Origin of the sequence: Pseudomonas sp. IT-P100, assembly GCF_949767185.1 — a bacterium.
Classification (GTDB): domain Bacteria; phylum Pseudomonadota; class Gammaproteobacteria; order Pseudomonadales; family Pseudomonadaceae; genus Aquipseudomonas; species Aquipseudomonas fluorescens_B.
On the sequence record NZ_CATKQK010000006.1, the window covers coordinates 115344 to 172080 of the forward strand.

51 protein-coding genes and 1 pseudogene (2 of these 52 only partly in view) are annotated in these 56737 nt (G+C 61.0%); 24 read left to right on the top strand and 28 right to left on the bottom strand.

What is annotated here, in order from left to right; all coding sequences use genetic code 11:
- Positions 1-520, top strand: partial view of a precorrin-3B C(17)-methyltransferase gene (gene cobJ / locus ACM6IQ_RS05330; protein ID WP_414878206.1) — the 3' portion only. It extends 1184 nt beyond the left edge of the window; 520 of the gene's 1704 nt are visible here — the last part of the coding sequence; its start codon lies beyond the left edge, outside the window; it ends in the stop codon at positions 518-520.
- A 163-nt stretch (positions 521-683) separates the two neighbouring features.
- On the opposite strand, the gene ACM6IQ_RS05335 is transcribed toward cobJ, so the two are convergent.
- The 14 genes from ACM6IQ_RS05335 to gcbA all read right to left on the bottom strand — a co-directional run bounded on the left by ACM6IQ_RS05335 (position 684) and on the right by gcbA (position 19388).
- Complete coding sequence (locus ACM6IQ_RS05335) at positions 684-1280, bottom strand: MarC family protein (RefSeq protein ID WP_017336334.1); 597 nt, start codon at positions 1278-1280, stop codon at positions 684-686.
- Positions 1281-1344: 64 nt separating this feature from the next.
- Positions 1345-4122 (bottom strand): hybrid sensor histidine kinase/response regulator, encoded by a 2778-nt coding sequence (locus ACM6IQ_RS05340; protein ID WP_017336335.1) that lies wholly within the window; start codon positions 4120-4122, stop codon positions 1345-1347.
- A gap of 99 nt (positions 4123-4221) precedes the next feature.
- Entirely contained in the window at positions 4222-5517 is a 1296-nt protein-coding gene (gene purD, locus ACM6IQ_RS05345; RefSeq protein ID WP_414878207.1) for a phosphoribosylamine--glycine ligase, read from the bottom strand.
- A 154-nt stretch (positions 5518-5671) separates the two neighbouring features.
- Positions 5672-7279: a bifunctional phosphoribosylaminoimidazolecarboxamide formyltransferase/IMP cyclohydrolase gene (gene purH, locus ACM6IQ_RS05350; protein WP_414878208.1), complete on the bottom strand. Its 1608-nt coding sequence runs from the start codon at positions 7277-7279 to the stop codon at positions 5672-5674.
- Between the two features lie 81 nt (positions 7280-7360).
- Positions 7361-7681, bottom strand: a complete 321-nt coding sequence (gene fis, locus ACM6IQ_RS05355; protein WP_007907419.1) for a DNA-binding transcriptional regulator Fis — start codon at positions 7679-7681, stop codon at positions 7361-7363.
- A complete protein-coding gene (gene dusB / locus ACM6IQ_RS05360) occupies positions 7678-8688 on the bottom strand; it encodes a tRNA dihydrouridine synthase DusB (RefSeq protein ID WP_017336338.1) in 1011 nt (336 codons plus the stop codon). The genes fis and dusB overlap by 4 nt, the downstream gene beginning before the upstream one ends.
- Positions 8689-8873: 185 nt before the next feature.
- Entirely contained in the window at positions 8874-10106 is a 1233-nt protein-coding gene (locus ACM6IQ_RS05365; protein WP_414878209.1) for a DUF3426 domain-containing protein, read from the bottom strand.
- Between the two features lie 30 nt (positions 10107-10136).
- Entirely contained in the window at positions 10137-11015 is an 879-nt protein-coding gene (gene prmA / locus ACM6IQ_RS05370) for a 50S ribosomal protein L11 methyltransferase (RefSeq protein WP_017336340.1), read from the bottom strand.
- Between the two features lie 327 nt (positions 11016-11342).
- Positions 11343-12701: an acetyl-CoA carboxylase biotin carboxylase subunit gene (accC, locus tag ACM6IQ_RS05375; RefSeq protein WP_017336341.1), complete on the bottom strand. Its 1359-nt coding sequence runs from the start codon at positions 12699-12701 to the stop codon at positions 11343-11345.
- A gap of 17 nt (positions 12702-12718) precedes the next feature.
- Positions 12719-13180: an acetyl-CoA carboxylase biotin carboxyl carrier protein gene (gene accB / locus ACM6IQ_RS05380; RefSeq protein ID WP_017336342.1), complete on the bottom strand. Its 462-nt coding sequence runs from the start codon at positions 13178-13180 to the stop codon at positions 12719-12721.
- Positions 13181-13228: 48 nt separating this feature from the next.
- Positions 13229-13681 (bottom strand): type II 3-dehydroquinate dehydratase, encoded by a 453-nt coding sequence (gene aroQ / locus ACM6IQ_RS05385; RefSeq protein ID WP_414878210.1) that lies wholly within the window; start codon positions 13679-13681, stop codon positions 13229-13231.
- 132 nt (positions 13682-13813) lie between these two features.
- Positions 13814-15553: a protein-disulfide reductase DsbD gene (locus ACM6IQ_RS05390; protein ID WP_414878211.1), complete on the bottom strand. Its 1740-nt coding sequence runs from the start codon at positions 15551-15553 to the stop codon at positions 13814-13816.
- 165 nt (positions 15554-15718) lie between these two features.
- Positions 15719-17665: a methyl-accepting chemotaxis protein gene (locus tag ACM6IQ_RS05395; protein ID WP_017336345.1), complete on the bottom strand. Its 1947-nt coding sequence runs from the start codon at positions 17663-17665 to the stop codon at positions 15719-15721.
- 52 nt (positions 17666-17717) lie between these two features.
- Entirely contained in the window at positions 17718-19388 is a 1671-nt protein-coding gene (gene gcbA / locus ACM6IQ_RS05400; RefSeq protein ID WP_017336346.1) for a diguanylate cyclase GcbA, read from the bottom strand.
- Positions 19389-19714: 326 nt separating this feature from the next.
- Between gcbA and ACM6IQ_RS05405 the strand changes: the two genes are divergently transcribed.
- From ACM6IQ_RS05405 to ACM6IQ_RS05450, 10 genes are all read left to right on the top strand, one after another.
- A complete protein-coding gene (locus ACM6IQ_RS05405; protein WP_414878212.1) occupies positions 19715-20866 on the top strand; it encodes a DUF2515 family protein in 1152 nt (383 codons plus the stop codon).
- Entirely contained in the window at positions 20863-21546 is a 684-nt protein-coding gene (locus ACM6IQ_RS05410; RefSeq protein WP_414878213.1) for a hypothetical protein, read from the top strand. Before ACM6IQ_RS05405 ends, ACM6IQ_RS05410 begins: the two co-directional genes overlap by 4 nt.
- Before the next feature lie 57 nt (positions 21547-21603).
- Positions 21604-21939: a hypothetical protein gene (locus ACM6IQ_RS05415; RefSeq protein ID WP_017336349.1), complete on the top strand. Its 336-nt coding sequence runs from the start codon at positions 21604-21606 to the stop codon at positions 21937-21939.
- A gap of 153 nt (positions 21940-22092) precedes the next feature.
- Positions 22093-23160, top strand: a complete 1068-nt coding sequence (locus ACM6IQ_RS05420; protein ID WP_017336350.1) for a DUF2333 family protein — start codon at positions 22093-22095, stop codon at positions 23158-23160.
- Positions 23161-23163: 3 nt separating this feature from the next.
- Positions 23164-23712: an NUDIX hydrolase gene (locus ACM6IQ_RS05425; RefSeq protein ID WP_414878214.1), complete on the top strand. Its 549-nt coding sequence runs from the start codon at positions 23164-23166 to the stop codon at positions 23710-23712.
- Positions 23713-24003: 291 nt separating this feature from the next.
- Positions 24004-24375, top strand: coding sequence for a translation initiation factor Sui1 (locus ACM6IQ_RS05430; RefSeq protein WP_007947660.1), 372 nt, complete (start codon positions 24004-24006; stop codon positions 24373-24375).
- A 218-nt stretch (positions 24376-24593) separates the two neighbouring features.
- A complete protein-coding gene (speA, locus tag ACM6IQ_RS05435; protein WP_017336352.1) occupies positions 24594-26507 on the top strand; it encodes an arginine decarboxylase in 1914 nt (637 codons plus the stop codon).
- Positions 26508-26740: 233 nt separating this feature from the next.
- Positions 26741-28057, top strand: a complete 1317-nt coding sequence (locus ACM6IQ_RS05440; protein ID WP_414878215.1) for a type VI secretion system Vgr family protein — start codon at positions 26741-26743, stop codon at positions 28055-28057.
- Complete coding sequence (locus tag ACM6IQ_RS05445) at positions 28054-28836, top strand: DUF4123 domain-containing protein (RefSeq protein WP_414878216.1); 783 nt, start codon at positions 28054-28056, stop codon at positions 28834-28836. The genes ACM6IQ_RS05440 and ACM6IQ_RS05445 overlap by 4 nt, the downstream gene beginning before the upstream one ends.
- 18 nt (positions 28837-28854) lie before the next feature.
- Positions 28855-29730 (top strand): alpha/beta hydrolase, encoded by an 876-nt coding sequence (locus ACM6IQ_RS05450; protein WP_414878217.1) that lies wholly within the window; start codon positions 28855-28857, stop codon positions 29728-29730.
- Here ACM6IQ_RS05450 and ACM6IQ_RS05455 read toward each other — a convergent pair.
- Entirely contained in the window at positions 29724-31073 is a 1350-nt protein-coding gene (locus ACM6IQ_RS05455) for an MATE family efflux transporter (RefSeq protein ID WP_414878218.1), read from the bottom strand. The two genes, ACM6IQ_RS05450 and ACM6IQ_RS05455, sit on opposite strands and share 7 nt — an antisense overlap.
- Before the next feature lie 203 nt (positions 31074-31276).
- Positions 31277-31570: a hypothetical protein gene (locus ACM6IQ_RS05460; RefSeq protein ID WP_017336357.1), complete on the bottom strand. Its 294-nt coding sequence runs from the start codon at positions 31568-31570 to the stop codon at positions 31277-31279.
- 179 nt (positions 31571-31749) lie between these two features.
- Here ACM6IQ_RS05460 and ACM6IQ_RS05465 point away from each other — a divergent pair, with 179 nt between their 5' ends.
- The 4 genes from ACM6IQ_RS05465 to ACM6IQ_RS05480 are packed head-to-tail and all read left to right on the top strand — an operon-like array spanning position 31750 to position 34037.
- Positions 31750-32052, top strand: coding sequence for a MazG-like family protein (locus tag ACM6IQ_RS05465; RefSeq protein WP_017336358.1), 303 nt, complete (start codon positions 31750-31752; stop codon positions 32050-32052).
- Positions 32052-32801, top strand: coding sequence for a methyltransferase domain-containing protein (locus ACM6IQ_RS05470; RefSeq protein WP_017336359.1), 750 nt, complete (start codon positions 32052-32054; stop codon positions 32799-32801). Before ACM6IQ_RS05465 ends, ACM6IQ_RS05470 begins: the two co-directional genes overlap by 1 nt.
- 12 nt (positions 32802-32813) lie before the next feature.
- A complete protein-coding gene (locus ACM6IQ_RS05475; protein WP_414878219.1) occupies positions 32814-33425 on the top strand; it encodes a DUF4136 domain-containing protein in 612 nt (203 codons plus the stop codon).
- 54 nt (positions 33426-33479) lie between these two features.
- Positions 33480-34037 carry a DUF4136 domain-containing protein gene (locus ACM6IQ_RS05480; protein ID WP_017336361.1) on the top strand — a complete coding sequence of 186 codons (558 nt, stop codon included), beginning with the start codon at positions 33480-33482 and terminating at the stop codon, positions 34035-34037.
- A 182-nt stretch (positions 34038-34219) separates the two neighbouring features.
- On the opposite strand, the gene ACM6IQ_RS05485 is transcribed toward ACM6IQ_RS05480, so the two are convergent.
- The 3 genes from ACM6IQ_RS05485 to ACM6IQ_RS05495 all read right to left on the bottom strand — a co-directional run bounded on the left by ACM6IQ_RS05485 (position 34220) and on the right by ACM6IQ_RS05495 (position 38664).
- Positions 34220-36208, bottom strand: coding sequence for a sensor histidine kinase (locus ACM6IQ_RS05485; protein WP_414878220.1), 1989 nt, complete (start codon positions 36206-36208; stop codon positions 34220-34222).
- 246 nt (positions 36209-36454) lie between these two features.
- On the bottom strand, positions 36455-37309 hold the full coding sequence (locus ACM6IQ_RS05490) for a MaoC family dehydratase (protein WP_414878221.1): 855 nt from the start codon (positions 37307-37309) through the stop codon (positions 36455-36457).
- Between the two features lie 2 nt (positions 37310-37311).
- Positions 37312-38664: a 3-oxoacyl-ACP reductase gene (locus ACM6IQ_RS05495; RefSeq protein ID WP_414878222.1), complete on the bottom strand. Its 1353-nt coding sequence runs from the start codon at positions 38662-38664 to the stop codon at positions 37312-37314.
- A 164-nt stretch (positions 38665-38828) separates the two neighbouring features.
- On the opposite strand from ACM6IQ_RS05495, the gene ACM6IQ_RS05500 reads away from it, so the two are divergent.
- Both ACM6IQ_RS05500 and ACM6IQ_RS05505 read left to right on the top strand, forming a co-directional pair.
- Entirely contained in the window at positions 38829-40106 is a 1278-nt protein-coding gene (locus ACM6IQ_RS05500; protein ID WP_017336381.1) for an acetyl-CoA C-acetyltransferase, read from the top strand.
- 115 nt (positions 40107-40221) lie between these two features.
- Positions 40222-41013 carry an AraC family transcriptional regulator gene (locus ACM6IQ_RS05505; protein WP_017336382.1) on the top strand — a complete coding sequence of 264 codons (792 nt, stop codon included), beginning with the start codon at positions 40222-40224 and terminating at the stop codon, positions 41011-41013.
- Positions 41014-41165: 152 nt separating this feature from the next.
- Here the strand turns inward: ACM6IQ_RS05505 and ACM6IQ_RS05510 are convergent, their stop codons facing one another.
- Together ACM6IQ_RS05510 and ACM6IQ_RS05515 are read right to left on the bottom strand one after the other, a co-directional pair.
- Positions 41166-41933: a methyl-accepting chemotaxis protein gene (locus ACM6IQ_RS05510; protein ID WP_390959830.1), complete on the bottom strand. Its 768-nt coding sequence runs from the start codon at positions 41931-41933 to the stop codon at positions 41166-41168.
- Between the two features lie 90 nt (positions 41934-42023).
- A pseudogene (locus ACM6IQ_RS05515) lies at positions 42024-43112 on the bottom strand (cache domain-containing protein); the annotation flags it as partial.
- A gap of 446 nt (positions 43113-43558) precedes the next feature.
- Here ACM6IQ_RS05515 and ACM6IQ_RS05520 point away from each other — a divergent pair.
- Together ACM6IQ_RS05520 and ACM6IQ_RS05525 are read left to right on the top strand one after the other, a co-directional pair.
- The gene (locus ACM6IQ_RS05520; RefSeq protein ID WP_017336384.1) at positions 43559-44452 is read left to right on the top strand and encodes a PA4780 family RIO1-like protein kinase; all 894 of its coding nucleotides are present in this window, start codon (positions 43559-43561) and stop codon (positions 44450-44452) included.
- 68 nt (positions 44453-44520) lie between these two features.
- Positions 44521-45738 (top strand): MFS transporter, encoded by a 1218-nt coding sequence (locus ACM6IQ_RS05525; RefSeq protein WP_414878223.1) that lies wholly within the window; start codon positions 44521-44523, stop codon positions 45736-45738.
- Here the strand turns inward: ACM6IQ_RS05525 and cueR are convergent.
- The 3 genes from cueR to ACM6IQ_RS05540 form a co-directional block, all read right to left on the bottom strand.
- Positions 45692-46105, bottom strand: a complete 414-nt coding sequence (cueR, locus tag ACM6IQ_RS05530; RefSeq protein WP_414878224.1) for a Cu(I)-responsive transcriptional regulator — start codon at positions 46103-46105, stop codon at positions 45692-45694. The two genes, ACM6IQ_RS05525 and cueR, sit on opposite strands and share 47 nt — an antisense overlap.
- Entirely contained in the window at positions 46102-48495 is a 2394-nt protein-coding gene (locus ACM6IQ_RS05535; protein ID WP_414878225.1) for a heavy metal translocating P-type ATPase, read from the bottom strand. Before ACM6IQ_RS05535 ends, cueR begins: the two co-directional genes overlap by 4 nt.
- A 96-nt stretch (positions 48496-48591) precedes the next feature.
- Entirely contained in the window at positions 48592-48975 is a 384-nt protein-coding gene (locus tag ACM6IQ_RS05540) for a hypothetical protein (RefSeq protein WP_017336388.1), read from the bottom strand.
- Positions 48976-49122: 147 nt separating this feature from the next.
- Between ACM6IQ_RS05540 and ACM6IQ_RS05545 the strand changes: the two genes are divergently transcribed.
- Together ACM6IQ_RS05545 and ACM6IQ_RS05550 are read left to right on the top strand one after the other, a co-directional pair.
- A complete protein-coding gene (locus ACM6IQ_RS05545) occupies positions 49123-49320 on the top strand; it encodes a heavy-metal-associated domain-containing protein (protein WP_017336389.1) in 198 nt (65 codons plus the stop codon).
- A 133-nt stretch (positions 49321-49453) separates the two neighbouring features.
- On the top strand, positions 49454-50650 hold the full coding sequence (locus ACM6IQ_RS05550; RefSeq protein ID WP_017336390.1) for a multidrug effflux MFS transporter: 1197 nt from the start codon (positions 49454-49456) through the stop codon (positions 50648-50650).
- Between the two features lie 8 nt (positions 50651-50658).
- On the opposite strand, the gene ACM6IQ_RS05555 is transcribed toward ACM6IQ_RS05550, so the two are convergent.
- The 3 genes from ACM6IQ_RS05555 to ACM6IQ_RS05565 all read right to left on the bottom strand — a co-directional run bounded on the left by ACM6IQ_RS05555 (position 50659) and on the right by ACM6IQ_RS05565 (position 52304).
- Positions 50659-50829 (bottom strand): hypothetical protein, encoded by a 171-nt coding sequence (locus ACM6IQ_RS05555; RefSeq protein ID WP_017336391.1) that lies wholly within the window; start codon positions 50827-50829, stop codon positions 50659-50661.
- A 134-nt stretch (positions 50830-50963) separates the two neighbouring features.
- A complete protein-coding gene (locus ACM6IQ_RS05560; protein ID WP_414878226.1) occupies positions 50964-51977 on the bottom strand; it encodes a zinc-binding alcohol dehydrogenase family protein in 1014 nt (337 codons plus the stop codon).
- Between the two features lie 33 nt (positions 51978-52010).
- A complete protein-coding gene (locus ACM6IQ_RS05565) occupies positions 52011-52304 on the bottom strand; it encodes a putative quinol monooxygenase (protein WP_017336393.1) in 294 nt (97 codons plus the stop codon).
- A gap of 118 nt (positions 52305-52422) precedes the next feature.
- Here ACM6IQ_RS05565 and ACM6IQ_RS05570 point away from each other — a divergent pair, with 118 nt between their 5' ends.
- From ACM6IQ_RS05570 to ACM6IQ_RS05580, 3 genes are all read left to right on the top strand, one after another.
- Entirely contained in the window at positions 52423-53352 is a 930-nt protein-coding gene (locus ACM6IQ_RS05570; protein WP_017336394.1) for a LysR family transcriptional regulator, read from the top strand.
- Positions 53353-53668: 316 nt separating this feature from the next.
- Positions 53669-54403 (top strand): ArsR/SmtB family transcription factor, encoded by a 735-nt coding sequence (locus tag ACM6IQ_RS05575; protein ID WP_017336395.1) that lies wholly within the window; start codon positions 53669-53671, stop codon positions 54401-54403.
- Positions 54404-54528: 125 nt separating this feature from the next.
- Positions 54529-55911: an MFS transporter gene (locus ACM6IQ_RS05580; protein ID WP_017336396.1), complete on the top strand. Its 1383-nt coding sequence runs from the start codon at positions 54529-54531 to the stop codon at positions 55909-55911.
- Between the two features lie 114 nt (positions 55912-56025).
- On the opposite strand, the gene ACM6IQ_RS05585 is transcribed toward ACM6IQ_RS05580, so the two are convergent.
- Positions 56026-56737, bottom strand: the 3' portion of a protein-coding gene (locus ACM6IQ_RS05585) for an adenosine deaminase (RefSeq protein ID WP_017336397.1). Its footprint extends 242 nt past the window's final position; the window shows 712 of its 954 coding nt (coding positions 243-954); its start codon lies off the right edge, out of view — the gene reads right to left on this strand; the stop codon is at positions 56026-56028.

Genomic DNA, 56737 nt, shown 5'->3' on the forward strand with positions numbered 1-56737 from the left:
TGTGTTCGCCATGGCGGCGGCGGTGCTCGAAGCCCTGCACGAATCCAGTGATGCGAACTGGCACAACGTCGATCTGGAAATCCTTCCCGGTGTTTCCGCATCACTGGCCACCGCTGCTCAGGCGGGTGCGCCGTTGGGGCATGACTTCTGTGTGTTGTCGCTGTCGGATAACCTCAAGCCTTGGGACATTATCGAGAAACGTCTCGATCTGGCGTCGCAGGCTGATCTGGCGCTGGCGTTCTACAACCCGATCTCACGCTCCCGTCCCTGGCAGCTTGGCCGGGCGCTGGAAATCGTCGCTCGACACCGTACGCCTCAGACGCCAGTCGTTTTGGGGCGCGACATCGGCCGCCCGGGTCAGACGTTGCGAGTAACAACCCTTGGCCAGTTGACCCCGGACCAGGTGGATATGCGCACCATGGTGCTGGTGGGATCGTCCACGACCTGCGTATTTTCGCGGGCAGGTGGCGGTGATTGGGTATACACCCCTCGCTGGTATGGAGAAAAACCCTCTTCCTGAAGATGTGCTCTTCAATGAAAAGCCATGGCAGCCGAGTGTCCTCTCGCGTTGCCATGGCTTTTTTTTTTGGTTCTTCACGGAATCCCGGGAAACACAGAAACAAGAACGGCGGTTTGAATCATTGCGCTTGCCAGAGGCTTCACGCCTCTGGTCATCGCTGCCGTCAGGGCACCAGGTAACCCTTCACCCCTGTGAAAATGATCTGTGCAGCCAGTGCGCACACAAACAACCCCATCAACCGACTGACAATCTGCAAACCCTGGTCACCCAGTATTCGCTCGATGCGGTTCGACAGATAAAGCACCACACCTACCGTGAAACTGGCCAGGGCGATGCTGAGGATGGCGGTGAGTTTGTCGTCCCAGTGCGGCTGGCTCACCCCCATCACCAGCAACGCACCGATGGTGCCGGGGCCGACGGTCAGGGGGATGGTCAGCGGCACGATGGTGACGTCCTGCTGCACATTGTCGGTCTGGACCGCGGACTTGCCTTGGGCCATGCCCAACGCGGAGATAAACAGCACGCTGCCGGCGCCGATGCGGAACGCGTCCACGGTGATGCCAAACACATTGAAAATGACCCGCCCGAACAGGTACAGCAAGACGCTGGACACCAGCGTGGCCGTTGCCACTTTCCACGCCAGCCGACGTTGCTCCTTGCGTGAATAACCGCGGGTCAGGCTGATGAAGCAGGACAACACGAAGAACGGGCTATAGAGCACCAGCATCTTCAGGTAAACGCTGAACAACACATGGAGCATGGGACAAGCTCACTGGCGAGGGAAGTCGTGGGGGAGTCTATCAGGCGTGATCGGGTCTGTCGGCTCAGGACGTTTGAGCCGTTGCCCGGTTCTGCTGATCGCGCTGGGCTACCCAATGCTCGATCAGTTCGCGCAACTGCGACAGCTCGACCGGCTTGGCCATGTGCCCGTCCATGCCGGCCTGACGCGCACGCTCTTTGTGTTCGGCGAGGATATGCGCGGTCAACGCCACGACAGGGGTGCGAACCCGCTGGTTGCCGACTTCCCAGGCGCGCAATTGCTGGGTGGCGGAGAAACCATCGAGGATCGGCATTTCGCAATCCATCAGTACCAGGTCGTAACGCTGGGCCTTCATGGCCTGCAAGGCTTCTTCGCCATTGCTGGCGGTGTCCGGTTGCAGGTTGAGTTTGCCCAGCATGCCGCGAATGACCTTGGTCGAAATGCTGTTGTCTTCGGCAACCAGAATGCGGAAGTCGCTGGGCACCTTGACCGGCAGGGTCGGGCCCGTGGGCAGGTGCGGCGAAACGGCGAGGCCCTTGTTGCGCTGGTTCAGTTCATCCGCCAGGGTGGTCTTGAGGGTGTAGCCGGCCACCGGTTTGGCGAGGATGCGCTTGATCCCGGAGTTGCGCGCGATGATCTTGCTCGGCGCATTGCTGATGCCGGTGAGCATGATCAGCAGGATGTCGTGGTTGAGGCTCGGGTCTTCCTTGATCTTGGCCGCCAGTTGCATGCCGGTCATGCCGGGCATGTTCTGGTCGAGCAGGACCACGTCGAAGTAATCGCGCAGGTGCGCCTTGGTCCGCAGCAGCGCCAGCGCCTCCTTGCCGGACGGGACAGCGCTGACATTCAAACCCCAGGCGCTGCACTGTTGCACCAATACTTTGCGGCAGGTGTCGTTGTCGTCCACCACCAGCACCCGAGCACCCTGCAGCGGGCCATCGAGGTCGGAGGTCGGGTGTTCGAGGCGGTCAGGGTCCAGGGGCAAGGTCAGCCACAAGGTGCTGCCCTGGTTGGCGCCGCTCTTGATGCCGAATTCGCCTTGCATCAAACGGATCAGCTGGCGGGCAATCACCAGCCCGAGGTTGCCGCCCAGTCGGGTGGCGGAGAGGAAGTTCTTGCTGTGCAGTTCGGCGTGCATCAGCGCGTCGCGTTCTTCGGCGTCCATCGGCTCGCCGCTGTCCTGCACGGCAATGCGCAGGCGCGGCCTGGCGCTGCGCTCGTCGAGGGCGACGACGATCAGGATCTCGCCTTCGTCGGTTTTTTTCAGGGCGTTTTCCAGCAGGCTCAGCAAGGTCTGGCGCAGGCGCGTCGGGTCACCGCTGATGACCCGCGGCACTTGCGGCTGGATAAAGCTGATCAGTTCGACGTTCTGCTGTTCGGCCTTGGCGCGGAAGATGCTCAGGCAATCTTCGATCAGCGCATTGAGATCGAACTGCACATCGTCCAGCTCGATCTGTCCGGATTCGAGTTTGGAGATGTCGAGAATCTCGTTGATCAGGGTCAGCAGTTCGTTGCCGGCGCTGTGGATGGTTTGCACGTAGTCGCGCTGCTTGACCGACAGCGGAGTGCCCAGCAACAGTTCGGTCATGCCCAGCACGCCATTCATCGGGGTGCGGATTTCGTGGCTGATCTTCGCCAGGAATTCGGCCTTGGCATTGATTTCGGCGTTGCTGGCGGCGAGGTCGCGGCTGATGCTGAAACGGTCCTCGGTGATGCTGCGCTGGCGTTCACTCAGGGCAATACTCATCAACAGACCGCTGATGCAGATGAATACCAGGAGGGCGATGATCAGGCCCTGCGGTTCAATCAGCGTCAACCCCAGCAGGGCCGGCAGGATGATCAGCGTGCCCGCGTTGAACACCACCATGGCCGCCACGAACAGCCGCGCCGGGCGATAGCCTTTTTGCCAGTGCCAGGCGCTGACGAACAACATCGTCAGGCCCGCCAGAGCGACCAGCGTATAGGTGATGATGTTCAGCGGCAGCGTATTGACGAACAGCAACAGCAGGCCGCAGACGGTGATGAGCAGGATTTCGCCGAGCAGCAGTTTGTTCAGCGGATGCGGGCCGAGCGGAGCAAAGAAGCGGTAGGCAAGCATCAGCCCGCACGGTGCGGTGAGCAGCAAGGCGAGGTAGGCACCCGGTGTCTGCACCGCGTGCCAGTCCGGTAACCACGGTCCCGCGAGGTTCAGCAGCAGCCCGAGGCTGAGCATCAACAATGCTTCACAACCTGCCAGCCACAGGCTACTGCGCGATCGGGTGTAGGCATACCGAATCAGGTTGTGCAGGACCAGCATGCCGATGCAGCCGAACAGCAGGCCGTAGATCAACGTCTGACTCTGATTGGCCGCGGTCATGATGGCTGATTGCAGGGTGATGTAGGGCCGCATCTGGTGTTCGGAAACCAGGCGCAGGTAAACATCGAGGGGTTTGTCGCTTTGCGGCAACGGCAACATGAAGTCGCTGTTGGGTAATGGCCGTTCAACCTGGGGCTGTTCGGTGCCGGTGTTGAGCTGATCAATCAGCTTGTCGCCGTCCAGCACATACAGATTGAGGTGCGACAGGTCGGGCGCAAACACCCGCAGTAATTGCTCGTGCTTGCCCGGTGAGAGCCTGAAACGCAGCCAGAGCGCACCGCCGGGCTCCGCCGCGGTGAGGCGTTCGAGTTCGGTGGGGCTGAATTGGTTGGTGTAGCGAGCGGAACGGATGTCGCTCAGCTGCAGGTCGCCCTGTTCGTCTAGCAATACCGCCCAACCACTGCCTTGCGCGGCCTGGGCCGGGAGCATGCAGAGCAAAGTCAGCACGGTGACAGTGAAACCTATGGCAATCCTGAGCCAGCGCACGGCGAAATCCCTTCGTAGGTTGATGCCAGAATATAACTATGCGCGGCGCCGGAATAGTCCGGCAAGGGGTTGAAACCCTTGCCCGACCGAATGGATCGATTATTCCTGATTTTCGCCACGCTCGCGGGCAATGGCGCGGTAGCCAATGTCCTTGCGATAGAAACAGCCTTCCCAGTCAATCTTCGCCGCCAGCCTGTAAGCCTGCTGCTGAGCAGCATCAACGCTGGCGCCCATGGCGGTAGCGCAAAGCACACGACCACCGGCCGTCACCACTTTACCGTCTTTCAGTGCCGTACCGGCGTGGAAGACTTTGCCTTCCAGCGCGGCGGCTGCATCCAGACCGTTGATGGCCACGCCTTTAGCGTAGTCGCCAGGATAGCCGCCTGCCGCCAGCACGATGCCGACGCTCGGACGTGGATCCCACTGGGCTTCCACCTTGTCCAGAGCTTGTGCCAGGGCGGCCTCGACCAGCAACACCAGGCTCGACTGCAAACGCAGCATAACCGGTTGGGTCTCAGGGTCGCCGAAGCGGCAGTTGAATTCGATGACTTTTGGGTTACCAGCCTTGTCGATCATCAAGCCAGCATAGAGGAAACCGGTGTAAACGTTGCCTTCTTCGGCCATGCCGCGCACGGTTGGCCAGATCACCAGGTCCATGACGCGCTTGTGCACTTCGCTGGTCACAACCGGTGCCGGGGAGTAAGCGCCCATGCCGCCGGTGTTCGGACCGGTATCGCCGTCGCCAACACGTTTGTGGTCCTGGCTGGTGGCCATCGGCAATACGTTCTTGCCGTCGACCATGACGATGAAACTGGCTTCTTCGCCGTCCAGGAACTCTTCGATGACCACGCGCGAGCCGGCGTCGCCGAACGCGTTGCCGGCGAGCATGTCGCGCACGGCGTCTTCGGCTTCGGCCAGCGTCATGGCAACGATCACGCCTTTACCGGCGGCCAGGCCGTCGGCCTTGATCACGATCGGTGCGCCTTTTTCACGCAGATAGGCCAGGGCTGGCTCGATCTCGGTGAAATTCTGGTAGTCGGCGGTCGGGATCTTGTGACGCGCGAGGAAATCCTTGGTGAACGCTTTCGAGCCTTCCAGCTGGGCAGCGCCCGCCGTCGGACCGAAGCAGTCCAGACCGCGGGAGCGGAACAGATCAACGACGCCAGCCACCAGTGGCACTTCCGGACCGACGATGGTCAGGGAAACGTTCTTCTCGGCGAAGTCGGCCAACTGTTCGAGGGCCAGCACGTCGATAGCGACGTTTTCGCACTTGGCTTCAATGGCGGTGCCAGCATTGCCGGGCGCTACGAAAACCTTCTGCACGCGCGGATCCTGAGCCACTTTCCAGGCCAGGGCGTGTTCACGGCCACCGCTGCCAATGATCAAAACATTCATTTCAAAAAACCTCGGATGACGCTAATTCTGTTGAGCGCCGCAGGGGCGCTTTTCTGTGGGAGCCGGCCTGCCGGCGATGCAGGCAACTCGGTTTATCGGCTAAACCGAGGGGATGCTATCGCTGGCAGGCCAGCTCCCACAGTGGATCGTGTACTTAGTGACGGAAGTGGCGCATGCCGGTGAATACCATGGCGATGCCAGCTTCATCAGCCGCTGCAATCACTTCTGCATCACGCATCGAGCCGCCCGGCTGGATTACTGCGGTAACGCCGGCCTTCGCCGCATTGTCCAGACCGTCGCGGAACGGGAAGAATGCATCGGAAGCCATGACCGAGCCGGCGACCTGCAAACCGGCATGTTCAGCCTTGATCGCAGCGATACGCGCAGAGTTGACGCGGCTCATCTGGCCAGCGCCGACACCGATGGTCTGACGATTCTTGGCGTAGACGATGGCGTTGGACTTGACGTACTTGGCGACTTTCCAGGCGAAGATCAGGTCGTGGATTTCCTGTTCGGTCGGTGCGCGCTTGGTCACGACTTTCAGTTCATCGGCGCCGATCATGCCGATGTCGCGGCTCTGCACCAGCAGGCCACCGTTGACGCGTTTGTAGTCCCACGCAGCGGCACGGTCAGCCGACCACTCGCCGCAGGCCAGCAGGCGCACGTTGGCTTTTGCCGCGACGATGGCGCGGGCTTCTTCGCTGACGCTTGGGGCAATGATCACTTCGACGAACTGACGCTCGACGATGGCCTTGGCGGTCTCGGCATCCAGTTCACGGTTGAAGGCAATGATGCCGCCGAAGGCGGATTCGGTGTCGGTGGCGTAGGCCAGTTCGTAAGCCTGGCGAATGCCGCCCTCGGCGTCGGGGCTCACGGCAACGCCGCACGGGTTGGCGTGCTTGACGATCACGCAGGCCGGCTTGACGAAGCTCTTCACGCATTCCAGCGCGGCGTCGGTGTCGGCCACGTTGTTGTACGACAGCTCCTTGCCTTGCAGTTGGGTCGCGGTGGCGATGCCGACTTCGGCAGGCTTGGCTTCCACATAGAACGCCGCGCTCTGGTGCGGGTTCTCGCCGTAGCGCATTTCCTGAGCCTTGATGAACTGGCTGTTGAAGGTGCGCGGGAACTCGCTGCGACCGGAGGTCGAGAGGGTTTCAGCGGCCTGGTTCACGGTGCCCATGTAGTTGGCGATCATGCCGTCATAGGCGGCGGTGTGTTCGAAGGCCTTGAGCATCAGGTCGAAACGCTGAGCGTAGGTCAGGCCGCCGGCCTTGAGGCCTTCGAGGACGCTGGCGTAGTCGCTGGCATTCACCACGATGGCCACGTCCTTATGGTTTTTCGCAGCGGAGCGGACCATGGTCGGGCCGCCGATGTCGATGTTTTCGATGGCGGTCGGCAGGTCGCAGCCTGGCTTGTTGATGGTGGCTTCGAACGGGTACAGGTTGACTGCAACCAGATCGATCGGCTTGATGCCGTGCTCGTTCATGATCGCGTCGTCGATACCGCGACGACCGAGGATCCCGCCGTGGATTTTCGGGTGCAGGGTTTTCACCCGACCGTCCATCATTTCTGCGAAACCGGTGTAGTCCGCGACTTCCACTGCGGCAACACCGTTGTCGCGCAGCAGCTTGAACGTTCCACCGGTGGAAAGGATCTCGACGCCCAGGGCTTCAAGCTCTTTGGCGAATTCGAGGATCCCGGTCTTGTCGGAAACGCTGATCAAGGCGCGGCGGATCGGCAGGCGGGTAGTCTGGTCGGTCATTTCAATTTCCATCAAAAGCAAAGGAGTCAGCAAAAAAGGCGACCGTTTTTACGCGGGCGCCTTTCTGGTTTGATTGAATGCTTACAGCAAATCGTACTGCTTGAGTTTCTTGCGCAGGGTGCCTCGGTTCAGTCCGAGCAGCTCGCTGGCCTTGGTCTGGTTGCCCTTGACGTAGTTCATCACGCACTCGAGCAGGGGCGCCTCGACTTCGGAGAGCACCAGGTTGTACACATCCGTGACGGCAGCGCCCTCAAGGTGGGCGAAATAATTGTGCAGCGCCTTCTCGACACTCCCGCGAAGGGTCTGACCTTCTTCGCTCGGCGTGTTGAGGTGCTGTTTCAAATTCACGTTGTCGCTCACGGGTGTTGTTCCACTCACTAAAGTCTCGGTCATCATCGTCATGCGGCCACCTCTTCTCCGTCCCCTGTCAGGCTCTTGTAACGTTCGGCGAAGAAGCCCTGAACGTTGGCGCATTGTGCTTCCGTATCTTCCAAACGATTGAAGTGGGCGCGGAACTCCCTGGCGCCCGGCAGGGTTGCGAGATACCAGCCCACATGCTTTCGAGCAATGCGTACGCCCATGACATCTCCATAGAAGACGTGCAGCGCAGCCAGATGCTCTAGCAGAATGCGTTCCACCTCGATCAGTTCCAGCGCCGGGAGTTTCTCGCCGGTACGCAGGAAATGGTCGATCTCGCGAAAAATCCATGGCCGCCCCTGGGCAGCCCGTCCAACCAGCAATCCATCGGCACCGGTCGCGTCGAGCACGTATCGGGCCTTCTCCGGCGAATCGATGTCGCCGTTGGCGAAGACCGGAATCGACACCGCCTGCTTGATCGCGGCAATGGTGTCGTACTCGGCTTCTCCGGTGTACAGATCGGCACGGGTGCGGCCATGAACCGCCAGCGCCGTGATGCCTGCCTGCTCGGCGATCTTCGCCACCGTCAGACCGTTCTTGTTGTCCCGGTCCCAGCCGGTGCGGATCTTCAGGGTAACCGGCACATCAACTGCAGCCACCACGGCCTGCAGGATCTCGGTTACCAGTGCCTCATCCTTCAACAGCGCAGAACCGGCGGCCTTGTTGCAGACCTTCTTCGCCGGACACCCCATGTTGATATCAATAATCTGTGCACCCAGTTCGACATTGGCCCGGGCCGCATCCGCCAGCATCTGCGCATCGCCACCGGCGATCTGTACCGAGCGTGGCTCGGGATCGCCTTCGTGGATCATGCGCATGCGCGATTTGCGGGTGTTCCACAAACTCATGTCGCTGGTGACCATTTCCGAGACTACAAGTCCTGCGCCCAGTCGCTTGCACAGCTGACGAAAGGGTTGGTCGGTGACACCCGCCATGGGGGCGAGAATCAAGCCGTTGTGCAATGTGTATGGACCGATGCGTACCGCCGACATAGGACTTTCCAGTTGTGGGGCCGGATCATGAGAGTTCGAAAAAGGGTTGGCATGATACCCGCTCTCGATGACTGGATAAAGGCTGAATTGAACAAAATCTGAACAGTTATTCTGTTATCGCCAGCAGTTTGGTTTGAGCGGTCGCTGTCAGAAATGTGCCGTCAAACCCGTAGCACTGAACCGTTTCACTCGGGCGAGTGGAAGCTCAGGCTGTAGTTCACGGCTTTGGCGCCTGGGTCGAGGATATCCAGGGCAATGTGGATCGGCGTTTGCGGCGGCATTTCCGCCATGCCTTCGAGATCGCCGTTGAGGTACTCGCCGGGCTTGAAGCGACGGCTGGCGATCAGATGGCCGTTGAGGTCGGCAAAACGCAATTCCAGCAGCGGGAACGGCTGGGAGAATGGCGCGCGGTTGTAGATGATCGCGTCGACCACCAGTGCGCCATTGAATTCCGGATGGCTGCGCACCACCAGGTTGCTGCTCTTGATTTTCGCGATGTCGACTTTCGACGGCACGGTGCAGCCGATTTGCGGGCACAACTGCTGGAACCACGGACGGTACTGATCCTGGCGCGCCAGTTCATCGAAGTGGTAGGCGATGTACTGGCCGACGAGCGCGCCGGCACCGAGCAGAATCAGCAGCAACCAGAGAAGCCGTCGACCCCAGGGGGATCGGCGTTTCTGCCAATCGAGTTGCAGCGGGTCGTCGGTCAGGTCTTGCAGAACCTCGGCACGCATCGCCGGCTCGCTGCGTTCGCGACGCTTGCGCAAGGGTTCGATCGAGGGCAGGTCGTCGTCGAACTCGTCAGTGGTGTCGGCCGCTGACAGGCGTTCGTGATGAAGCGGGGCGTCGAGCGGATCGTTCAGGCGTAGTTGCGGCGGCAGAGGCTCGTCGTCCAGTTCCACCGGCTCCAGAGACAGCGAGGGCTCGGTGCGCGAGGGTGTGCTCGGCTCGACGGTCGGTTCTGGCGTGATCGTGGCTTCGGCCGCTTCGGCGCGATCGGCAGCCGATTCGCTGAACAGGCTGTCGGACCAAGGCTCTTCGTCGGGCTCAGTGGTATCCCGACGGGCACTCAGACTGTCTTCGCGGTGGCGTCCGAACTCGGTAGTCGGCTGGATTTCCCGCTGTTCGAGCCGGGCGAGTTCTTCGTCCAGGTCCAGGCTGTCCAGGTCGAGTTCAGCGGCAGTCCACTGCTTCTGGCTGATGGCCCGTGGTTCTGGCTCGGCGGTCTCGACGATGGCCGGAGCAACCGGGGGGATCACGTCCTTGCCTGCCTGCTCAAGCAACTGCTTGGCGGCATTGAACACCTGCAGGCAGGAGCCGCAACGAACCACCCCACGGGCCACGCTCAATTGAGCATGGCTGACGCGGAAGCTGGTTTGGCAATGCGGGCACTGGGTGACGAAGCTGTCGGTCATGCGGCGATCCGGATTATGCAGGCGCTCATTCTAGCGCCGACGGCCAGTGATGCGCACCCAGCCATCGCGATTGGCGATCGGGTCCAGATCGAAATCACGGGCGTAGGCGTTGGCAACCTCTTCGCCTTGTTCGGCAAGAATGCCGGACAGTGCCAGGCGGCCACCCGGCTTGACCAGGCTGGACAGTTGCGGCGCCAGGGACACCAGCGGGCCGGCGAGAATGTTGGCCACCAGTACGTCGGCCTGAACCTGCGGCAGGTCCTCAGGCAGATACAGCGGGAACAGCGCTTCGGCGATGTTGTTGCGCCCGGCGTTGTCGCGCGAAGCTTCCAGCGCCTGCACGTCGATGTCGGTGCCGACGGCTTGTTTGGCACCCAGCAGCAGGGCGGCAATCGCCAGGATCCCCGAGCCGCAACCGAAGTCCAGCACGTTGCAGTCTTTCAGGTCCTGACCGTCGAGCCATTCCAGGCACAGCGCGGTGGTCGGGTGCGTGCCGGTGCCGAATGCGAGGCCCGGGTCCAGCAGAATGTTCACGGCGTCGGGTTCAGGGGCGGCGTGCCAGCTTGGAACGATCCACAGGCGCTGGCCGAAGCGCATTGGCTGGAAATCGTCCATCCAGGTGCGTTCCCAGTCCTGGTCTTCGATGACTTCGCTGTGATGCTCGGGCAGCGGGCTGCCCGTCAACAGCTCCAGATGCGCCAGTACGCTGGCCGCTTCGGTGCCACCTTCGAACAGGGCCAGCAGGTGGGTGTGCGACCACAGCGGGGTGGTATTGAGTTCCGGTTCGAAGATCGGCTGATCTTCGGCGTCCATGAAGGTCACCGACACGGCGCCCACTTCAAGGAAAGCGTCTTCGTAGGTTTCGGCTTGTTCTGGGCTGATGGCGAGACGGACTTGCAGCCAAGGCATGGCGGGCACCTTTGAAAAATATTGATTGCAGCCTAGCGGGCTGCGAGAAGCGCACAAGTTTACGCGAGCGCGACGCAGAAGACGACCGGGTTGCCAGGGTTCAGCGGTTAACAAATCACTTGTGGCGAGGGAGCTTGCTCCCGCTGGGGCGCGAAGCGGTCCCAAAATGGCCCAACCGGATCTGTCTGGCACCGTCCTGTTGAATGGTCCTTGCGGTCGCTGCGCAACCGAGCGGGAGCAAGCTCCCTCGCCACAATGGTTTTGCGTGGAGCATTCTGCAGAAACAACAAAGCCGCCCGAAGGCGGCTTTGTTGATCGGGCTAAAGCTTAGTGCTTGTCGCCAGCCAGCTTGTGTTCCAGGTAGTGGATGTTGATCCCACCTTTGCAGAAGCCTTCATCGCGGACCAGATCGCGGTGCAGCGGGATGTTGGTCTTGATCCCGTCGACAACGATTTCGTCCAGCGCATTGCGCATGCGCGCCAGCGCTTCGTCACGGGTTGCGCCGTAGGTGATCAGCTTGCCGATCAACGAATCGTAGTTCGGCGGAACGGCATAACCGCTGTACAGGTGCGAATCGACGCGAACGCCGTTGCCGCCTGGGGCGTGGAAATGCTTGACCGTGCCTGGGCTTGGCATGAAGGTTTTCGGGTCTTCGGCGTTGATCCGGCATTCAAGTGCGTGACCGCGGATGACGACGTCTTCCTGGGTGTACGACAGCTTGTTGCCAGCGGCGATGCTGAGCATCTCCTTGACGATGTCGATGCCGGTGACCATTTCCGAAACCGGGTGCTCAACCTGAACGCGGGTGTTCATTTCGATGAAATAGAACGCGCCGTTCTCGTACAGGAACTCGAAGGTGCCCGCGCCACGGTAGTTGATGTCGATGCAGGCTTTGACGCAGCGTGCGAGGACTTCAGCCCGTGCTTTCTCGTCGATGCCCGGTGCCGGCGCCTCTTCGAGAACCTTCTGGTGACGACGTTGCAGCGAGCAATCGCGGTCGCCCAGATGGATCGCATGGCCCTGGCCGTCGGAAAGTACCTGGACTTCCACGTGACGTGGGTTGGTCAGGAATTTTTCCAGGTAGACCATCGGGTTGCCGAACGCCGCGCCAGCTTCGGAGCGGGTCAGTTTCGCCGAGGAAATCAGGTCTTCTTCTTTATGCACGACGCGCATGCCGCGACCACCACCGCCGCCAGCGGCTTTGATGATCACCGGATAACCGACTTCGCGACCGATGCGCAGAGCGGTTTCTTCGTCTTCCGGCAGCGGGCCGTCAGAGCCCGGAACGGTTGGAACGCCAGCAGCGATCATCGCGTGCTTGGCCGACACCTTGTCACCCATCAGGCGAATGGTGTCGGCTTTCGGGCCAATGAAGGCGAAGCCGGAGTTCTCGACCTGTTCAGCGAAATCAGCGTTTTCCGCAAGGAAACCGTAGCCTGGGTGAATGGCGGTAGCGCCAGTCACTTCAGCCGCGGCGATGATAGCCGGGATGTGCAGGTAAGAGTGGGCGGCCGAGGCCGGACCGATGCAGACGGATTCGTCTGCCAGGCCCAGGTGCATCAGCTCTTTGTCAGCCTTGGAGTAAACGGCGACGGTCTTGATGCCCATCTCTTTGCAGGCACGCAGAATCCGCAGTGCGATCTCACCGCGGTTGGCGATCAGAACTTTTTCCAACTTCGCAGTCATCAAAGTTTCTCCGCGGTTCAAACGATGGTGAACAGCGGTTGGTCGTACTCAACCGGCTGGCCGTCTTCGACGAGGATGGATTCGATCACACCGCTGGTTTCAGCTTCGATGTGGTTCATCATCTTCATGGCTTCGACGATGCACAGGGTGTCGCCTTTCTTCACGGTCTGGCCGACTTCAACGAAGGACGGCGAGCTTGGCGAAGACTTGCGATAGAAGGTGCCGACCATCGGCGAACGGGCAACGCTGCCGTTCAGGACAGGGGCGGCCGGGGCGGCAGGCGCGGCAGCGGCGGCAACCGGAGCAGCAGCAGGTGCTGGAGCCGGAGCGTGCATTGGAGCCGGTGCGTAGTACTGCTGAGCCGGGGTCTTGCTATGGCGGCTGATGCGTACGGACTCTTCGCCTTCCTTGATCTCGAGCTCGTCGATGCCGGACTCTTCCAGCAATTCGATCAGTTTCTTAACTTTACGGATATCCATGAATCATCAACTCCCAAGGGTCGGTCAGGGGCGTTTAACGCTTGTTGTTCAAGCCGTTGCCTGTCTTTCAAGCTGCTCTAGTGCGGCCTCCAGGGCCAGTCGATAACCGCTGGCGCCAAGGCCGCAGATCACTCCCACCGCTACGTCGGAGAAGTAAGAGTGATGGCGGAAAGGTTCGCGTTTGTGCACGTTAGACAAATGCACTTCGATGAATGGGATGCTCACCGCCAGCAGCGCGTCACGTAATGCGACACTTGTGTGCGTAAAAGCTGCTGGGTTGATCAGAATGAAGTCCACACCTTCACTGCGGGCAGCGTGGATGCGGTCGATCAATTCGTACTCGGCGTTGCTTTGCAGGTGCAGCAAATGATGGCCGGCTTCACGAGCACGGTGTTCCAGGTCCTGGTTGATCTGCGCCAGTGTCGTAGCGCCATAGGTGCCCGGTTCACGGGTGCCGAGCATGTTCAGGTTGGGGCCGTGCAGAACCAATAGGGTCGCCATCTGCTGTTCCTTGTTATCCGCTGTGCATTTGTCAGAACCCGGCGACTATGCCGCAAAGCCTTTGTGACTGTCCAGTTCTATGCAATAGCCAGCACGATGGCCGATGTTTGCGCGAAATATGTGACCGGGTGATTAAATCCGGTCATTTGCTTTAGCGACACGTTCGGCGAAGTCCGTGGCGGTGATTTCGCCGACCACTCGCACCTCGGTGCGTTCGACACCGTCCTTGCCGAAAAACATCAGCGCCGGTGGGCCGAACAATTTGTAGCGGTCGAGCAGCGCACGTTGCTCGGCGTTGCTCGCAGTGATGTCGAAGCGGATCAGCCGATAGCCCTTGAGGCGTTCGACGACCTTCGCGTCGTTGAGCACTTCGTGTTCGATGACTTTGCAGCTGATGCACCAGTCGGCGTACCAGTCGAGCAGCAGTGGGGTGCCGGACGATCTGGCGTCCGCGAGGGCGCGATCCAGTTCAGCCGGGGTGGTGATGGTTTGCCAGTTGCCGGTGTGTTGCGGCTGCCCGTTGCCATTGACGATACGCGGCTGGCCGATGGGATTGAGCGGATCAGTCTGGCCGCTGAAGGCGCCATACCAACACGCCAGCGCATAAAACAGCAGGAACATGCCGAGCAATTGACCGACACGTTTTCGCGGCGGTTTGTAGACGAACTCCAGCGCACCCATGAACAGGCCGACGCCACCGGCCAGCAAGCCGATCAGCAGCAAGGTGATCTGCCCCGGCAACACCCGACTGAGCAGACCGATCGCCAGCCCCAGCAACAAAACGCCAATCGCGTTTTTCACGTAGACCAGCCACGGCCCGCTTTTCGGCAGCCAGGCTGCACCGCCGGTGGCCACCAACAATAGCGGGGCGCCCATGCCGAGGCCGAGCATGAACAGCTTCAGCCCGCCGCCCAGCGCATCGCCGCTGGCGCTGATGTACAGCAACGCGCCGGCCAGCGGTGCCGAGACGCAGGGCGAAACCAGCAGACTGGAAACCACGCCCAGCACCGCCGCACCCCATAACGAGCCACCTTCGGTGCGACCGGCGATGCGGTCCAGTCGGCTGCTGATCGCCTGCGGCAACTTGAGTTCGAAGACGCCGAACATCGCCAGGGCAAACACGGCAAAAAACATCGCGAACGGCACCAGCACCCACGCCGATTGCAGCCTCGCCTGAAGATTGAGCTGTGCGCCGAACAGCCCCATCAACGCACCGAGCAGGGCGAAACAGGCGGCCATCGGCAGCACATACGCGAGAGACAGATTGAAGCCGCGCAAGCCACCGACCTGGCCACGCAACACCACGCCGGACAGGATTGGCAGCATCGGCAATACGCAAGGGGTGAACGTCAGGCCCAGGCCGGCGAGGAAGAACAGCGCCAGCTCCCGCCAGCTCCAACTCGTGGTCGCGCCGCTGCTGCCATCGATACTCAGGCGTTCGGTTTCAGGCGGATAGCACAGGCCTTTATCGGCACAGCCCTGATACGTCACGGCCAGCGTAAAGGCGCGTTGATCGGTGCGTGGCAGTTCTATATCGAGGATCCCGTGGTAAACCTCGACATCGCCAAAATATTCATCGTGCTTTTGTTCACCCTTGGGCAATTGCGCCGTGCCGAGTGCGAGATCGGCGGGGTCGGCGCGAAACTGAAAGCGATGGCGGTAGAGGTAGTAACCCTCGGTGGCGACGAAACGCAGCTTTATCGATTGCGGCGTGCTTTCGACCAGACTGAGCTGAAAGGCTTCGCGCACCGGCAGGAAGTCGGCGCTGTTGTTGATCGAGCCCAACGTGGCGCTTGGCCGACTCTCCAGCAGCCCGGCGGCGTTGGCCGGCAGGGCGAGAACAAAAAACAGCAGGCAAAGCAAACGGCGCATGACAATCTCGCGTATCGGAGGTGCGGGAATGATAGCGGAGTCGTCGCGGATGCGTATGTAGGCGCTGTCGAGTGAAACGAGGCTGCGATCTTTTGACGTTGATCCAAAAACCAAAATCAAAGATCGCCGCCTCGTTTCACTCGACAGCGCCTACAGGGAGTCTGGTCAGACGCGGAAGGCTTGAACGGCTGTATGCAACCGCCCTCCCAGCACCAACAAATGCTCCCCTTGCTCACGTCCCTCACCGATGCGCAGCAGGTTATCCCCACCCAGCTGGTGAATCCGCTCACTGTGATCGCGGATCTCGCTGACCGCGCCGCTTTGCTGAGCGGTGACATCGGCGATGCGTACGGCAGTGTCGGAAATGGTCTGGATCGCCCCGACGATTTTATCCAGCGCGCCGTCAGCGGCCTGGGCCTGATTGGCCGTTGCTTCAGCATGCTCAACCTGCGCACGCATGCCTTGCACCGATTGCTGCGCCGCCGTTTGCAATCCGGCGATCAAGACCTGAATCTCGGCCGTGGCGCCAGCGGTGCGTTGCGCCAACGAGCGAACCTCTTCAGCCACGACGGCAAAACCACGGCCCATTTCCCCGGCGCGAGCCGCTTCAATGGCTGCGTTCAAGGCCAGCAGGTTGGTCTGGTCGGCAATCGAGCGAATCACCGTCAGCACGCCGCCGATGGTGGCCGATTCCGAGGCCAGGTGTTCGATCATCTGTGCATTGCCTTGCACTTCATCGACCAGTGCGTGCAGCCCGGTGAGGCTCAGGCCGATGACTTTTTGCCCATGTTCCACCGCCAACCCGGCATGGCGGCTGGCGTCGGCAGCCTGGCTGGCATCACCGGCCACTTGTTGAATGGTCGCTTCCAGTTCGCCGAGAGAATCACGGATGAGCGCCGTGTCACCCGCCTGATGCTCGGCGCCGCTGTGCAGGTCATTGCTCAATTCTGCCAGGGTGCGGCTGCTGCCGGCGACCTGTTCGGCGTTAAGGCGAATGGTCCCGACCAGATCGACGAGGTAGGCGCGCAGACGGTTGAGCGAGGCTTGAATGTCATGCAGCTCGCGATTGGTCTTGCCCAATTCAATGTCCCGGCTGAAGTCGCCTTCGGCCCAGGTCGAAAGCGCCGGCGCGAGGTTGGTCAGTGTTCGGGCCAGGCGTCGTTGCAGGGTGTCGATGAGCAACGCGATCAGCAGGATCAGGCCGATCATCACGCCTTGCATCAGCCGCACTTCGCTTTGGATCTGCCCATGCTGGGCGCGGACCACCGGTTCCAGCCCGGCGATGGTCTGTTGTACCGCAGCGATTTTCAGGTGAGTCGCGGCGCTGAGGTCGGTACGTTTCTGGATCTGCTCACGGGTGCGCGCAAGCTCCGCGGGATAGCGGGTTAGCAGGCTGTTGAGTTCGCGTTTGAGCCCGACGCCAGCATCTTCGGTCACGGTTTTTTCGGTGTTCTCCAGGCCCATCATCGCGGCGAAATCATCGGTGCCCGATTCACTTTTACTGGCAACGCCGAGTAGCGGCAGGGCATCCAGACGTTCTGCTTGAGCGCGGATGTTGGTGACTTCACGCTCAACATCCGCCGCCAGTTCGCTGCGACCGCTGCTGACCAGTTTGTCCCGGGCCAGCGACAGTTTGCCCAGGTGTTGGGATGCATTAAGCAGAGGCGTCAGATAAGTCGCGTTATCGCTGGCGTACTGGCTGAGCTGATCGAGGCTGGCACCGAGCTCGCGTTCGGCTTGCAGCAGCAGTGCCTGAGGATCTCCCGCGAGTTTGCCGGCGGCCAACAGGTCGGTTTTGCTGAACTCATCCAGGTTCGTCAGGCTGGGGCGCAAGGTGTCGGCCAATGCCGGCGGCAACTCCACGAGCTCCTTTTGCAATGCGTCTATGGCCTGGCTGGCGCTGCTCAGGCGCAAGGCGTCACCGCTGGCGAGGTAATCCTCGACGTTGCGCGCCACTTCATTTTGAAATTGCTGTGACAGCCCCAGGTAACGCTCCATCAACAAATACGGGCGTTCCAGGGCTTTTTGCGACCACCAGAGCGTGGCGCCGAGGGCCACGCACACGGCGACTAAAAGGAGGGTGTTGAGATTGGTCAGCAGCTTCAGGCGCATCGCGGGACTACCAACGGCAGAATGGTAAGCCCCTGAAGTTATTGCGTTTCTGTTACAGGGTTATGACTGACTGGGTGGATTCCGATGAAAAGGTGGCATTTTGCTTTGATGCCCGCGCCGCCTGTACGCGGTTGCGCCCGGCGTGCTTGGCACGGTACAGGGCCTCGTCCGCCTGGCTGGCCATCATCAGGCCGTCGGAGTCTTCGCCCAGCTCGACCACCCCGGCGCTGAAGGTGCACCAGAGATCCTGCGGCTGCGCGGGGTAATGAATTTCCGCAAAGCGCTGACGGATTTCATCGAGGACGTTGTAGGCGGCTTCGATATCGGTGTCCGGCATGACGATGGCGAACTCTTCGCCGCCGTAACGGCCGATGAAGTCAGTCTTACGCAGGCGTTGCTTGAGAAACAGCGCCAGGCTCTTGATCACGCGGTCGCCCATCGGGTGGCCGTGACTGTCGTTGACCCGTTTGAAGTGGTCAATGTCGAGCATCGCGAAGCTCAAAGGCTTGCTCTCGCGGCGGGCGCGAAACGAGCAGTCTTCGAGCAATTGCAGAATGTGCGTGTGGTTGTACAGCCCGGTGAGGCTGTCGCGGACCATCCGCGCTTTGAGATTGCGCGCGCGCGCTGCGCGGTTGCGCACCGTGGTGATCAGGTGGCGCGGCTTGATCGGTTTGGTCAGGAAGTCGTCGCCGCCCTCGCTCATGGCGTCGAGCTGCTTGTCCAGATCGTCTTCGGCGGACAGGTAAATGATCGGCACGCTGACGTAGCGGTCGTTGTGACGAATGACCTTGGCCAGTTCGGTACCGGTGCAGGTCGGCATGTACATGTCGAGGATGATCAGGTCGGGCTGGAAGTCCGCGAGTTCAGCCATGGCCTGGATCGGCTCGATCAAGGTCCGCGTGACGATTCCGGCGCTGTTGAGCAGACGCTCGGTATGCAAGGCCTGTGCGCGGGAGTCGTCGATGATCAGCACTTTATAAGGTTCGTATTGCGCAACGCAGGTCAGGACTTCGATCTTTTCCAGCAGGCTCGAGGCTTCGAGGGTGCCGGTCAGGAACTCCTGGCCGCCAGCACGCACCGCCGCGAGGCGGGTCGGGGTGTCGGTTTCGAGCAGGCTGAAAAACAGCAGTGGCAACGGTTCATCCAGACCGACCTGGGCTTCGGCGGCCAGTTTCAGGCCGATGCCGGGACCGCTGAAGTCCACGTCCATGACGATTGCGGCGGGCAAGCGTTCGACCATCGACGAACGAAAGGCCGCCACGCTGTCGAGGGATTGGGCGCTGAGTCCAAAGAATTCAAGCTGCTTGGCCAGGCGCTCGGCACGGTCGTGATCCTGGAGCATCACGTAGATCGGCTTGCGCAGCGGCGGCAGGAAGGTTTGTTCGAGTTGATCGCCATGTCGCAGGCCGGTGCGCGACAAGCGCTGCATCAGGCGATTGAGATCAGTGATCAGGCCGCTGCTCAGGCGTCCGCGATTGGCATCGACGGCTTCCAGCGACTGGCCGATGTGGCGCGCCAGCTGGATGTGTTCCGGTTGTTCGAAACGCTCGGCGAAACGCTGCAGGCGCAGGTTGGCCTCGCTCAGTTCCGATAAATCGGTGACGGACCACTCGCTGCGTTGCAGGCGCTGCCAGATCTCAAGAATTTGACGTGCCTGATGAATTACCCGCTGGGCAAAGTGGTGCTTGAGGCGCTCACGGCTGGGGTCTTCTGGCTCGGTCATATCCTGACTACTAGTTAGGGTGCATGCTGAGATCGACTGGTGGCTCTATGCTAGCACCTCTTTTCGTTTGCATGAGTGTCGTACGTCAATAATCTGCAAAGCGACGTCATTCAGTTTCTGACTGGCTGGTCTGAAAATGCCTGAAGGTTATTCCGAAAGGCCCGTGGGCTGGGTGTCTCAGGGCACTTTTCGTGATTTTGTGCGAAGCGTCCGTAAGCTTGGCGAGTGTTATTTGTCAGGGAGTTCTGGTTTTTGGCTTGCTGGATTCGAGCCGGGTTTTAGGCGTGTAGGGTGTCAGGGAAACCCTTAGATGCCATCCACGAATCATGACCCAGTGTTTCAAAGACCAACCCAGCGATCAGCAGCACCTCAACCACAACAGCACCCCCATCGCTGACTGTGAATGCAAAGAGGAGCTGCTTTATGGCAGCAAGGCACTCATTACCGACGTGCCGATTCTTACTTGCGCCTGCCTATGGCGACACTACCAGCGCGAGGCGGAAGAGATTGTCGCACCCGGTGGGGTACTGGTTGCCGACCCGGTAGAGCGCAACCGCGTGATCAACGCTGCCTACGCTCGCCTGTGGCTGCACGATTCAAGGTTTCAGTGGGCCGGGCTGGCGGCATTTGCCTCCAAGCAGGTCGGCTGCGGATTACTGCATGCGGCGGACAGTATCGACCTCATTCGCAAGGAGTACGAGGCGCGGCAGCGTGTGCGCGATAGCCGCAGCGAGTTCGGGTTGCTGACGCCAGACAAGATGGCCGAGCAGGCGGATGAGTTGCGTGGCTATAAGGAAGCGGATGCGCGTAATCCTGTGCCCTCTGTGGATTTTCGTTCAACGGGTGAGGACTTGTCGCTGGTGCAGCAGCAGTTCCGGCATGTGCACGACATGATGGCGCTGGGGAATACCACGCTGTTTCTGGATGTTTATCCGTTGCATGAGTTTTATGCGAAGCGTGGGTTCAGAGAGTTGAAACAGTGCTTGGGAGCACGAGCGGGAATATTTGGGCATCCGAAGTTTCCGGTGCTGTGGCCGGTGGGGGAGGAAAAGCTCGAATTCGGGCTGGATTACACCGAGATTTTTCTGGGTTTTGAGGCGATAGAGGACGGAGATATTGCCGCAGGTGTTAAGCATTTGGCGCGGCATGAGCAGAAGAATATCCTCCAGCCAACGATTTACCAGGACCGCCAACTGGTAGCTTTGCTGCGTGCCAATCACGCCTCCTACGTTACGGGGTTTCCTTCAGGCGTTGCCCAGGCGATTGAGTTGACCCTTACCAGTCAGTGTCAGCGTGTCGGGGACGGGCGCACCGTCGATTTTGGCGACAACCCACTGGCGGACTTGTCCGACATCAATCAGCGAATGGAATTCGTGCTCCAGGCAGCGACACGCTTTGATCGGATGCTCGGTGACCACAACCGTTATGCATTGGAGCAGTCAATCAACGAGATCGCAGCAAGCGGTAGTAGTCAATGACTCTTCGATCACATTGGTTCGGCTGGCGCTGCGGCGCCTTTCTTCTTGTCCTGGCTGGCCTGACGTGGGCCGTCATACACCGCCTGACGCAACCTCTCTGGGATGAACCCGAAATCGTCGTGGAAATGGGGGGGACGTATGAAAACCTGCTCAGAAACTCTTCAGCTCCCTTTAGTCCGGAGATCCGTGACCGCATCTGGTTCGGCATTCCCATGACCGACGCACGATTGCGATTTGTTGATCCACAATTCGGATTCACCACGCCGGCGGCGCGCTTTTTCACTGTCAATTTTGACGACAATGTCATTTCCGGTATCCGCATGTCCCCGCAGGTCGAACCGCTGCTAATCGATGATGCCCTCGAGGTAGTTCTCGATCTGCAAGACCAATGGCGTGAAAAAGGTTGGGTGGCAAAAGGGCTGCGAAACAATCCCACAATCTCCGATACCCCTGAGTGGCGGGCCTACTTGAGTAAAGGAATTCTCTCCGGACGATCCTATTGGCAGGCGGGCGACAAGTATCAGGCCATGCTGATAATGGGGCGTTTCGAGGATTATCGAAATCCGAGTCAGGAACGCTACCTCATCACCTTGGACCTCGGTAAAGCCTGGCGGCCCTTTGACGAAATCGAAGACATGTACGACAAGCCCAGTCACTTCCCCGCCCCACAACCCAAATAAAAAGGAGCCCCACCATGCCAACTCCCGCCTTCATGACCCTGCGCGGCGAACGACAGGGTGATCGACACTGACAGCGAAGTGCTTGACCAGATCGAGCGGGGAGAGTGGTGGTTGGTCAGGCCTGAAGCCGATTACGCTGACTGGGTCATGCCGGAGCGGAGCTTTGATCCTGCGATCATGGAGCTGATGCAAAATCCCCCCGCCCAGGCCACAAGATCGCCAAGGCTCTTTCGCCTCCTGGACAGCGTAACCGGTGAGCCGCTGGCGCAGCGTCACTATATCGCGACGGTGGATGGGGACACGGCGCCGCGCAGAACTGACGGAAAGGGCATCGCGCATCTTTTTCTATCGGCGGAGGTTCAGCCAATCTCAATGAAGGTCACTGGCGTTTAACACGGGCAGGGCGGCTCGGGTTCATGGACACGGTTTTCACCGCTACCTGACGGTAATTTACCCGGATAACCTGACGACGGGTGCCGGGCAAAGGCACGTTGTTGTATGGTTGTGGTCGAACCGATGAACTCAAGTGATTGAAAGGATATCGCCATGCTGGACTGGAAGAACCGCGCGGGCAGCGCGCCTGAACGTGCCGCCGAACCGAAATCGGCCACCCGCAGCTACATCGGCGGCCTGTTGTTCAGCCGGGCGCTGGCCACGTTGATCGGCCTCTACCTGATTGTGGCCGTTGCGCTTGGCTGGTACTGGAGCCAGGAGCCGGCGCTGTTCCCGGTTCAACAGAATGCCCAGGTGGCTGCCGAGAAAGAAGGCAAGCAGATGGTCATCGGCTACACCACGGTCGAAACCCTCAAGACGGTTGCCGACACCTTGTTGACCAAACCGGGCGGTTACATTTCCAACGATCGTTTCCCGCCGGGCCTGTGGATGGATAACACGCCGAGCTGGGAATATGGCGTGCTGGTCCAGGTCCGCGACCTGACGCGTGCGTTGCGTAAAGACTTCGCCCGTTCGCAATCGCAATCGGCCGAAGACTCCGATCTGGCGAAAGCCGAGCCGCGTTTCAACTTCGACAATAAAAGCTGGGTGCTGCCGTCCAGTGAGTCCGAGTACCTGGAAGGCATCAATTCCCTGAGCCGCTATCAGGCGCGCCTGTCCGATCCGACGCAGAAAAACGCGCTGTTCTATGCCCGCGCCGACAACCTCAACAACTGGCTGGGCGATGTGGGCACCCGCTTGGGTTCGCTGTCACAACGTCTGTCGGCCAGCGTTGGCCGGGTCAAACTGAACACCGCGCTGAAAACCGAAGTGGTCGCGCCGGGTCAGGTGCCACAGGTGGACGAGGAAGTCGTCGAAACACCGTGGATGCAAATCGATAACGTGTTCTACGAGGCTCGCGGCCAGGCCTGGGCGTTGTCCCATCTGCTGCGCGCCATCGAGGTCGATTTCGCCGATGTGCTGGCGAAAAAGAACGCGACGGTCAGCGTGCGCCAGATCATTCGTGAGCTGGAAGCCTCGCAAGAGCCGGTCTGGAGCCCGATGATCCTCAACGGCAGCGGCTTTGGCGTGCTGGCCAACCACTCACTGGTCATGGCCAACTACATCTCCCGGGCCAACGCAGCGGTGATCGATCTCCGTCAACTGCTCAATCAGGGCTGAGTCATGGTCGATAGCGCCAAAGAGGCCGCCCATCGCGCAGCCTCGGATGCCGAACAGATCGCCTGGGTCGACGAGCAGGACAACCTGCTCGGCGCTCTGGTTCGCTCCGACCTGCGCGAGCGCGGGCTGATCGGCCGCGGCACGTACATCATGCTGTTCAATTCCGTCGGAGAGCTCTGCGTGCATCGGCGCACGTTGAGCAAGGCGATTTATCCCGGTTACTGGGATGTGGCGGCAGGGGGCATGGTGCTGGCCACCGAAACCTACGCCGAATCGGCCGCCCGTGAACTGGAAGAAGAGCTCGGTGTGAGCGGTGTGGAACTGACCGCCCATGACCATTTTTTCTTCGAAGACACTGGTAATCGCCTCTGGTGTTCGGCGTTTTCGGCGGTGTGGGACGGCCCGTTGATCCTGCAGTCGGAGGAAGTGCTCGAAGCGCGCTTTATTCCCGTCGATCAGGTCATGCTGGAAATCCAGCAAAAGCCTTATTGCCCGGACTCTTTGGCCGCCTTGAAGCGCTATCTCCGGGCTCGCGGGGAAGACGTCGCATAAGAGGCATAAATTGGCGCCGATTGGCTCTTAGCAATCGGCGTTTTTGCCGTTACACTGCGCGACCTTTTCAAGCTGAACCGGCATTGCTTTTTTTAGGAGCTGCCGCAGGCTGCGATCTTTTGACATTGCTTTTGATTCAACATCAAAAGATCGCAGCCTCGTTGCACTCGCCAGCTCCTACGCAGGGCTGTACCGGTTCAGTAGCGCTGCCCCTGCCTGAGTGGGGCTTCGCGGTCGATGGCACTTGCCCAAGTGCCGCGACCAGTCTTTGTCCTCCCAAGAGGATTGCCGGTGGCCAAAAAAGCCGCATCCTTCGCCGCCCTTGGTGGCCTGGTATTTTCCACCGACGCAGGTCGTCATTGCCCGGAATGCAGTAAACCGGTGGACGCCTGTATCTGCAAACAGACCGTTATCCCGGCCGGCGACGGCATCGCTCGCGTGCGTCGCGAAAGCAAGGGGCGTGGCGGCAAGACGGTGACCACCATCACCGGCGTGCCGCTGGCCGAAGACGCGCTCAAGGACCTGGCCACCACGTTGAAGAAGCGCTGTGGCACCGGTGGAGCGTTGAAAGACGGAATCATTGAAATCCAGGGCGATCATGTCGAGCTGCTGTTGGGCGAGCTGATCAAACTCGGTTTCAAGGCGAAGAAGTCCGGCGGCTAGCAGCCTCTGTGAAAACCACCCCCGGCTTGATCCGGGCCTGATTCAACCCGGGTCCGCCGTCGCCTACATGGTTTTCACAGAGCCTGTTCTGACCGGTTTCTAAACTCACTGCGGTCAGCGAGGTCTATCCCCTCGTTGACGAACCGTCATTTTCATCCTTTAGACTGCGCCGGCCTGAACCCAGGCGACGCTCTATGACTTCTTTATAGGGGACTTCAATGTCCGTACGACGCACACGCAAAGACGATGGCAGCCAATGGACAGTTGCGGACAGCCGCAGTGTTTACGGGATTCGCCATTGGGGGGCCGGGTATTTCGCGATCAATGATGCCGGTCGCGTCGAGGTTCGTCCGAACGGTCCGACCAGTTCGCCCATCGATCTGTTCGAACAAGTCGACCAGCTGCGCAAGAGCGGCCTGTCCTTGCCGTTGCTGGTACGTTTCCCGGACATTCTGCAAGACCGCGTGCGTCAGCTGACCGGCGCGTTCGACGCCAACATCGAGCGCCTGGAATACCAGAGCAAATACACCGCGCTGTACCCGATCAAGGTCAACCAGCAAGAAGCAGTGATCGAGAACATCATCGCCACGCAAAACGTGTCGATCGGCCTCGAAGCCGGTTCCAAGCCAGAGCTGCTGGCGGTACTGGCGCTGGCGCCGAAGGGCGGGACCATCGTCTGCAATGGTTACAAGGACCGCGAGTTCATCCGTCTGGCGCTGATGGGCCAGAAGCTGGGCCACAACGTGTTCATCGTGATCGAGAAAGAATCCGAAGTGGGACTGGTGATCGAAGAAGCCGCCTCGCTGAAGGTCAAGCCGCAGGTCGGCCTGCGTGTGCGTCTGTCGTCCCTGGCCTCGAGCAAGTGGGCAGACACTGGCGGCGAGAAATCCAAGTTCGGTCTGTCGGCGGCGCAATTGCTGTCGGTGGTCGAGCGTTTCCGCGCGGCGGGCCTTGACCAGGGCATTCGTCTGCTGCACTTCCACATGGGTTCGCAGATCGCCAACCTGGCGGACTACCAGCACGGCTTCAAGGAAGCGATTCGTTACTACGGCGAACTGCGCAACCTCGGCCTGCCGGTGGATCACATCGACGTCGGTGGCGGTCTGGGCGTCGACTACGACGGCACGCATTCGCGCAACGCCAGCTCGATCAACTACGACATGGACGATTACGCCGGTGTCGTGGTCGGGATGCTCAAGGAATTCTGCGACGCGCAGAGCCTGCCGCACCCGAACATTTTCTCCGAAAGCGGCCGCTCACTGACCGCGCACCACGCCATGCTGGTGGTGCAAGTCACCGACGTCGAGAAACACAACGACGACGTGCCGCAGATCGAAAACAAGGAAGCGCTGCCGGAAACCGTGCAGTGGCTGGTTGACCTGCTCGGCCCGACCGACATCGAAATGGTTACCGAGACCTACTGGCGCGCCACACACTACATGAGCGACGTGGCCACCCAGTACGCCGACGGCAAGCTGACCCTGGCGGAAAAAGCCCTGGCCGAGCAATGCTACTTCGCCGTGTGCCGTCGCCTGCACAACTCGTTGAAGGCCCGTCAGCGTTCCCACCGTCAGGTGCTCGACGAACTCAACGACAAGCTGGCCGACAAGTACATCTGCAACTTCTCGGTGTTCCAGAGCCTGCCGGACACGTGGGCCATCGGCCAGGTCCTGCCGATCCTGCCGTTGCACCGTCTCGACGAAGAACCGCTGCGTCGCGCCGTATTGCAGGATCTGACCTGCGACTCCGACGGCAAGATCAAGCAATACGTCGACGAGCAGAGCATCGAGACCAGCCTGCCAGTGCACGCACTGAACGAGGGCGAGGATTACCTGCTGGGGATTTTCCTGGTCGGCGCCTATCAGGAAATTCTGGGCGACATGCACAACCTGTTCGGCGACACCGACTCGGTGAACATCTACCAGAATGCCGACGGCAGCGTATACCACGCGGGTATCGAAACCCACGACACCATCGAAGACATGCTGCGTTACGTGCATTTGTCGCCGGAAGAGCTGATGACTCACTACCGCGACAAGTGCGCCAGTGCACGCATCACCGCCGCCGAACGTACCCAGTTCCTCGACGCATTGCGTCTGGGCCTGACCCGTTCGTCTTACCTGTCTTCTTGAGGTAAGTCGCCGCGCTCATCAGGTTGTCTGAAATTGTTCCGCACGCTGCGGAAATTTCGGATGACCTGGTGCGGCGGTTCTCTATTTCCCCGCGAAATTGCCCACACTCCCGGCTATCAAAGCCATATGGTCTTCTTTTCGCGTAGGCCATTTCCTAAGTTGTACTTCGGCACTCTACTCAGCCATGGCTCTCGGCGAGAATCCCCGGCCGCCCCTCCTGTAGAGAATCGCCGATGTTCGATCCAGTCAACGAACCTTCATTTCGTCTGGACGTAGCCGGTCTGCCCGACCCTTTCGAAGTTCTGGCCTTTACCGGTAGAGAAGCGATCAGCGAGCCCTTTGTGTTCGATATGGACCTGCTGATCGATGACCCGACGCTCGACCTTGCGAGCTTGCTGTACCGCCCGGCCGCTTTACATTTCGGGCCGGAGGGCAGCACGGTGCATGGTCTGTTGCATGAACTCGTCCAGCGTGACCATGGCCCGACAGTCAGGCTTTGCCATGTGCGTCTGAGGCCCAGGCTGGCTTGCCTTTCCCAGCGTTTCAGTCGACGCATTTTCAACGACGTCTCGGTGCCCGAGATTCTCAGCCAGGTGCTCAAGGAGCACGGCATCACGGGTAAGGATCGACGCTTCGAACTGAGTGGCGATTACCCGCCCCGTGATTTCTGCACGCAGTATCGGGAGTCGGATTTGCAGTTTCTCCAGCGCCTGTGCGCCCAGGAGTGCCTGCATTATCACTTCGAGCATCACGCACGCGGGCACTGCGTGGTGTTTGGTGATGGTCGTGGCCATTTCCGTCCCGCTGCGAACGCGCCGTTCCAGGTCGATGGCGAGCAACCGGCGGTGCGGCAGTTTCAGCTTCAGGCGGGGCAGCGTACCGTGCCGGGTGTGGAAGGTCGTACAGACTTGCCGACGTTGCGCAGTGGTCAGTTGATGCCGTTGTCCGGCCACCCGGTTGCCGACTGGAATCATTTGTGGCTGCTGACCCATGTCGAACATCAGGGGAGTCAGGATCCAGTGGCTCCCTACAGTAATCGGATCCGTGCGCTTCATGGAGCCACCTCCTTCGTCCCGCCTCCCTGTGCGGTGAAACCGCGGATGCACAGCCTGCAACGAGCCTGGGTGGTCGATGTCGATGAACCTCGGCCGGATCCCTCTCGGCCAGTGGCCGTGCAGTTCGACTGGCTCTATCAGGGCGAAGGCGCGGCCCCCAGCCATTGTTGGCTACCGCTGGCCGCTGAGCTGGAGGATCCGAGCGTCTCGCTGCTGAGCGAGGGCACCGAGGTGGTGGTGAGCTTTATCGAGGGCGATCCGGATCAGCCGCTGATTTGCGGGTTTCTTCATACGCCGTCGCGGGTCGAGGCGGTCGAGGAACCCAGCCCGCCAGAGGCCAGCTCACTCCATGACGGTTTGCTGGAACTGCTGCGCTCGGGTGAACCCTTGGTGCTGTTGTGTCTGTTACCCGGCGGCGGCAGCTTCAGCCACTGCTCGCAGGCGCTTTGCACCTGTCGGGCGGCGACGCTGTTTGGCCAGAGCGGTGCTGCATGATTGGCGCAACCCCGCAATGGCTGTTGCTGGACGTCCCGAGTGCGACTCAGGCGAGCGCAACACTGCAACAGGTATTCTCGCAGGCCCAGCGGTTCTGGCTGTTCGAGGGCACCGAACTGCAGGCGTTGCGTGAAGACGGCCCGGCGCTGGTCGACCTTCGAACGTGCCCGGCGCTGGCCGAGTTGTGCTACAGCGATACGCAGGCCTTGCGTGGCTTGCTGATTGTCAGCGAGGTGTCGTCATCGCGATTGCTGGCGCATTTACGCCGCATGCTCATCGTGACTTGCGGGCTGCACCATCGAGCCTTGTTGAGTTATTACAATCCGAACACGGCCAGTTACTTCTTCGACGCCTGTGATGCCCGCGAGCTGAGTCGCTGGCTGGGACCGATCAGTCAGTTGCACTGGTTCGGCGGGACGTGGGCCGATCGAGCGATCGGCAGTCAGGGCTGGCAGCAGTTGTTCAACCCGGGGCTCGCCGTGAGCCCGCTGGCGGTCGAAGAAAGCCTCAGCCCCCGTCAGCGGGAAACCCTGCAAACCTGCCTGCTGGAACAGCATGCCTGGCACTGGAGCCAATCCACCGGGACCGATTACCGCCGCTTGTGGTCCCATGTGCAGGAAGGGCTGGCGCTGGGTTTCAGCGAACGGCCGGTACTCGATGGCTGGCTATGGCTACGCTTGCAGTACCCCCGCGCTTCGCTGGTGCCGCCATTATCGGGGCTGACCCAGCAGGAACGCCTCGATAGCCTGCGCATTCGGTGGCAGAACGATCAACCCTGAATACGAGGTACGGCATTAATGACGAGCACTCTGCGGCGACTGTTCTGCCTGGCAATGGGCGGGTGTCTGCTGTTGGCGATGACGGCGTGCTCGCCACTGAAATTGCTCAATGCCCTGACGCCCGACGGGAGTTTCGACAAGACCGAGGGCATCGCCTACGGTGCTGATCCGCGGCAAAAACTCGATGTGTACGTGCCGAGTCATCCCGTGGCGAACGCCCCTGTTGTGGTGTTTTTCTATGGCGGCAGCTGGAACAGCGGGTCCCGCAGCGATTACGGGTTTGTCGGCGAGGCTTTGGCGTCTCGGGGGATTGTCGCGGTGCTGGCAGACTATCGGTTATATCCGCAGGTGCGTTATCCGCTGTTCCTGGAAGATGGCGCAAAAGCGGTTGCCTGGACACACGAACACATTCGGCAGTTTTCCGGGAGTCCGCAGCGGCTATATCTGATGGGCCACAGTTCCGGGGCGTACAACGCTGCGATGTTGGCGCTGGACCCCGACCTGCTCGGCGCGGTAGGCCTGTCGCCGCACAATCTCAGCGGCTGGATCGGTCTGGCGGGACCGTATGATTTTTTGCCGATCAAGAATCCGGACGTACGCCCGGTATTTTTCTGGCCGGATTCACCGCCGCAGTCGCAGCCGATCAATCACGTCAGTCGTGGCTCGCCGCCAGCCTTGTTGATGGCCGCGACGGACGATGAGCTGGTCAACCCGGCGCGCAACACCGGCGGCCTGGCGCGCAAGCTGCGCGAGGCGGGCGTACCGGTGCAGGACCTGTACTTCTCGCGTCCCGGCCACGCCACGCTGGTAGCGACCCTGTCACGACCGATGCGCGGTCTGGCGCCGGTGCTGGAGCAGGTCGCCGCGTTCGTGAAGGCGACGCCGGGTCAGTGAGCCCGGCCGCTGAACCAGCCGTCGTTGTTGCGCAGAAACCAGGCAATCACACCAAGGGTCAGGCTGCGCAGCACCATGAACAACAGGAAGGTTATCCACAGTCCGTGGTTGCCCAAACCTTGCAACGCCCAGCCAAACGGCAAAAGTAGAATCACGGTCAACAGCATGCCGTTGCGCATTTCCCGAGCGCGGGTGGCGCCGATGAACAGCCCGTCGAGCAAGTAGCTCCAGACCGCGATCAAGGGCAGGGCGGCGAGGTAGGGCAGGTAGATGAACGCCGTATCGCGCACGCTCTGAATGTCAGTCTGCATCTCGATGAACAAGTGCCCGGCGAACAGAAACAGCACGGCAAACCCCAGGCTCGCCAACAACGACCAGCCACAGGCAACGACCAGTGAGCGGCGCAGGGCATCACGGTCGCGAGCGCCAATGGCATGTCCGCACAACGCTTCCACCGCGTGGGCCAGGCCATCGAGCGCATGGGCGGTCAGCAGCAGCCCGTTGAGCAACAAGGCGTTGGCCGCGACGGTGGCGTCACCCAGTCGTGCGCCCTGTACGGTGATCAGGAAAAACACTGATTGCAGCAACAGGCTGCGGATGAATATGTCGCGATTGACCGCCAACAACGGTCGCCAACTCTGCCACAGCGCCAGTGCGGCCCAGGCGATGTGGCCGGGGTAGGCGCGCAGGGCCTTGCGGGTCATCAGCAGGCCGATCAGCGCGCCGGTCCATTCGGCGATTACCGAAGCCCGGGCCGAACCGACCACGCCCCAATCCAGGCCGAGGACGAACCACAGGTTCAGCGCAATGTTGACCAGGTTGGTGCTCAGCAGAATCGCCAGTGGTGCCCGGGCGTTTTGCGTGCCGAGGAACCAGCCGACCAGCGCATAACTGGCCAGCGCGGCCGGGAGGCCGAACAACCGCGTGTGAAAGAATTCGCGGGTCAGTTGGTCCAGCTCTGCCGAGGGTTGCATGAAGTGCAACGCGACTCCGCTCAACGGGATGCCCACCGCCCCCAATGCAATGGCCAGAACCATGGCCAGCAACAGCCCCTGCAACAGAATCTGCCGCAACGCTGCGCCATCCCCGCGTCCGGCGGCCTGGGCGGCAAAACCGGTGGAGCCCATGCGCAGAAAGCCCATGGCCCAGGCGAGAAAGGTATACAGGCTGGCCCCGACCGCGACAGCGCCCAGTTGATGGGCGTGAGGCAAGTGGCCGATGACCGTGCTGTCGACCAGCGCCACCAGCGGCACGGAAATGTTCGAGAGGATCATGGGCGCGGCGAGTGCCCAGACCCGGCGATGGGTCGGGCGGTCGCGCCAGTCGGCAATCAGGTTGGACATGCAGGCTCCTTGGAGAGCCGGCATTGTAGCGATACATGCGAATCCGCAGCATCAATTGTGGCGAGGGAGCTTGCCCCGCTGGGTCGCGAAGCGGCCCCAACCCCCGACTTCGAGTGTATGCAGACACACCGCGCTGGCTGATTTACGACTGCTTCGCAGTCGAGCGGGAGCAAGCTCCCTCGCCACAGTGTTTTGTGCGAGGGCTAGTGGATTATCCAGCTAAGCAACCACAACCCCAGCAGCAACCAGATGATCCCCATGATGACCGACGCATTCATGAACGCCCGGATCGCCGACCACAACAGCATCAGCCCCAGGATCAACGCAATGATGCTGATGATCGATGTGTCCATGCCCAGCGCGCGGGACAATCCTTCGACAAAATTGCTGCCGGCATGGCTCAACAGATTGAACAGGCCGCTGAGGGCGTCAACGATAAAGCGGATGACTGAACCGATTGCCTGGCCGAGCCATTCGAAAAAACTTTCTACCTGCATGTCGTTAACGTCCTGATGTAAGTGGTTGAGCCTTGGGCCATTGAACGCGGTGGCGAGTTCCCTGTAGGAGCTGCCGGAGGCTGCGATATTTTTGATTATGGAGCAAAGAAACGCGCCTTACCGAGATGCTTGCCTTCCTCAGTCATCCCCCCGAAGCTATACGCCTTCAGGAGAGCCCGATGAACCTTGTTGAACTGACCGAACGCCTGCACGCCATCCGTGACCGCAATGACTGGCGGCAATTTCACAGCCCGAAAAACCTGGCCATGGCCGCGAGCGTGGAAATGTCCGAACTGGTGGAAATCTTCCAGTGGCTGAGCGAAGACCAGTCACGCCAGTTGCCGGCGGACAAACTGGCCCATGCCGGGCAGGAGGTCGGTGACATCGTGCTCTATCTACTGCTGCTGTGCAGCGAGTTGGGGCTGGACATGAATGAAGTGGTGCGCAGCAAACTGGCGGACAGTGAACGGAGGTTCAGCTGATGAGTGACCGTCATTTCGATCAACTGGCAACCCGTTTCGCCGAAAAGATCTACGGCGGCGCCAAGGGCGCGATCCGCCTGGCGGTGCTTCAGGCCGACCTGGCCGAAACCCTGCCTGACCGTCCGCTGCGTGTGCTCGACATCGGCGCCGGCCTGGGCCACATGTCGTTGTGGCTGGCCCAGCGCGGTCATGACGTGACGCTGGCAGAGCCCGCCGAGCCGATGCTGGAAGGCGCCCGCCAGCGTTTTGCCGACGCCGGCCAGACGGCTACTTTCATTCAGGCGCCGTGGCAGGATTTGCTCGGCCAACTCACCGAGCCCTACGATCTGGTCCTGTGCCACGCGGTGCTGGAATGGCTGGCGGAACCCCATGCAATCCTGCCGGTACTGCATCAATTGACCAAGCAGGATGGCTGGTTGTCTCTGGCCTTCTACAACCGCGATGCGCTGATCTATCGCAACCTGCTCAAGGGGCACTTCCGCAAAATGCGCAAGAACGACATGGCGGGTGAAAAGCAGAGCCTGACCCCACAGCAGCCGCTTGATCCGCGTGAATTGGCGGCGCAACTTGAAGGCCTGTGGCAGGTCGAAACCCAGAGCGGGGTGCGTGTTTTTCACGACTACATGCCGGTGGAGTTCCAGGCCCGCGCCGAACTCGTGGACTTGCTGGAAATGGAACTGGCCCACCGTCGTCACCCAAGTTTTGCCGGGCTTGGGCGCTACTTGCACTGGATCTGTCGGCCGGTCTGATCGGAGCGCGAAATGAAACGTCGTTCAGGGTTACTGGTGATCTGTCTCGGGTTGGCTGCCTGCCAGGGCACCAATCCCTATGTGGCAAGTTCCAAACCGTTGCCGCCGGCGCCACCCGAGGCGGCCAACACCTTCGATCGCAGCGCCTACCCGGCTGCGCCGCGTGACTACGGTCGCTACCGCAGCTGGGCGTGGCTCAACGGGCGCATGCCCGCGGGGTCGGCCTGGGCGGATTCGGCGCAAGTCGCCGAGGCCGTGAGCAATGCCCTCGATCAGCGCGGTTTGCGGCCGCTGCATGACAATCGCCCGGCGGACTTGTTTGTCAGTGCCAATCTGCATCTGGAAACCCGCTTGCGTCAGGTCCGGGACGACTATGGTTATTACGGCGGCTATGGCGGTTACAACCACCACGGCAGCGGTTATGGCATGTACAACACGGTGCCGATCGTTCGCACGTATTCGGAACAGGTCGTGGTCGTGAGGGTGGACCTGTTCGATGCGCAAAGCGGTCAACCGGTGTGGAGCGCGAGCGCCGAAACCGCCAACAAGGGCAGCCAGAGCGCCCGCGCCGATGCCATACGGGAGGCTGTGGAAAAGGCCATGTCGGCGTATCCTCCCAGTTAGCTTCTGCAATCAGGAAGCGTTCCGCAGGTTCATGTCTTCAATCGGAGAATCATCATGTTCCGCCGTCTCGCTTTACTGGCAGTGGCCGCGCTCCTGAGCGCCTGCGCCGCCAACCAGGTCAATCATGACTTCGACGCCAGCCGCGACTTCGCCGCCTATCGCAGCTGGAGCTGGAAAGACCCCGCCCTGCAATATCGCCCCGATGACCCACGGATCAAAAGCGACCTGACCGAACAGCGCATTCGCCAATCGGTGGCCGATCAGCTGGATCAGCGTGGCCTGCGCCCGGCCGCTGCGGGCAAACAGGGTGATTTGAGCGTGCAAACCTACCTGATCGTCGAAGACCGTCAGCAACAAGTGACCACCAACTACGGCGGCGCGTGGGGTAACCCGTGGAATGGCTACTGGGGCGGGCCGATGTACAACGAAACCCGCAACATCAGCTACAAAGTGGCAATCATTCAGATCGACCTGCTCGACGGCAAGGACGGCAAACTGGTGTGGCGCGGCAGTGACGAACAAATCCTCAGCCGCTCACCGAACCCGTCGGATCGCAGCACGGCGATACGTGAAACGGTCGGCCGGATACTGGCCAACTACCCACCCAAATAAACACCGGGAGCGCATTTGTGGCGAGGGAGCTTGCTCCCGCTTGAGTGCGTAGCGCTCACAAAAATCGGCAATGGTTGTCCGATTTTTTGGGCCGCTACGCAGCCCAGCGGGAGCAAGCTCCCTCGCCACAAGGGGATTTTTGTTGTCAGGGGAGAGCCGGTTGGCGGACAGAAAGGCAAAGCCTATCGTGTGCTCGGGGCGTGCACGACAATTGGCAGCTCAATACAGAATCGCGCGCCCTCGGCCGAGTTGCTCGTGCGCAGTATTCCACCCATGTTCTCGACGATACCGTGGCTCACCGACAACCCCAGCCCGGTGCCCACGCCCACCGGCTTGGTGGTGAAAAACGGTTCGAAGATCCGCTCCAGTAATCGCGGATCGATACCGCCGCCGTTGTCCTCGACCCACAGTCGCACTGACTGTTCGTCACGCTCGGCGTGCACCGAAATCCACGGCTTGAAAGCCCGATCCGCTTCGCATTTGCTCAGCACTGCGTCCTGTGCGTTGACCATCAGGTTGATCAGCACCTGTTCCAACTGATCGACGTAACCCCGCACCTGAACCTCGAAACCGATTTCGCTGACCCTGAGCTCGACGCCTTTGCCCCGCAAGCCTTCAGCCAGCAGCGACAGCGTGCCCTCGATGGCCTCAACCGGATTGAACGGATGCTGTTCGACCTCCGAGCGCCGGCCGAACACCCGCATGTGGTCCACCAACCGCGCCGCACGCTGGACCTGGGCATTGATGCGGTTGAGTTTGTCGGTCAGATAGTCGACCTGTACCTCTCCGTTGCTCAAGCGCTGGAGCACACTGACGATGGCCATCTGCATCACGTTCAACGGCTGGTTGATTTCATGCGCCAAGCTTGTGGCCATTTCGCCGAGGGCGGCCATTTTCGCGCTCTGGGCCACTGCGGCGTCCTTTTGCTGATTTTTAATGTCGCTGATGTCGAGCATGAAGCCCACCAACCGCCGGTCTTTGCCGACGCCCATGGCTTGGCCTTGCAGGCGATACCAGGTTGGCGTCTCGGGGTGATGCAGGCGCACGCAGAGCAATAAAGGCGTGCCGTCATCCTGCAAGTCTTGCAGGCGACTGCGCAGCTCTTCGCGGTCGGCGGGGTGGATATGCTCAAGCCAGTCGCGCAAGGGTATGCGTTGGCTGATCAGATTCAGGGGGCTGACCAGCGACGGCGCCAACTGCACCTCGGCACTGTCGCTGAAAATTTCCAGCCAACCGGAGCCGAGCAGGGCTTGCAACGATTCCAGTCGTTCCAGTTGCAGATGGTGCTGATGCTCGCGCAAGCGTTCCAGCAATGGCCCGGCGAGCGCGGCGACGAGCTGCAGCCAATCACGTTCGGCGACGTCGGGTGCACGTTGCTGCGCCGGGTAGAAGCCACAGAGCAACCACGCGACCACGCCTTGCGCATTGTGATAGGGCACCGCAAACCCATCGGTACTGCCAAAGAGGCTGTGCAGGCGCGGGTGCTCGCCGTGGGTCAAATGCTGAGGGGCAGAGCCGTTCAAACTGTCGAGCCCGGTGCCCAGGCGCTGACCGTTTTGCCACAGTGGGGGGGCATCGAAGGCCGTGTAATGCTGGTGGATCTGCCAGCCGTCTTCCTGTTCATCCAGCAACGCCACGGCCAGACACGGAATCTGAAAATGCTGCGCCAGGTGTTGCAGTTGCTCTACCAGTACTTCGGGCAGGCGCGTCAGGCTGCACAGGCGCAACTGGTCGCCGATCTGTGTCGCGAGCAATTGGCAGTGTTCGCGGCTGCGCGCTTGCCGGCGTTCGTGCAACAAGTCGCCGATGTCCAGCAACTGCAACAGCCAGGCATCGGCCAACGGCTGCACCCAGCCGCGCAGGTGCAGGGGTTGTCCGCTGAGGCTGTAGAAGTCCAGGTCCAGACTTTGTCCTTGCCAGTCGGCCGGCGTGCCTGCGATGGCGAGGCTGCTGTGCGGCATGAGGAAATCGTGTAGAAGCGGCGCCTGCGCGGCAGGGTGCTGTTGGGCCAGGCCATGGCGCAGTGGGCCGGCCAGATGAACTACCCGGCCTTCGGCGTCCAGGCGCATCTGCAGGCCGACACCCGCTACACTCCGGGCGCTGGAGGATTCCGGTGGCGGTGGCGGATGGCGGTTGAGCAGGCGCCCGAACAGCTTGTCCCCGGAACTCAAAATTGCACGCTCGAACGGGCGGTGGCGTCGGTGGCGACTTTGAAATTCAGTACGACGGGAATCCGGGCCAGTTGCCGGTTCAGCTCCGTGCTGGCCATGGCACTTTTTCGCTTGCGGGGGAGGCTTGTTTTCATGAGTGCGTCTACCCTGACTATCACTATGTAATGTCAGCATAGAATCATTCAGCAAAAACGGACGTTTTTTACCGGATGCAGGGCTTTGTCCTACGGATTTGGCGGACGAGGGTCAGGCAACCGGCCGCCAATGTCCGACCATATGTTCCAGACCCCCGGCACCCGCCAGCTGAAAATCGCCACTGGACCCCGCCGCACTGGCGAGCAACGTCACCTCCGCGGGCAACCGCACCGGCTTGCGAAACTGCACGGCAATCTCGACGTTGGCGGTCGGTAAATGATCGTTTAGCGCCGCGAGTGTCCTCGCCTTGTTCCACAATCCATGGGCAATGGCGGTCGGGAAGCCGAACAGCTTGGCGCTCGCAGCACTGAGGTGGATCGGGTTGTAATCGCCGGACACTTTGGCGTATTGCCGGCCAATGTCCGCCGGCGCTTTCCAGTGGGTGACCTCAGTCAGCGCTAGTGTCGAGATCAGCACTTCCTCGACCGGCTCACCTTCGAGTTTTACGCCGCGACAGAGCATCTGGCTTTCAGCTTCCCACAACACCCCCAGCTGATCATCGAGCGTGGTCAGCAGATCGAACGTCGCGCCCTTCGCATGGGGTTGCAGATTCTGCACCTGCACGCTGATGCGGACACGGTTCACGCCGCCCATGGGCCGCAAGACGCGAATGCGGTTGCTCAGGTGAATCAACCCCAGCAGCGGGAACGGGAAATTCTTGTCAGTCAGCAGTTGCATCTGCAACGCGAACGCCAGGATGTGGGGATACGTCGGCGGCAACAAACCGTTGTCGGCAAACCCGCAGACGTTGCGATAAGCCGCCAGACGTTTCGGATCGACATCGACCCAGCAACGCAAACCCGAATCGGGCAACGTGGAGCCGGTGATCTTGCGTCGCGTCGCGGCCTGCACATACAACCCGGGCAGGCTTGGTTCGCGGTTGAGCGTGTGCCAATCGGTAATCATCGCTAAGCCCCCAAAACACTTTGTCCGCAGACGCGCAGCGCTTGCCCGGTGAACGCGCCGGTGCCCGGTTGCGCCAGCCACGCCACCGCTTCGGCGACGTCTTGCGGCAGGCCGCCCTGGCCCAGCGAACTCATGCGCCGGCCCGCTTCACGCAGGCCGAACGGAATGTGCGCAGTCATTTGCGTCTCGATGAACCCCGGCGCCACCGCGTTGATGCTGATGCCGCGTTCGTTGAGCAGCGGCGCCCAGGCTTGGGCCAGCCCAATCAACCCGGCCTTGCTCGCCGCGTAATTGGTTTGCCCGCGATTGCCGGCGATGCCGCTGATGGACGCCAGCAAAATCACCCGGCCGTTGTCGCGCAGGGTGCCACTGTCGAGCAAGGCCTTGGTCAACACCTGTGGGGCATTGAGGTTGACCGCGAGCACTGCATCCCAGAATTCCGGGGTCATGTTGGCCAGGGTTTTATCGCGGGTGATACCGGCGTTGTGCACCACAATGTCGACGCCGTCAGGCAGTTGCTCGATCAACTGCGTGCCGGCGTCTTCCGCGCAGATGTCCAGGGTAATGCTGCGCCCGCCGAGGCGTGCGGCGAGGGCGTCGAGATCGGTTTTTGCCGCGGGCACGTCGAGCAGGATCACGTCGGCGCCGTCACGGGCCAGGGTTTCGGCAATCGATGCACCTATGCCGCGTGCGGCGCCGGTGACGAGAGCCTTGCGCCCCGACAACGGACGCGTCCAGTCCGTCACCGGCGTGGTGCAGGGGCTCAGGTGAATCACTTGTCCGGAGACGAACGCGCTTTTTGGCGAAAGGAAAAACCGCAACGGGCCTTCCAGTTGATCCTCGGCACCTTCGCCGACGTGAATCAATTGCAAAGTGCCGCCACTGCGCAGTTCCTTGGCCAGCGAACGACTGAAACCTTCCAGGGCACGCTGAGCGCTGGCAGCAAACGGATCGCTCAACGTCTGCGGTGCGCGCCCGAGAATGACCAGGTGCGCGGAGTCCTCGAGGTTTTTCATCAGTGGCTGGAAGAACTCGCGCAGCTGTTTGAGCTGATCGGTATGCATCAGATGACTGGCGTCGAACACCACTGCCTTCAGCTTCGGGCCGTGACCGGGAATCCACGCGGTGGCGATCGAGGGTTCGCTGTCGTAGCTGTAAATTGCATCGGTCAGGCGGTTGGCGAAAGCGCTGACATTCTGCGCCAGCGGCCCGCCGCCGATCAGCAGCGCCCCTTCGACAGGGCGCAGTCGACCTGCCTGCCAGCGTTCCAGCCGAACCGGCGTCGGCAGACCCAGGGCCCCGACCAGACGGTGGCCGATGGATGAATTGGCGAAGTCGATATAGCGATCAGACATGGAACGCGCTCCAGTAGCTGGGGTTCAAAGTGTGGACCACGAATGGCAATCAGTCGTTCGATTCACGAGATAAGGCCTACGCTTGGACATTGCGGAGGTTTTCAGGAACACGCAGACCCTGTGGGAGTTGCAGTGTTTTTTAAATTGTTCATCAGGAGCTTTTCATGACTCAACTGCGCCGCGTCGCGATTATCGGTGGTAACCGGATTCCCTTCGCCCGCTCCAACGGGCCGTACGCCACCGCGAGTAACCAGGCGATGCTCACCGCAGCGCTCGAAGGCCTGATCGAGCGTTTCAACCTGCACGGTCTGCGCATGGGCGAAGTGGCGGCGGGTGCGGTGCTCAAGCATTCCCGGGACTTCAACCTGACCCGCGAATGCGTGCTCGGCTCACGGCTGTCACCGACCACCCCGGCCTATGACATTCAGCAAGCGTGTGGCACCGGTCTGGAAGCGGCGTTGCTGGTGGCCAATAAAATCGCCCTGGGCCAGATCGAGTGCGGTATTGCCGGCGGCGTCGATACCACGTCCGACGCGCCGATCGGCATCAACGAAGGTTTGCGCAAAATCCTCCTGCAGGCCAACCGCGCGAAAACCACCGCCGACAAACTGAAAACCTTTTTGCAACTGCGCCCCGGGCATCTCATTCCGGAATTTCCCCGCAACGGCGAGCCACGCACGGGCCTGTCGATGGGCGAGCACTGCGAGTTGATGGCGCAGACCTGGAACATTCCGCGCGCGGAGCAGGATCAACTGGCGCTGGAGAGTCACCAGAAAATGGCGGCGTCATATACCGAAGGCTGGCACAACGACCTGATGACGCCGTTCCTGGGCCTGACCCGCGATAACAACCTGCGCCCGGACCTGACCCTGGAAAAACTCGCTTCGCTCAAACCCGCCTTCGAGAAAAGCGCCAAAGGCACGCTGACCGCCGGCAATTCGACGCCGCTCACCGACGGCGCGTCGCTGGTGCTGTTGGGCAGTGAAGAATGGGCGAAGGAGCGCGGCTTGCCGATCCTTGCGTATTTACGCGATGGCGAAGCGGCGGCGGTGGATTTCGTCAACGGCGCCGAAGGGCTGTTGATGGCGCCGGTCTACGCGGTGCCACGCCTCCTGGCGCGCAATGGCCTGACCTTGCAGGACTTCGATTACTACGAAATCCACGAAGCGTTCGCCGCGCAAGTGCTCTGCACCTTGAAGGCCTGGGAAGACCCCGAGTACTGCAAAACCCGCCTCGGCCTCGACGCGCCACTGGGCTCCATCGACCGCAGCCGGCTCAACGTCAAAGGCAGTTCACTGGCGGCGGGGCATCCGTTTGCGGCTACCGGCGGACGTATTGTGGCCAGCCTGGCCAAGCTGCTCGACGCCGCAGGCAAGGGGCGAGGGCTGATCTCGATTTGTGCGGCTGGCGGGCAGGGTGTCACCGCAATAGTTGAGCGTTGAATCAAGACCTGTGGGAGCAAGCCTGCTCGCCCCACGGGGGATCAGCGGTGTTGAATGCGGGAGTGGCTTGGCCTAACGTCGACTCTTTAGCAACCTTGCAACACAAGGCTCATCAATGCCGACTAACGGACAACTCTCCCTCGAACGGACAATTCCCGCACTGACTTTACTGCCGCGCCCCCTGTACGCGCGGGCGGAAAGCCTCAACGCCGGTTCGTGGACCTCGTCTCATCGCCATGACTGGGTGCAATTTTCCTACGCGATCAGCGGCGTTCTCGGCGTGCACACCGCCGAGGGCAGTTTCTTTGCGCCGCCGCAGTGGGGGATCTGGATTCCGGCGGATGTCGACCATCAGGTCGTGACCTCGATGCGCGCCGAGATGCGCAGTCTTTATGTGCGCCGAGAGGATTGCCCTTGGGCGGACGATCGCTGTCGGGTGTTGGAGGTGACGCCGCTGGCCCGGGAGTTGATCAAGAGTTTTTGCCTGCTGCCCGTGGAATATCCACAGGGCGACAGCCCGGAAGCACGGTTGGTGAGTGTGTTGCTGGACCAGTTGGCGAATCTGCCCGAAGTCGGTTTCTCGCTGCCGTTGCCGCGTCATGAGCGCTTGCTGGGTCTGTGCAATGAGCTGATCGAAAGTCCTGAGCGGACTGTGACCTTGCAGGAATGGGCGCAGCGACTGGGCACGTCGGAAAAAACCCTGATGCGCCTGTTTCAGCGTGAAACCGGGTTGAGTTTTCGCGGCTGGCGTCAGCGGATGCGACTGCTGTCGTCGTTGAATGTGCTGGAGGAGGGTGACAGCGTGACGAATGCCGCGTTGTCTTGTGGGTACGACTCGACGTCGGCGTTTATAGCGGCGTTCAAAGGGTTGTTCGGGTTTACCCCCGGGGAATTGTTTCGACAGTAATTGTGGCGAGGGAGCTTGCTCCCGCTGGAGCGCGAAGCGGTCCCAGATCAGTCCACGCGGAGTCTCAGGATGGTCCGCATTTTCCAATTTTCACGACTGCTTCGCAGCCGACGGGAGCAAGCTCCCTCGCCACAGTTATAAGCGATTTTGGATCAGGTTCTGAAACGACGAACCAACCCGTCCAGTTCATTCGACAATCCGGCCAGGCTCTGGGAATCCAGCCGCGCCGAGTTCGCCAGTTCCGCCACCAACTGCGCATCGCCATGAATCTGGCTGATGTGCCGGTTGATGTCTTCCGCCACCTGGTGCTGTTGTTCTGCTGCCGTGGCGATCTGGGTATTCATGTCGCGGATCACGTCCACCGATTCACGAATCTGCCCGAAGCTGCTGCGCGCCTCGCCGATGCGGGTCACCGACTGCTGGGACACTTCCAGGCTCGCGTGCATCTGCTGAGTGACCTGGCTGGTGCGCTTGGCAAGGTTGCCGAGCAGGCCGTCGATCTCCGCCGTGGAATCGGCCGTGCGTTTGGCCAGCGCCCGCACTTCGTCCGCCACCACTGCAAAACCGCGACCTTGTTCACCGGCCCGTGCAGCCTCGATGGCAGCGTTCAGTGCCAGCAGGTTGGTCTGTTCGGCGATCGAACGAATGGTTCCGAGAATCGACTGAATGTCATTGCTGTCGCGTTCCAGCTGTTGCATCGACTGGGCCGATTGTTCGATTTCCTGGCTCAGTCGATCGACGCTGGTCACCGCCGCATCGATCTGCTGCTGACCTTCTCGCGCCTGGCGCTGGCCACTGTCGGCCGACTCGGCGGCCTGGCTGCAGGAGCGCGCGACTTCGTTGGCAGTGGCGACCATTTCATGGAACGCGGTGGAGACCATGTCCACGGCTTCACGCTGGCGCCCGGCCGCTTCGGCCATGTCGCTGGAGACCTGGGTCGAGCTCTTGGAGGTGGCGAGGATTTTGGTCGCGGCGCCGCCGATGCTTTGGATCAGGTTGCGAATCGCCGCCAGGAACTGGTTGAACCAGTTGGCCAGTTGCGCGGTTTCGTCGCTGCCACGGACGTGCAGGTTTTTGGTCAGGTCGCCTTCACCCTGGGCGATGCCTTCCAGGCCATCGGCCACGCTGCGGATCGGACGCACGATGACGCTGGCGAAACTGGCGCCGACGATGGCGAAGACCACGGCCAGCACGGCGGCGATGATTGCGATCAACCAGGTCAGTTGGGTCGCGGTGCTCATCACGTCGCTCTGCTTGATCAGGCCGATGAAGGTCCAGCCCAGTTGCTCGGACGGCCAGACGTTGGCCATGTAGCGCTCGCCATTGAGTTCGACTTCGACCAGGCCTTTGCCGGCCTTGGCCAGTTGCGCATAACCCTCGCCGAGGCTGCCCAGGGCCTTGAAGTTGTTTTCCGGTTGTTTCGGATCGACCAGTACGGTGCCGGAGTTTTCCAGCAGCATCAGGTAGCCGGTTTCACCGAGCTTGATTTGCTTGACCAGTTCAGTGAGCTGCTTGAGCGACACGTCGATGCTGACCACGCCGCCGTTGGTGCCCAGCTTGTTATCGATGGTGCGTACGGTACTGACGTAGGACGTGTCATTTTCGGCCCAGTAATAGGCCTCGGTACGGAACGGCTTGCCCGGTTTGGCCTGGGCCGCCTTGTACCACGGACGCTGGCGCGGGTCGTAGTTCGCCAGCTTGGCATCGTCCGGCCACGACACGTAGCCGCCGGCTGCCGTGCCGAGGATGGCGTAGGCGTAGGACGGATGGGCGTTGCCCAGGTCCTGCAGGAAGCCGAAGATTTTTTTGTCCATCTCGCCCTGGGGAATGCTGGCGGCGTTGGCATTCATGTAGGTCTTGAGGCTGTCGTCGGAGTTCGTGATCAGCGGCTGCCTGGACAGGTATTCGACGTTCTGGCTGATGCCGTCGAAGAACAGTTGCATGGCATTGCTGACCTGACGGATTTCGCGACCGCTGTTGTCGACGAATTCGTCCTTGGCATCACTGCGCAGGTTCAGCACAACGAGGGTGGCGACCAGCACCACGGGCAAGCAGGCGATGATTGCAAACGCCCACGTCAGCTTTTGTTTGATGTTCATCCGCGCTCCAGATTTTCTTGTAGGCCCACGCAGTGCAGATGACTCGCGGAATTATTGGCAGCCGTAAACGTACTTTTCGAACCCCTATCCCTTGGGGGCACCATCGTTTTCTATCGGAACGATCGTCGGACAATTCACTTTGTTACAGATGACTTCGGCTGCGGAAGGAGGAAATTTAGGGCTGTTGGAAAAAATCCTGCGAAGGGTGGCGACCGGTATGTCGGATTCTGTCGCAAATCCCCTTGCATCCCTTCTCCAACAAGTGCTGCCGGCTCGGCTATGATCCTTGGCGGTCGATGAACCTCGGCGGGTTTGTCGGGTTTTTCCGGCACATTGTGTGCATCCGCAACGTTCATAGGTCGGCAACCCCTCCCCCGAACGAGTGGATTGCCGTATAACGAATGACTTTCGCGTGTTTGGTAATAAAGGACCCACAATAAAAGCTGATGAAGACTCCAAAACGCATTGAACCCCTGATCGAGGACGGTCTGGTCGACGAGGTGCTGCGCCCACTCATGAGTGGTAAAGAAGCAGCTGTTTATGTGGTGCGCTGCGGCAACGAGTTACGTTGCGCGAAGGTCTACAAGGAGGCGAATAAACGCAGTTTCCGTCAGGCGGCCGAGTACCAGGAAGGCCGCAAGGTGCGCAACAGCCGTCAGGCCCGTGCGATGGCCAAGGGCTCCAAGTTCGGCAAGAAAGAAACCGAAGACGCCTGGCAGAACGCCGAAGTGGCGGCGTTGTTCCGTCTGGCCGGCGCCGGTGTCCGGGTCCCTCAGCCTTACGACTTCCTTGAAGGCGTGCTGTTGATGGAGCTGGTGGCCGATGAGTACGGCGATGCCGCGCCGCGTCTGAACGACGTGGTGCTGGAGCCGGATCAGGCGCGCGAATACCACGCGTTCCTGATTTCGCAGATCGTGCTGATGTTGTGTACCGGCCTGGTGCACGGTGACCTGTCCGAGTTCAACGTACTGTTGACCCCGACCGGCCCGGTCATCATCGACTTGCCGCAAGCGGTGGACGCGGCGGGCAACAACCACGCGTTCAGCATGCTGGAGCGTGACGTGGGCAACATGGCGTCCTACTTCGGGCGGTTTGCCCCGGAGTTGAAAAAGACCAAATACGCCAAGGAAATGTGGGCGTTGTACGAAGCCGGCACCTTGCACCCGGCCAGTGTCTTGACCGGCGAGTTCGACGAGCCGGAAGAGTTGGCCGACGTCGGCGGGATCATGCGCGAAATCGAGGCGGCACGCCTGGATGAAGAACGCAAACAAGCGGTCCGCGCGGCAGATGACGCGCCACCGAGCAAAACCGAAGAACCGCCTCCGCCCTGGATGCAGTGATCGGTTGACGAAAAACCCGGCTTCGGCCGGGTTTTTTGTCAAACGCTAAACCCTTTGCAGGATTGAATGTGGACACCTCCACCCGCAACGCCCAGTTGATCATCGCCGCCCGTCTGGTCTCGGACTTCGGCGCGTTCCTCAACATGGTCGCCCTGGCCACCTACGTCTACCTGCTCAGCAACAGCGCCATGAGCGTTGGCATCTTCCTCGCCAGTCGCGTGGGTGGAGGGATTTTTGCCAGCCTCATCGGCACCCGCTTCTATCGCCGCTGGGCCGGGCGTCTGCCGCTGATTGTCTTCGATGTGCTGCGCGCCGGATTGCTGGGGCTGCTGCTGGTCTTGCCGGTTACCCAGCAAGCGCTGCTGCTGCCGGTCATTGCCTTCGGGCTTGGCTTGGGCAACTCAATGTTTGCCATCGGCCTCAACAGTCAGCTGCCGCACTTGATCGAGGGCGATCAACTGCTCAAGACCAACGCCTGGATCACCTCGGCGTCATCGGCAGCCATGGTCGGCGGAAGTCTGGTGGCCGGGGTGTTGGTGGCAGCGTTTGGCTTTGAGGTGGTCTTCGCACTGAACGTGGTCACTTACCTGTTGGCCGCGTTGTTCATCCTGCCGCTGCGGTTTTCCGGACCGTCTCCCAGCGCCGAGCCCGATCACGAACGAGGCGAATGGTCAGCCCTGCGCCAGGGGCTGCGCGCTACGCCGGTGGTGGCGGCGATGCTCGCGGTCGCGATGGCCGATACCTTGGGCAGCGCCGCACACAACGTGGGTTTGCCGATCATTTCAAAACTGCTGACACCCGAATCCGCCAGCACCACGCTGGGCCTGATGCTGGCGGTATGGGCTTGCGGAAAACTCATCGGTGCACGGATCGCCAGCCGCCTCAAAGGCTCGGATAACGTGAACCTGGAAAGACGGTTTTTCTTCGGGGTGCTGCTGATGTCCTGCGGCTTCATCCTGATGTTCCAGCAACAGACCCTCTACGGCTTGCTGCTGTTCTCACTGCCGGCAGGGTTGGGCGACGGTTTCTCTGAAGTCGGCCTGATGTCGCGCCTGCAACGAGAACCGGACAGCCTGCGCCTGCCGATTTTCAGTTTCCTGACGTTGTTGCAGATGACCGGGTTCGGTGTCGGTATGCTGATCGCTGCACCGTTTTATGCGTGGTGGACGCCCGGCGCAGTGGTGCTGCTGTTCCACGGCATTCCCCTCACCACGTTGCTGGTGGTGAGGGGACTCGCGATCAGGAGCGAGCGGGTGCGGCGCAGCAACCCGACTCAAGATTTTTGAGGATCGGGCAGTCCGGACGGTGATCGCCATGGCAGTGCTCGACCAGGTCCTGCAAGGTATCGCGCAACTGACCGAGTTCGAGGATTTTCTGGTTGAGCTCGTCGATGTGCTGACGAGCCAGGGCCTTCACGTCAGCACTGGCGCGCTGACGGTCCTGCCAGAGGGTCAGCAGTTTGCCGACCTCTTCCAGGGAAAACCCCAGGTCCCGCGAACGCTTGATAAACGCCAGCGTGTGCAAGTCGTCATCGCCGTACACCCGGTAACCGCTGTCGGTGCGATGGGCCGCCTTGAGCAAACCGATGGACTCGTAATAACGAATCATCTTCGCGCTCAGGCCACTTTGGCGGGCTGCTTGGCCGATGTTCATCGGTTGTCCTCCAGATCCTTCGGTTTCCAAGTCTTCAACAGTAGCGCATTGCTCACCACGCTGACGCTCGACAACGCCATCGCCGCGCCGGCCAGCACCGGGTTGAGGAAACCGAACGCGGCCAGCGGAATGCCGATCAGGTTATAGACGAAGGCCCAGAACAGATTCTGACGAATCTTCGCGTAGGTCTTGCGGCTGATTTCCAGCGCGGCCGGCACCAGTCGCGGGTCGCCACGCATCAGGGTGATGCCGGCCGCGTGCATGGCGACGTCGGTGCCGCCACCCATGGCGATGCCGATGTCGGCGGCGGCCAGGGCCGGGGCGTCGTTGATACCGTCGCCGACCATCGCCACCACCCCGGTTTTCTTCAGTTCGGCGACGGTGGCGGCTTTGTCGGCCGGCAGCACCTCGGCGTGGACATCCTGGATGCCGAGCGCTTCGGCGACCACTTTGGCGCTGCCGCGATTGTCGCCGGTCAGCAGGTGACTGCTGATGTGCCGGGCGCTGAGTTGTTGCACCGCTTGCAGCGCGCCGGGTTTTAGGGTGTCACCGAAGGCGAACAGGCCCAGGACGGTTGGTTGCGGACTTTGCTCGATCAGCCAGGACAGGGTCCGGCCTTCGGTTTCCCACGCGGTTGCAGAGTCGGCCAAAGGACCGGCGCTTAATCCGCTCTCTTCCAGCAAGCGTCGATTGCCCAGCGCCAAACGGCGACCATCGAGGTTGCCGGCAATGCCCCTTCCGGTCAGGGATTGGCTGTCGCTGACATCGGCCACGGTCAATCCGCGTTCGACGCAAGCGTCCAGAACCGCTTTAGCCAAGGGGTGTTCACTGCCGCGTTGCAGCGCACCGGCCCATTTCAGCAAGGTCGCTTCATCACCGTCGACGGCACTTAAATGGGCGATGCGTGGCGCACCCGAGGTCAGCGTGCCGGTCTTGTCGAAGACAACGGCGCTGACTTCGTGGGCTCGCTCCAGTGCCTCGGCGTCCTTGATCAGAATGCCGTAGCGCGCGGCCACGCCGGTGCCGGCCATGATCGCGGTTGGCGTGGCCAGACCGAGCGCACAAGGGCAGGCGATCACCAATACCGCGACGGCATTGATCAGCGCCGTTTCGATGGGCGCGCCGTACAGCCACCACCCCATCAGTGTCGCCAGTGCAATCAACAGGACCGTTGGCACAAATACCTGGCTGACTTTGTCCACCAGTTTCTGAATCGGCGCTTTTGCGGCTTGTGCGTCTTCCACCAGACGGATGATTCGCGCCAACACGGTTTCCGCGCCCAAGGCCTGGGTACGAACCAGCAACCGGCCTTCACCATTGATGGCGCCGCCGGTGACCTTGTCGCCAGGCTGTTTCGGCACGGGCAGGCTCTCGCCGCTGATCAATGCTTCGTCGGCGTGGCTCTGGCCTTCGACCACTTCGCCATCCACGGGGAATCGTTCGCCGGGTTTGACCAGCACCAGATCATTCAGGCGCAAGGCGCTGATGGCGACGTCCTGTTCGCGGCCGTCGATCACTTGAATGGCCCGCTCCGGACGCAATGCCTCAAGGGCGCGGATGGCGCTGGCGGTCTGGCGTTTGGCGCGGCTTTCGAGGTATTTGCCCAACAGGACCAAGGCGATCACAACGGCCGAGGCTTCGAAATACAAATGGGGCATGCGCCCGGCGGCGGTGGCCCATTCGTAGAGGCTCAAGCCATAACCGGCGCTGGTGCCGAGGGCGACCAGCAGGTCCATGTTGCCGGCCCCGGCGCGCACTGCTTTCCATGCTGCTACATAAAAGCGGGCACCGAAGATGAATTGCACCGGCGTGGCCAGCGCGAACTGCACCCACGCCGGGAGCATCCAGTGCACACCGAACGGTTGCAGCAGCATCGGCAACACCAGCGGCAAGGCGAGGGCAATCGCCATGATCAAGACCCAGCGCTCACGGTGCAGGCGCTGTTGTTGAGTGTCGGTTGTCGGGTGTTCGACCTCCCAGACGCTGGCGTTGTAGCCAGCCTTGGTCACGGCCGCGATCAAGCTTTGCGGATCGACCTGGCCGAGCAGTTCGAGGTGGGCGCGTTCGTTGGCCAGGTTGACGCTGACACTTTTGACCCCCGGCACCTTGGCCAGCGCCCGTTCGACCCGACCGACGCACGACGCGCAGGTCATGCCGTCGATGCTCAATTCCAGACTCTGCTGCGGCACGCTGTAACCGGCTTGCTGCACAGCGTCCATCAACGCCGGCAGACTGTCGCTGGGTGCTTGAACGCGGGCCTGCTCGGTGGCCAGGTTGACGCTGACGGCAGAGGCGCCGATGACTTTGCTCAAGGCACGCTCGACACGCCCGGCGCAACTGGCACAGGTCATGCCGGCAATCGGCAGATGGAATGTGGTGGTTTCGGACATATCGGTCGCGCTCCCTGTAGAAGATGTCTACAGGATCAACCTTGCCATGCTGGCAAGGTCAAGCGCCATGTCTCAGATCAAAAGATCGCAGGTGAATCAATATCCGAGGTCAGCAGGCTTCAGGTACATCCCTTCCTGCGTCATCGCAATCCGGAACTTCAACACATCCCCGGCCTTGAGCGTGATGTCCTGCGACCCCGGCGCCAACATCCCCGGATTGCAGCCCGGCGCCTGGCCCGGCAGCAGCTTCAGGCGCAAGGAAACATTGCCCGGCGGCAGGTTGAACGATGTGCTTTGCTCCTGAAAAAGCCGCGCCGACAGTTGATCCTGGATGTACACGCCGATTTCGCAGTTGGTCGAGACTTCCAGGCGCTCGCGGGAAATGATCAGCACACCGTAATCCTCCCCGGCAGCATTGACCGAGGGCACGGCGGCGAAAAGGCTGAGGAAGCCAAACAGGCTGAGAGCTGACCAGCGCATGGCTGAATCTCCTGAGATCGAGTCATAGATGCACGCAGCTTGGCCGAGCGCGACGCCGATTGCCAGCCCGGCAGATCACATCAGAACTTGACCTTGCCATGGTGGCAAGCTCGAGACTGCTCGCAATCCCACTAAAGGAGTCATTCCATGCAAGTGTTCAACGTTCAAGGCATGTCCTGCGGTCACTGTGTCAAAGCCATCACTCAAGCGCTGCAAGCGAGGGATCCCGCGGCCAGCGTGCGGATTGATCTGGCGGCAAAGGAAGTTGGCGTCGAGAGTGCATTGACTGCGGATGAAGTGATCGCGGCGATCAGCGAAGAAGGCTATGAAGTGAAAGTCGCCTGAGGCCAAACGCAATCCCATGTGTGCGGGCTTGCATTTATCCAGGGGTTTTTAATAGTTAGCGAGCTATCGGAATGTTCAAGGTGTCCCCACGCGGCTAGACTGTGGAGCTGCCGACTTCAGCCCTGGATACCTGATGAACTTCCGTACCATTTTGATACTTGGCGCCCTGAGCGCTTTTGGGCCGCTTGCAATCGACTTCTATCTGCCGGCGTTCCCGGCCATGGCGCTGGCATTCGGCACCGATGAACAACACGTTCAGCTGACGCTGGCGGCGTATTTCCTCGGGTTGTCCATTGGTCAGCTGATGTACGGCCCGGTTGCGGATCGGTTTGGCCGGCGCATTCCACTGTTGACGGGTGTCGGTCTGTTCACCGCCGCTTCGTTGGCGTGCGCCTATGCGCCGAATCTTGAATGGCTGCTGGGCGCGCGTTTTGTCCAGGCGCTGGGCGGTTGCGCGGGGATGGTGATTTCCCGGGCGATTGTCAGTGACAAATGCGATGCGGTGGGTTCGGCCAAAGTCTTTTCCCAGCTGATGCTGGTCATGGGCCTGGCGCCGATTCTCGCGCCGATGCTCGGCGGTTTGCTGGTCAATACCACCGGCTGGCAGTCGATCTTCCTGGCGTTGAGCGGTTTCAGTGCCTTGGCGGCGGTGGCCGTGGCGCTTGGCTTGCCGGAAAGCATGCCCGCGCATGTGCCCCGTCAACCGCTGTCGGGCGCGCTGCGTCAGTACGGTCGCCTGTTGTCGGACCCGGTGTACCTCGGCCACGCCCTGACCGGTGGCATCGCCATCGCCGGGATGTTTGCCTACATCGCCGGTTCGCCGTTCGTCTTCATCAAACTCTACGGCGTACCGGCCGAGCATTTCGGCTGGTTGTTCGGCACCAATGCGGCGGGTTTCATTCTGGTGGCGCAGGTCAACGCGCGACTGCTCGCCAAGCGTGGCCCTGCTTTTTTGCTGGCGCGGACGGTGTGGATTTATCTGGCGGCCGGCCTGACGTTGCTGGCTGTCAGTTCGCTGCACACCGAACAGTTGTGGCCGCTGCTGATTCCACTGTTCATCTGCATCGCCAGCCTCGGATGCATCCTCCCCAACGCGTCGGCCTGTGCCATGAACGGGCAGGGCGCCCGCGCCGGGAGTGCGTCGGCGATGCTCGGGTGCCTGCAATTCAGCGTCGCCGCCGGGGCTGCGTCGCTGGTGGGTATTTTGTACGACGGCAGCGCCGTGCCGATGGCCATGGTCATCAGCCTGTGTGGAATTCTGGTGGTGAGCGTGGCGATGCTCACCCGGCGTTTGCAAAATGCCCGGGCGTTGGTGCAAGCCCAGGTGTGAGGCAGGTCTCAGCCAACAGCGCGCTGCTGTTGGACGGGAATCTGATGGGGGGCGTGCAAGCGTGCTTCGAGGGTTCGGGTGAAAGCGCGAGCTTCGGCTTCGCTACGGAACGTCACCGCGTGTTGGTCCAGGCGGACCTGCCACTGGGATTTTGCCAATTCTTTTATCAGGATCTTCATTGCTGACCTCCTCGGTTAAAAGATTGCATCGCAGAGTTCTGGATTGTAGACCTGAATACGATCGCAATTATGACAACGGTCAACCTTCGGACTGACGGTGTCGTCCATCCGGACGACACTTGTATCAATCTGTGTCAGAAGTCTTCGAGCACAATCTTGCCCTTTGACTTGCCGCTTTCCAGCAACTCATGGGCTCGCCGCAGATTCGCCGCGTTGATGGTTCCGAAGTGCTCGCCCACCGTGGTTTTCAATGTGCCGTCATCGATCAGTCCGGCCACGCGGTTGAGCAGTTTGTGCTGCTCGATCATGTCCGGCGTTTCGAACAGCGAGCGGGTGTACATGAACTCCCAGTGCAGGGACAGGCTCTTGCGTTTGAGCTTGGTGACGTCCAGCGCTTTCGGGTCATCGATCAGCGCGAGTTTGCCTTGTGGCGCCAGGGCCTCGACCAACTGATCGAGATGCTGATCGGTCTGGGTCAGGCTGGCGACGTGGGTCACCTGCGCAACGCCTGCGCGTTTCAGTTCTTCACTGAGCGGCTGGCTATGATCGATCACCAGGTCGGCGCCCAACTCACGCACCCAACTCTGGGTTTGCGCACGGGAAGCGGTGCCGATGACTTTCAAACCGGTGAGTTGACTGGCCAGTTGCGTCAGGATTGAACCGACACCGCCGGCCGCCCCGACGATCAGCAAGCTCTGGCCTTCATCGGTGTTGCCTTCGCGCACTTGCAGGCGTTCGAAAAGCAATTCCCAAGCGGTAATGGCGGTCAGCGGCAGCGCGGCCGCTTCGGCAAAACCGAGGGTTTTCGGCATATGGCCGACGATCCGCTCATCCACCACGTGCAGTTCGCTGTTGCCGCCGGCGCGGGCAATCGAGCCGGCATAGAACACCTTGTCGCCGGCCTTGAACAAGGTCACTTCGCTGCCGACGGCCTTGACCACGCCGGCCACGTCCCAGCCCAGCACTTTTGCCGCGCCGCCTTCGGGCTGGACGTTCTGGCGGACCTTGGTGTCCACCGGGTTGACCGAGATGGCTTTGACTTCCACCAGCAGGTCACGGGGGCCGGCGACCGGTTCCGGCAGTTCGATGTCTTGCAGGGATTTTTCGTCGCTGATCGGCAACGAGGCGTAGTAGGCAATGGCTTTCATGAGGAGGGTTCCGAACAGTAATAGAAGAAGGGATCAAGCCACGGAGCGCAGGCGCTTGAGATCGAAGTGTTCGATCAGGTCGCCGGCCTGGGCGCGAAAGTTCTGGATGTGTGCGCTGGCGTCGTGGGCTTGCAGCGCTTCGTCGCTGCTCCATTGTTCAATCATGTAGAAGGCCAGCGGATTGGCGAGGTCCTGATGCAGGTCGTATTGACCGCAACCGGCTTCGGCGCGGGTCGGCTCCAGCAGTGCACGCAGGTGTTGCTCGAGCGCGTCCTGTTGGCCGGCTTTGGCGATCAGGGTGGCAATGGCGGTGAAAGGCTGGGACATGGTCGACTCCAGGAGCAGGATGATTTCGATGCAGCAGATGATTGGCTATTTCTCTGCAAGATAAAACCCGCTAAAAGAGCAGTCTCTTTCAATATTTTTTTGATAATCGAGGCTGTAAATGCTGCGTTTCGATGACTTGCAGTTGTTTGTCCGGGCGGCGGACCTGGGCAGCCTGTCAGCGGCGGCGAGGGGAATGGACATGTCGGCGGCGGTGGCGAGTGCGGCGTTGAAGCGCATCGAGCAGCAACTCGGCGCCCGATTGCTCGCCCGCTCCACCCGCAGTCTGCGCCTGACGGCGGAGGGCGAAGGATTTCTCGAGTATGCCCGGGCCGCGCTGAGCAACCTCGACGAGGGCCGCCGATTATTGGCCAGCGGTCAGGATCAGGTCAGCGGGGTGCTGCAGCTGTCGGCGCCGTCGGATTTCGGTCGCAACCTGCTGCTGCCCTGGCTGGACGAGTTCCAGCGTGAACACCCCAAACTCACGGTGCGCTTGTTGCTGGGCGACCGCATCGCCGATCTGTTCCGCCAACCGGTGGACATTGCCCTGCGCTACGGTGAGCCGGAAGACTCCAGCCTGGTGGCGCTGCCCATCGCCCCGAATAACCGCCGCGTGCTGTGTGCCGCCCCGAGCTACCTGGCCCGGCATGGCGAACCGCGGCAACTGGAGCAACTGGCGCAGCACAATTGCCTGCTGTTCATGCTCGGCAGCCGGGTTCACGACCATTGGAGTTTTCACGACGGCAAACGCGAAGTCAGCCTGACCGTCAGCGGTGATCGCTTCAGTGACGATGCCGACGTGGTGCGCTTGTGGGCCGTGGCGGGTGCCGGGATCGCCTACAAATCCTGGCTCGATGTCGCCGCCGATGTATTGGCCGGCCGCCTGAAAGTGCTGATGCCGGAGCTGCTCTGTGAGCGCGCACCGCTGAATTTGCTGTGCGCCCATCGCGCACAATTGAGTAAGCCGGTGAACCTTTTGCGGGAAATGCTTGCCAGCCGATGTACTCGATTAGGCAGTCAATTTCCTGTGTTGGCGCATGTCGATCATTAGTCGCAGGCAAATAGCGAAATTTCCCTCAGGATCAATCACCACCAATGGTTTCCGGGGGGCAGGAACCGACCGGCAACGGGCTTATACTAGCGCCCGCCTCATGTACGCACCGTCGACCTCGCCATGGCGAGTCCGCGTTCGAGTCGGTCAGGCTCCACCGTCAATCCAAAGCCTTTGCAAGGTCTTCGAAGCAATGGCTTGTGTGAGTGGATGGCTTTGCCCGGTTTATGGCGGTTTCCACGTCTTGGCCGACGACACATTACTGGTCAAGATGTCTCTGAGCAGTAGACGAAACGATTCAACAGGGAGTGAATACATGGAACATGCACCTTGCATCAGCCAGATCGCCACGTTGCTGGCTGACCCAAAGCGCAGCGCAATGATGTGGGCCTTGATGGACGGCGCTGCGCGGCAGACCGAAGAGCTGGCATTGCTGGCCCGCCTGTCGCCGTCTTCGGCCAGTGCACACCTGGGGCGTTTGTCCGCCGGAGGTCTGTTGAAAGTCGAAACCCGCGGCCGCAAGCGATTCTTCCGGTTGGCCGCACCCGAAGTCGGGGCCGCGATAGAAGCGCTGGCCAGTGCGACGATCGCCAGCACACCTCGGGACATTCCCGATGTTTTCAGCCGCACCCCCGCCATCCCCAAACGTCAGGCCGCGCCCTCGTCCTTGTTGCGCGCCCGGCTCTGCGACGATCATTTAGGCGGCACGCTGGCCGCCGATCTGTACCAGCGCTTGCTGGATGCGGGCTGGATCGAACAGTTCGATCATCGGGTGTCGATCACGCACAAGGGCGCCACGCAACTGGCGACACGCGGCGTTTTCGTCCAGGCGCTGGCGCAGAGCACCAGCCGAGCCGCCTGTGCCTGTCCTGACTGGAGCGAAAGACGTCCGCACATGGGCGGTTCACTGGGCGCGGCGTTGCTGCAATTGTTCATGCAGTCCGGCTGGCTGAGCTTGCCGAACGATTCGCGCGCCTTGCACGTCACCGTGACGGGGCAGCGTGAAATCCACCGTTTCGCCAAGGAGACCGAGCTGGAAATGGCGTTGTAGACGCATCGGGATCGACGTCCGGGGGCACGGGCGTCGTTCAGAGCTGCGGCCAGGTCGCATCCAGCAATAACCCCCGGCGACCATCGCGCACACTCGTTCAGGGACTTTCGAACGGGGGATGTGGCATGGAAACACGAGGCTTCAGCGCGGCAGAACGATTGGAACGGCTGCCCATCAGCGGCTATCACCGGATCATTTTCATCATCATCGCCCTGGCGTTTTTCTTTGACTCCATGGACCTGGCGATGATGACTTTCCTGCTCGGCTCGATCAAAACCGAGTTCGGCCTCAGCACGGCGCAGGCCGGGTTGCTCGCCAGTTCGAGTTTCTTCGGCATGGTCGTGGGCGCATCCCTGTCCGGCATGCTGGCGGACCGTTTCGGCCGCAAACCGGTGTTCCAGTGGAGCATTGTGTTGTGGGGCATCGCCAGTTACCTGTGCTCCACGGCGCAGAATGTCGAGACGCTGACGCTCTTCCGCGTCCTCCTGGGAATTGGCATGGGCATGGAGTTTCCCATCGCCCAGTCGATGCTTTCGGAATTGATTCCGGCGAAAAGACGTGGGCGTTACATCGCGTTGATGGACGGTTTCTGGCCCTTGGGGTTTGTCGCGGCCGGGGTGCTGTCGTATTTCCTGTTACCGGTGATTGGCTGGCGGGATATTTTTCTGGTGTTGGCGGTGCCGGCGGTGTTTGTCCTGGTGATTCGCTTTTTCATTCCCGAGTCACCGCGCTGGCTGGAACAGGCCGGGCGTGATGAGGCGGCGGACAAGGTCTTGCTGGGTATCGAAGCGCGGGTCCGGACGTCGCTGGGTCATGGGGATTTGCCTGAGCCGATCCGCTTGCCGCGTGTGGCAAGTACGCCGGGCAACTTCTTTTCAGCTTTGCAGCAGATCTGGTCGCCGCTGTATCGCCAGCGCACGATGATGATCTGGAGCGTCTGGTTCTTTGCCTTGCTGGGGTTCTACGGGTTGACGTCGTGGCTCAGTGCACTGCTGCAGCAGTCGGGTTTCGCCGTGACCCAGTCGGTGTATTACACCGTGCTGATTTCCCTCGGCGGGATTCCCGGTTTCCTCATGGCGGCTTGGCTGGTGGAGCGTTGGGGCCGTAAACCGGTGTGCGTGGTGACGTTGCTCGGCGGCGGGGTGATGGCGTTTCTTTACGGTCAGAGCGCAGTGTTTGGCGGCAATGTCGGCTTGCTGATCACGTCGGGGCTGTTGATGCAGTTTTTCCTGTTCGGCATGTGGGCGGTGCTCTACACCTACACGCCAGAGTTGTACCCGACGTCGGCGCGGGCCACGGGTTCCGGTTTTGCGTCGGCGATTGGCCGAGTGGGTTCGTTGCTTGGGCCAATGGTGACCGGGCTGGTGTTCCCGATGACCGGGCAGGGTGGCGTGTTCGCGCTCGGGGCGATGTGTTTTGCGATCGCGGCGGGGGTGGTGTGGGTGTTCGGGATGGAGACGCGGGGCAAGACGCTGGAGGAGTTGAGCGAAGTGGTAACCGTAGGCTAAACACAAACCCTGTGGGAGCGAGCTTGCTCGCGATAGCGGATTCACATTCACCAATGACGCTGGATGTGATGGCCTCATCGCGAGCAAGCTCGCACCACATTGGGTCTTCAGCAGTTACGGTTTTACCAACCGCGCATCCAGGCTGTTTTGCGCCAATCGCTTGGCCTGATCCTGGGTCATGCCCAGATCGGTGTACAGCGCATGGAAGTTCTCGGTCACATACCCGCCGAAGTACGCCGGGTCATCCGAGTTCACGGTGACTTTCACGCCGCGCTCGAGCATGTCGAGAATGTTGTGCTGTGACATGTGATCGAACACGCAAAGCTTGGTGTTCGACAACGGGCACACCGTCAACGGGATCTGCTCATCAATGATCCGCTGCATCAGGCGCTCGTCTTCGATGGCGCGCACGCCATGGTCGATACGCTGGATTTTCAGCAGGTCGAGGGCTTCCCAGATGTATTCAGGCGGGCCTTCTTCACCGGCGTGAGCGACGGTCAGGAAACCTTCGTGACGGGCACGATCAAACACGCGCTGGAACTTGCTCGGCGGGTGACCCATTTCCGAACTGTCCAGGCCGACGGCCACGAACGCGTCGCGAAATGGCAGCGCCTGGTCGAGGGTCTTCTGTGCTTCGTCTTCGCTCAAGTGACGCAGGAAACTCAGGATCAAACCGCTGGTGATGCCCAGCTGCTGTTCGCCGTCCTTCAACGCGGCGGCGATGCCGTTGAGCACGACTTCGAACGGGATGCCACGGTCGGTGTGGGTCTGCGGGTCGAAGAACGGTTCGGTGTGAATCACGTTCTGCGCCTTGCAGCGCAACAGG

Excerpts from the sequence above, each read along its gene's own strand:
- ACM6IQ_RS05335 (WP_017336334.1), bottom strand. The coding sequence starts at position 1,280 with ATGCTCCATGTGTTGTTCAGCGTTTACCTGAAGATGCTGGTGCTCTAT.
- purD (WP_414878207.1), bottom strand. The coding sequence starts at position 5,517 with ATGAATGTTTTGATCATTGGCAGCGGTGGCCGTGAACACGCCCTGGCC.
- purH (WP_414878208.1), bottom strand. The coding sequence starts at position 7,279 with ATGACCGACCAGACTACCCGCCTGCCGATCCGCCGCGCCTTGATCAGC.
- fis (WP_007907419.1), bottom strand. The coding sequence starts at position 7,681 with ATGACGATGATGACCGAGACTTTAGTGAGTGGAACAACACCCGTGAGC.
- dusB (WP_017336338.1), bottom strand. The coding sequence starts at position 8,688 with ATGTCGGCGGTACGCATCGGTCCATACACATTGCACAACGGCTTGATT.
- ACM6IQ_RS05365 (WP_414878209.1), bottom strand. The coding sequence starts at position 10,106 with ATGACCGACAGCTTCGTCACCCAGTGCCCGCATTGCCAAACCAGCTTC.
- prmA (WP_017336340.1), bottom strand. The coding sequence starts at position 11,015 with ATGCCTTGGCTGCAAGTCCGTCTCGCCATCAGCCCAGAACAAGCCGAA.
- accC (WP_017336341.1), bottom strand. The coding sequence starts at position 12,701 with ATGACTGCGAAGTTGGAAAAAGTTCTGATCGCCAACCGCGGTGAGATC.
- accB (WP_017336342.1), bottom strand. The coding sequence starts at position 13,180 with ATGGATATCCGTAAAGTTAAGAAACTGATCGAATTGCTGGAAGAGTCC.
- aroQ (WP_414878210.1), bottom strand. The coding sequence starts at position 13,681 with ATGGCGACCCTATTGGTTCTGCACGGCCCCAACCTGAACATGCTCGGC.
- ACM6IQ_RS05390 (WP_414878211.1), bottom strand. The coding sequence starts at position 15,553 with ATGCGCCGTTTGCTTTGCCTGCTGTTTTTTGTTCTCGCCCTGCCGGCC.
- ACM6IQ_RS05395 (WP_017336345.1), bottom strand. The coding sequence starts at position 17,665 with ATGCGCCTGAAGCTGCTGACCAATCTCAACACCCTCCTTTTAGTCGCC.
- gcbA (WP_017336346.1), bottom strand. The coding sequence starts at position 19,388 with ATGACCGAGCCAGAAGACCCCAGCCGTGAGCGCCTCAAGCACCACTTT.
- ACM6IQ_RS05405 (WP_414878212.1), top strand. The coding sequence starts at position 19,715 with ATGACCCAGTGTTTCAAAGACCAACCCAGCGATCAGCAGCACCTCAAC.
- ACM6IQ_RS05410 (WP_414878213.1), top strand. The coding sequence starts at position 20,863 with ATGACTCTTCGATCACATTGGTTCGGCTGGCGCTGCGGCGCCTTTCTT.
- ACM6IQ_RS05420 (WP_017336350.1), top strand. The coding sequence starts at position 22,093 with ATGCTGGACTGGAAGAACCGCGCGGGCAGCGCGCCTGAACGTGCCGCC.
- ACM6IQ_RS05425 (WP_414878214.1), top strand. The coding sequence starts at position 23,164 with ATGGTCGATAGCGCCAAAGAGGCCGCCCATCGCGCAGCCTCGGATGCC.
- speA (WP_017336352.1), top strand. The coding sequence starts at position 24,594 with ATGTCCGTACGACGCACACGCAAAGACGATGGCAGCCAATGGACAGTT.
- ACM6IQ_RS05440 (WP_414878215.1), top strand. The coding sequence starts at position 26,741 with ATGTTCGATCCAGTCAACGAACCTTCATTTCGTCTGGACGTAGCCGGT.
- ACM6IQ_RS05445 (WP_414878216.1), top strand. The coding sequence starts at position 28,054 with ATGATTGGCGCAACCCCGCAATGGCTGTTGCTGGACGTCCCGAGTGCG.
- ACM6IQ_RS05450 (WP_414878217.1), top strand. The coding sequence starts at position 28,855 with ATGACGAGCACTCTGCGGCGACTGTTCTGCCTGGCAATGGGCGGGTGT.
- ACM6IQ_RS05455 (WP_414878218.1), bottom strand. The coding sequence starts at position 31,073 with ATGTCCAACCTGATTGCCGACTGGCGCGACCGCCCGACCCATCGCCGG.
- ACM6IQ_RS05460 (WP_017336357.1), bottom strand. The coding sequence starts at position 31,570 with ATGCAGGTAGAAAGTTTTTTCGAATGGCTCGGCCAGGCAATCGGTTCA.
- ACM6IQ_RS05465 (WP_017336358.1), top strand. The coding sequence starts at position 31,750 with ATGAACCTTGTTGAACTGACCGAACGCCTGCACGCCATCCGTGACCGC.
- ACM6IQ_RS05470 (WP_017336359.1), top strand. The coding sequence starts at position 32,052 with ATGAGTGACCGTCATTTCGATCAACTGGCAACCCGTTTCGCCGAAAAG.
- ACM6IQ_RS05475 (WP_414878219.1), top strand. The coding sequence starts at position 32,814 with ATGAAACGTCGTTCAGGGTTACTGGTGATCTGTCTCGGGTTGGCTGCC.
- ACM6IQ_RS05480 (WP_017336361.1), top strand. The coding sequence starts at position 33,480 with ATGTTCCGCCGTCTCGCTTTACTGGCAGTGGCCGCGCTCCTGAGCGCC.
- ACM6IQ_RS05490 (WP_414878221.1), bottom strand. The coding sequence starts at position 37,309 with ATGATTACCGATTGGCACACGCTCAACCGCGAACCAAGCCTGCCCGGG.
- ACM6IQ_RS05495 (WP_414878222.1), bottom strand. The coding sequence starts at position 38,664 with ATGTCTGATCGCTATATCGACTTCGCCAATTCATCCATCGGCCACCGT.
- ACM6IQ_RS05500 (WP_017336381.1), top strand. The coding sequence starts at position 38,829 with ATGACTCAACTGCGCCGCGTCGCGATTATCGGTGGTAACCGGATTCCC.
- ACM6IQ_RS05505 (WP_017336382.1), top strand. The coding sequence starts at position 40,222 with ATGCCGACTAACGGACAACTCTCCCTCGAACGGACAATTCCCGCACTG.
- ACM6IQ_RS05510 (WP_390959830.1), bottom strand. The coding sequence starts at position 41,933 with ATGGCCGAAGCGGCCGGGCGCCAGCGTGAAGCCGTGGACATGGTCTCC.
- ACM6IQ_RS05520 (WP_017336384.1), top strand. The coding sequence starts at position 43,559 with ATGAAGACTCCAAAACGCATTGAACCCCTGATCGAGGACGGTCTGGTC.
- cueR (WP_414878224.1), bottom strand. The coding sequence starts at position 46,105 with ATGAACATCGGCCAAGCAGCCCGCCAAAGTGGCCTGAGCGCGAAGATG.
- ACM6IQ_RS05535 (WP_414878225.1), bottom strand. The coding sequence starts at position 48,495 with ATGTCCGAAACCACCACATTCCATCTGCCGATTGCCGGCATGACCTGT.
- ACM6IQ_RS05540 (WP_017336388.1), bottom strand. The coding sequence starts at position 48,975 with ATGCGCTGGTCAGCTCTCAGCCTGTTTGGCTTCCTCAGCCTTTTCGCC.
- ACM6IQ_RS05545 (WP_017336389.1), top strand. The coding sequence starts at position 49,123 with ATGCAAGTGTTCAACGTTCAAGGCATGTCCTGCGGTCACTGTGTCAAA.
- ACM6IQ_RS05550 (WP_017336390.1), top strand. The coding sequence starts at position 49,454 with ATGAACTTCCGTACCATTTTGATACTTGGCGCCCTGAGCGCTTTTGGG.
- ACM6IQ_RS05555 (WP_017336391.1), bottom strand. The coding sequence starts at position 50,829 with ATGAAGATCCTGATAAAAGAATTGGCAAAATCCCAGTGGCAGGTCCGC.
- ACM6IQ_RS05560 (WP_414878226.1), bottom strand. The coding sequence starts at position 51,977 with ATGAAAGCCATTGCCTACTACGCCTCGTTGCCGATCAGCGACGAAAAA.
- ACM6IQ_RS05565 (WP_017336393.1), bottom strand. The coding sequence starts at position 52,304 with ATGTCCCAGCCTTTCACCGCCATTGCCACCCTGATCGCCAAAGCCGGC.
- ACM6IQ_RS05570 (WP_017336394.1), top strand. The coding sequence starts at position 52,423 with ATGCTGCGTTTCGATGACTTGCAGTTGTTTGTCCGGGCGGCGGACCTG.
- ACM6IQ_RS05575 (WP_017336395.1), top strand. The coding sequence starts at position 53,669 with ATGGAACATGCACCTTGCATCAGCCAGATCGCCACGTTGCTGGCTGAC.
- ACM6IQ_RS05580 (WP_017336396.1), top strand. The coding sequence starts at position 54,529 with ATGGAAACACGAGGCTTCAGCGCGGCAGAACGATTGGAACGGCTGCCC.